The sequence below is a fragment of the Bradyrhizobium sp. SZCCHNS2022 genome (assembly GCF_032377575.1).
GTDB classification, from domain to species: Bacteria; Pseudomonadota; Alphaproteobacteria; order Rhizobiales; family Xanthobacteraceae; genus Bradyrhizobium; species Bradyrhizobium aeschynomenes.
The window spans coordinates 7,641,972-7,692,453 of sequence record NZ_JAUHHZ010000001.1; the positions used below are offsets into that span (position 1 = coordinate 7,641,972).

The window sequence follows — 50,482 nt, forward strand, 5'->3', positions numbered from 1 at the left end:
TCGCGGGCGGCAAGGCGCTGGTGTGAGGACGGACCGTGAGCACAGCGCCCACCCCATACTCCACTGTCATCGCCCGGCTTGACCGGGCGATCCAGTACGCCGCGGCCGTCGCGAGTCCCACGACCGCCGCGGCTTACTGGATGCCCGCCTTCGCGGGCATGACAGCTATTGTGCGGAGGCAGCCGTGTTCACACTAGCTGAGCTTGAAGCTGCCCACGCCATCGTCGGCGCCGCCGTGCCGGCGACGCCGACGCATGCGTGGCCGTTGCTGGCGCAGCGGCTGGGGACGCATGTCGTCGTCAAGCACGAGAACCACACGCCGGCCGGCGCGTTCAAGGTGCGCGGCGGGTTGGTCTATGTCGACAACCTCAAGCGCACGCAGCCGGGTGTCCGCGGGCTGATCACCGCGACGCGCGGCAATCACGGCCAGAGCGTCGCCTTCGCCGGCCGCCGCAACGGCCTGCCGGTGACGATCTACGTGCCACGCGGCAATTCGGTCGAGAAGAACCGCGCGATGGCCGCGTTCGGCGCCGAGCTGATCGAGCATGGCAGCGACTTCCAGGAATCGCGCGAGGAGGCGGGACGCCACGCCGCGCGCGACGGCCTGCACATGGTGCCGTCGTTCCACCCCGATCTCGTGCGCGGCGTCGCCACCTATGCGCTGGAGCTGTTGCGCAGCGCTCCCGATCTCGACGTGCTCTACGTCTCGGTCGGGCAGGGCTCCGGCATCTGCGGCTGCATCATGGCGCGCGACCTGCTTGGGCTGAAGACCGAGATCGTCGGCGTGCAGTCGACGGGCGCGCCGTCCTATGCGCTGTCGTTCGCGGCCCGCACGGTCGTGTCCACCAACAGCGCCGATACCAACGCCGACGGACTGGCGACGCGCAGCCCCGATGCGGACGCGCTCGCGATCATCCTGAAGGGCGCCTCCCGCATCGTTCAGGTCAGCGACGCCGAGATTGCCGAAGCCATCCGCATCTTCTGGACCGACACCCACAATCTTGCCGAGGGCGCCGGCGCGGCCTCGCTCGCAGCCGCCCTGCAGGAGAAGCACAAGCTCGCAGGCAAGCGCGTCGGCCTGGTGCTGACCGGCGGCAACATCGATCTCGACCTGTTCAGGCGCTGGGTGATGCCGGCGGCCGCTGAAACTGAGAAGGCGGGAGCGGCATGAAGGCCACGCAGCTCACCACACACACCGCTGTCATCGCCCGGCTTGACCGGGCGATCCAGTACGCCGCGGCCGTCGTGAGTCTCACGAATGCCGGCGTTTACTGGATGCCCGCCTGCGCGGGCATGACGGGAGACACATCACGGGGACACCAATGAACCAGCCAGCCTCCGCCTATTTCATCGAAGACCGCCACGATCCGAACGAGACCCACACGTTGTCGGTCCTCGTGCAGAACGAGCCCGGCGTGCTCGCGCGCGTCATCGGCCTGTTCTCGGGGCGCGGCTACAACATCGAGAGCCTCACCGTCTCCGAGACCGAGAGCCAGAAGCACCTGTCGCGCATCACTATCGTCACGACCGGCACGCCGATGGTGATCCAGCAGATCAAGCACCAGCTCGACCGCATGATCCCGGTCTACCGCGTCGTCGACATGACGCTGACCAAGCGCGCGATCGAGCGCGAGCTCGCGATGGTCAAGGTGCGCGGCATCGGCGAGCCCAGGGTCGAGGCGCTCAGGCTGGCGGATGCGTTCCGCGCCCGCGTGATCGACGCCACCACCGAGAGCTTTGTGTTCGAGATCACAGGCAATACCGACAAGATCACTCAGTTTATCGATCTGATGCGCCCGCTCGGCCTGGTCGAAGTGGCCAGGACCGGCATCGCGGCGATCGGGCGGGGACCGGAAGGGATGTGAGCCATGCTGGCGCGCGACTGGTACTACAACGAACGCAACCGGATCGGGCTCGACCATGCCGTGGCCTCGATCTACGGCTCGGGGGATGATGCCGACGAGCGGGCGCGCGCCGCGTTGAAGATGCTCGGCGTCAAGCCGGGCTGGCGGGTGGCCGACATCGGCTGCGGCAACGGCGTGCTGGCGACGGAAGCCGCGCTGATGGGGGCCGTGGTCGACGCCATCGACATCTCGCCGGCGATGTTGGCGCTGACTCGGATCTACACCAGGGATCGCCGCACCGCGGTGCGGATGCATTCGGCTGGGCTGCTGTCGTTCGCCTATGAGCCCAACTCTTACGACCTGATCGCCAGCGAGTTCACGCTGCACCATCTGCCGGACTTCTGGAAGGCGGTGGCGCTGGCGCGGATCTATGCGGCGCTGAAGCCGGGCGCGCAGTTCTTCCTGCGCGACATCGTCTATGTCAGCATGCCCGACGGCGCCGAGCGCTCGGTCGAGCAATGGGCCGATTTCAACATCAAGAACCACGACCTCGCGCGCGACAGCGTCATCACCCACATGCGCGACGAGAACTCGACCTTCGCCTGGGTGATGGAGCGCATGCTGGCCGAGGTGGGCTTCGTGACGGTGTCCGCCGACTACCACGCCCCGATGCACGCGACCTACGTGCTGCGGAAGCCGGCGGGGCAGGGCTAGAAATGAACTACAGACGGGTGAGTCTTGCTCTCGCGCAGCCGACGGTGCGCCCCCTCTCCCCGTTCTTACGGGGAGAGGGTTGGGGTGAGGGGCAGCCGCACGGGGAGTGTCCGCGGAGAGACCTGTACCCCCTCACCCGGATCGCATCTTGTGAACTGAAGCTGTCGCGGTCCGCCCTCCTGGGAGTTTGTGACTCCGTCATGCCCGGGCTCGTCCCGGGCATCCACGTCTGTCCAGGCGTGCTGAACGACGTGGATGGCCGGGACAAGCCCGGCCATGACGACGTGGAGGCAGATGAGTAATGTCCCAGCAGCTCCTCATTGCCTTCGTCACCTTCGCCTTCGTGATGGCGTTCACGCCGGGGCCGAACAACATCATGCTGCTGTCGTCGGGCGTGACCTACGGCTTCCGCCGCACGGTGCCGCACATGATGGGTGTCAGCTTCGGCTTCGCCTTCATGGTCGGTGCGGTCGGCTTCGGCCTCGCGACGGTGTTCATCCGCTACCCCGTTCTGCAGGACCTGCTGAAATATCTCGGCGCCGCCTACCTGATCTATCTGGCGGTCGCGATCGCCTTCTCCGGATCGACGAAGCCCGAGGACACGACGCTGCGCGGGCCGATGTCGTTCTGGGGCGCGGCGCTGTTTCAGTGGGTCAACGCCAAGGGCTGGGTGATGGTGATCAGCACGATCACCGCCTATGCCGCGATCGCGCGCTTTCCCGCTAATGTTGCACTGCAGGTCGCGATCAGCTTCGTCATGGCGATCGGCTCGACCATCACCTGGACCTTGTTCGGGACCGCGTTGCGGCCGCTGCTCAGCTCAGAACGTGCCGTCCGCGCCTTCAACATCGTGATGGCGGTGCTGCTGCTGGCCTCGCTCTATCCCGTCTTCATGGACGCATGAAGGACGCCGCCGCCATGCGAGATCGGGGTTTCCATCGGGGCCCAAAATGCTCTAGACACGGGCCGGATTTCGTGCCGGCCCGGTCGTCCGTGCCTCACCCAAGCTTCTGACCTTTCAGCCAATTCCGGCCATTTCAAAGAGGAAACGACAATGCGTGTCTACTACGATCGCGACGCCGATCTGAACCTGATCAAGGGCAAGAAGGTCGTCATCGTCGGCTACGGCAGCCAGGGCCATGCCCACGCGCTCAACCTGAAGGATTCCGGCGTCAAGGACGTTGCGATCGCGCTGCGCAAGGGCTCGGCCTCGGCCAAGAAGGCCGAAGGCGCCGGCTTCAAGGTGATGGAAGTCGCCGAGGCCGCCAAGTGGGCCGACCTGGTGATGATGCTGACCCCGGACGAGCTGCAGGGCGACATCTACCGCGAGCACCTGCACGACAACATGAAGCAGGGTGCGGCGCTGGTGTTCGCGCACGGCCTCAACGTGCACTTCAACCTGCTCGACCCGCGCGCCGATCTCGACGTGCTGATGATCGCGCCGAAGGGCCCCGGCCACACCGTCCGCTCCGAGTACCAGCGCGGTGGCGGCGTGCCCTGCCTGATCGCGATCGCCAAGGATTCCTCGGGCAACGCCCATGACCTCGGCCTGTCCTACGCCTCGGCGATCGGCGGCGGCCGCGCCGGCATCATCGAGACCACCTTCAAGGAAGAGTGCGAGACCGATTTGTTCGGCGAGCAGGCGGTGCTGTGCGGCGGCCTGGTCGAGCTGATCAAGGCCGGCTACGAGACCCTGACCGAGGCCGGCTACGCCCCGGAGATGGCCTATTTCGAGTGCCTGCACGAGGTGAAGCTGATCGTCGACCTGATCTATGAAGGCGGCATCGCCAACATGAACTACTCGATCTCCAACACCGCCGAATATGGCGAGTACGTCACCGGCCCGCGCATCATCACCTCCGAGACCAAGGCCGAGATGAAGCGCGTGCTCGACGACATCCAGTCCGGCCGCTTCGCCCGCGACTGGATGCTCGAGAACAAGGTCAACCAGTCCTCGTTCAAGGCCACCCGCGCCCGCCTGTCGCAGCACCCGATCGAGGAGGTCGGCGCCCGCCTGCGCGACATGATGCCCTGGATCAAGAAGGGCGCGCTGGTCGACAAGTCGAAGAACTAAACCGATATCGAGCGAGCGGGCACGACGCTCACCGCAATCTCGACCTCTCCCCATCGGGGAGAGGTCGGCGCGTAGCGCCGGGTGAGGGAGCGGCCCGGGGATTCTTGGCGGTTCGAGGCACCTGAACCCCTCACCCGCATCGCATCTGACGATGCGATGCGACCTCTCCCTTCGGGAGAGGTGTTCGTTTCCAGAGCCGCAGACCGGCCTTATCTGAATTGAATGGTCGAACATAAACGGCGGGCTGCGGCCCGCCGTTTATGTTTGGAAATGAGTCCGGAGGCTTCCTTAGATCATGATGCGTTTCGGCGGAAACGCATCATGATCTTAGTTCTTTGTTTGAGCATGATCTTTTCGGGAAACCGGTTTCCACTTTTCCGGATCATGCTCTAGGACGCCGCGCGGCGCGAGGCCAGCGGCGTCAGCAGACGGACGATCTCACAGGCTGCGACGAGGCCGACCAGCCACGCGGCGCTGGTCAGGCCGAGGCGAGCGATGATCGGCAGCGTGAAGCTCGCGGCGCCGCCGAGCGCGGGCGTGGCGGCGAGCAGCACCAGCTCATAGGCCGCGTAGGCGCCGAGCAGGGCGGCGGCAAAGCCGAGCGGAGCGGGGCTCGTGGCCAGCGCCCGCAGAACGCCGCGGGCTGCGACGGTGGCAACCAGCGCCGCGGCGCCGATCACCGCACCCCAGGCCAGCGTGCTGGCATCGACCGGATAGTGCAGGGCGCCGAAGCCGATGCCCTGGTTAACCAGCCAGGCGCCGAGCACGGCCGGCAGCGCCGATCGCAGCGGCAGCATGGCGGCGGCGATCACCGCAAAGGCCGCGAACGGCGTCGCGCAGGCGAACACGAAGCTCGCCAGCGCGCAGGCCGTGGTCAGCAGCGCGAAGCAGAACGCGGCCGCATGCCGGGGTGCGACCGGCGCGAGGCGAACCTCGGACTGGGAGCGGGCGAGAATGTCGAGAGCCATGGAACATCTCCTGTTGGTGGAATTGTAGTCCAGTTTCGAGGCGGCTGTCAGCCGCCTCGGGATGACGTCACTGTAAGCCGGACGTCGCCACGCGGATGCCCGCGAATACGCCGAGGCCGGGCGCCAGGAACCCGGTCGGGTTCTGGTAGTGGCGGTTGAACAGATTATCGACCCGGCCGAACAGCTTGACCTGGTCGGACAGCGCGTAATCGCCGCGCAGGTTGACGATGGTGTAGCCGGGCGCGACCAGGCCGGTGGTCAGGCCGTCGCGGCTGACGTCGAGCCAGTCGCTGATCCGCAGCACGGTGGCGGACAGGCTCAGCGCATCGATTGGCAGCCAGGTCGCCGTGGCGCTCCACTTCTCCTTCGGCCGCCGCAGCAGCTGCTGGCCGGTGGCCGCATCGATTGCGCGGGTGAAGGTGTAGTCCGCGCGCAGCGAGATCCGGTCGGTCAGATCAGCCGCCACGAAACTCTCGGTGCCCTCCGTCGTGGCGAGACCGACATTGGCGTAGGAGGTGAAGGTCGTGTTGAAGTTGATCAGGTTGGTGATGCTGTTGTGGAAGTAGGTCGTGCCGAAGCGGACGCGGCCCGAAAACAGCGGCTGCTCGAAGCCGGCATCGTAGCCGGTGCTCTCCTCCGGCTTCAGGTCTGGATTGGCGAAGAAGTTGAACGCCGGAAAATCCTGGTGCAGCTGGCTCAAGGTCGGCGCCTTGAAGCCGGTGCCGTAGCTCGCCTTCAGCTTGGTCTCGGTGACCGGCAGGATCATCGCCGGCGCGATACGGTAGGTGCCGTGCCCGCCGAACTGGTCGTTGACGTCGTTGCGCAGGCTCGCCACCACGAACCAGCGCCTGGCAAATTCCGTCTGCAGCTCGATGAAGCCGGCCTTGTTGCCGTTCTCTGCGGAAAGATCAGCTGTCTTCAGCCGTTCGGTCTGTTGCTCCAGGCCGACGATGAGGTTGTTGTGCGGCGCCAGCTCGGTCACCGCATGCCAGTCATATTTGATGCGCTCGCCGGTGGCGACCGCGGCCACGGGATTGCCGGCCGTGAGATCGGACGACCGATTGTTCACATAGTTGACGCCGAAATAGTTCCTGATGCGGCCGCCGAGCAGCGACCACACCGCTTCCTCGCGCGTCGCCAGCTGGCGAACGGTGTGATTGCTCCTGACAGCATCGGGAACGCTGGGAAAGCCGCTGTCGCCGGTGAACAGCAGGGTGGCGTCGGTGGTGCGGACCACTGAATTCAGCGTCCATGCCTCGTTGAGGTCGACGCCGAGCTTGGCCGAGGCGGTGACGTTGTCGTAGGTGTTGCCGATCGCCTTCTGCCCCGCGGGCAGCAATTGCCATGGCGTCACCGGCACGTCGCCGGCGTGCAGATGCGCGACATTGACCGCGTAGTTGACGTTGGCCTGCGAGCCGCTCAGTCCGGCGCTCTGGTTGAACGTCTTGAACGACCCGCTCTCGACCGAGGCGGTCGCCCGCGCCGGCCCGTCGCCCTTGCGGGTGATCACCGAGATCACGCCGCCGATCGCATCGGAGCCGTAGAGGCCGCTCTGCGGCCCGCGCAGCACCTCGAATTGCTGGATGTCGGCGGCCAAGAGATGCGCAAAGTCGAACGCGCCATTGCCGTTGGTGACGTCGCCGACGTCGATGCCGTCGATGATCAGCTTGGTGTGATTGGCATTGGTGCCGCGCACGAAGACGTTGGTCTGGCCGCCCGGGCCGCCGGCCTGCACGACGTTCAGTCCCGGGACCGTGCTCAGGATGTCCGGCACGGTGCGGGCCTGCTGGGTGGCAATGTCCCTGTCGGTCACGATCGTGATCGCATTCGCGACGTTGGCGACCGGCGTCACGATCCCGGTCGGACTGACCGCGACCCGTGTGCCGACCGGAGCAGCCGGCTTTGCCGCCGGCATCTGCCGATGCGCGGCGTTGCCGGTTCTGCGGGGCATGGCCGGTTTCGCAGCGATCGGCTTGCGCGGCGGGTCGACCTCGACCGGGGGCAGCAGGTCGGGCGAGGCGGATTGCTGCGCGGCGGCTGGGAGAGCACCGAGCATGGCGAATGACGAGAGGACGCAGAACGACGACAGAATGGCGCGGCGGCGCCTGGCATGGGGAACGGGAGACACGAGTGACCTCGGCATGACGTCAGTGGCACGTCACCGCGAACGAGGTCTCATGCAGGCCGTGGTGGGCCTGCCTGAAAACGATGCCAATAACGCCCCGACCGGCATCCTCGCGTGTGACCACGGCTGACGGCAGGTCTCCTGGCTCGCGGGTCGTCACCTCCACGTCGCCTTCCCGGGACCGAGATTTCCCAGTGGCATCTGACGCGAGATTCGCCGCTTACAGTTGCGGGGGCAGCTGCGGCCTTCGATCACGTCGCTTGCGCGAGGCGTCCGGCACCGCATTCCCTTTTGAGCCCCGGTCGAGGGGCACCGTCACGATCACCGTAGAAGCGCGCCTGTGGCGGAGTCAATCGCCGGCGGGAGCAAGCCCTGATCGATCCCCTCAATTGCCGACCGCGCGATCGACGAGACATCCACTCGAATTTCCACAATGGAAAACTACCTGAGATTGTGATCGGCTTCATACATCTCCCCTGGCTGCATGGGAGAGAAGGCGTCGTCGCCGGGTGTCCTCCCGGAGATCATCGATAGGAGCCCGTCATGAGCCGCCCGAACATCCTGCTCGTCACCTGTGATCAGTATCGCTTCCCGCGTTTCTCCTATGGTGCCGATCACGGCTTCGCCGAGCCCTTGAAGCGCATCCTCGGCTTCAGCGAGGACATCGGTGTCGACAACCCTTACGCCAAATTCTTTCCGGGCCTGCTGCGGCTGCGGCGCAATGCGGTGCTGCTGCGCAATCACACCATTGCCGCCAGCGCCTGCACGCCGAGCCGCGCCACCATCTATACCGGGCAGTACGGCACCAAGACCGGCGTCACCCAGACCGACGGCCTGTTCAAGAACGGCGACTCGCCGAACTTCCCCTGGCTCGCGGCCGACGGCATTCCCACCCTCGGCAATTGGATGCGCGAGGCAGGCTACGCCACGCATTATTTCGGCAAATGGCACGTCAGCAATCCGCCGGACCATTCGCTGCAGCGCTATGGCTTCGACAATTGGGAGCAGTCCTATCCCGAGCCGCATGGCGCGCAGACCAACAATCTCGGGCTCTATCGCGACGCCGGCTTCACCGATTCCGTCTGTGCCTTCATCCGCCGCCAGGCGCTCGCGCTCAACTACAACCGCGTCGTGGCCGAAGCCGATGCGCGCGATCCGGATGCGGCGGCCCCCGATCCCTCCGACGTCAAGCCGTGGTTTGCCGTGGCGTCGTTCGTCAATCCGCACGATATCGCGACCTATCCGGCCGTGATCAGCCAGGCGCTGCCGTCGCCGGATCAGTCCGGCAAGCAGCAATCGGTGTTCGGCCCGCTCACCGTGCCGCTGGAAGGGCAGGGTACGCCGCCGCCGACCGCCGGAACGGCCGTGGTCCCGCTCAATCCGCTCGACTTTCCGCAAGACAGCGCCCATGCGCCGCCGACCATGAACGAGACGCTCGCCGGCAAGCCGTCATGCCAGCACGATTACGCCTACAAGATGGGTTTGGCGCTGGCGGCCAAGACCGGCTACAACGCGCTGTCCGGCAAGGACAAGGGCGACTCCAATGCCGCCGTCGATCTCGCGCTGCGCAGCTCGATCCCGTTCCAGCTCACCGATCATCCCGACGAGGCCTGCCGCAAGTTCATCCAGCTCTATGCCTGGCTGCATGCGGTGGTCGATGCCCATATCGACCAGGTGCTGCAGACGCTGGAGGAGACGGGGCAGGCGTCCAACACCATCGTCGTCTTCTTCAGCGACCACGGCGAATACGCCGCCGCCCACGGCATGATGATGGAGAAGTGGCACGCCGCCTATCAGGAGGCGCTGCACGTGCCGGTCGTGGTGCAGTTTCCGCCCGGCCGCCACGACAAGCCATTGCGGGCAAGCGATGCGCTGACCAGCCACATCGACATGCTGCCGACGGTGCTTGGCCTTGCAGGAGTCAAAGCGAAGGAGCGCGAGGACATCGCGCGAAAGCTTTCCGAGAGCCGGCCGGTGCCGGCGCTGCGCGGCGTCGACCTGAGTCCGCTGCTGCGCGGCGAGACCGATGTTGTGATCGAGCCTGACGGCAAGCCGCGCCAGGGCGTGCTGTTCATCACCGATGACGAGATCACCGAGCCGCTGCCGCCGGAGAACAACGCCCACAATCGGCAGTCACTGGCTGAGTTCGACCTCTACGATAAGGTCGTCGCCGCCGTGCGCGAAGGCCATCACGGCAAGGGCCCGGTGAGGACGATCACGCCGGGTCCGGTGCGGCAGCCCAACCATGTCCGTTGCGTCAGGACCAGGGAGTACAAGCTGTCGCGCTATTTCGATCCGTCGGGCAAAGCGGCGCAGCAATGGGAGATGTATGATCTCACGCGCGATCCGAACGAGGTCGAGAATCTCGTCCAGGTCGACGGGACGCCGCCACGGGCGCGCGAGACGTTGCCGGCGTGGACCAGCCAGCCGGTGGTGCAGAAGGCAGCGGATGAACTGGCCGTGCTGCTCGCGGCGCTGGAGCGGCGGGATCTGTAAGGCGGCTTGTTGGACTTCTCTTGGTTCGGGCGTTCGTTCGAGGGGCCCGGCTGCTTGCGACACCCAAAGCTGTCGTCCCGGCCTTGAGCCGGGACCCGAAGCCACCGGTCGCCGTGTTGCGAAGGACGACGACCAGGACCTGCTCCGCAACTCACATCACGCGGTATGGGTCCCCGCGTTCGCGGGAACGACAGCGGAGTGTGAGGCGGCGGCGCGTGCCGACGCAGAGAGGGCTGGGGTTTTCAAGCCCCCGCTCACTTCTCCACCTTGTTGTGCACCATCCAGAACCGCAGGGTGCGCTGGGCGGTGTCGAGCGACAGCTTGCCATAGTCACGCTCGGCGAGCTTCAGGGTGTCGGTGTCGATGGCGTGCTTGATCGGGCGGTGGGTCAGGATCTTGGACACCACCGACCAGGCCAGGCCGGCGGCGCGGCACGGGATCAGGACGATGTCGGTGCGCGGGCCTTCCAGCACCTTGGCCATCATCTCGGTCGGCACGTTGTTGAGCAGGCCGAGCGCGGCCGCGACCTCGCCGAAGCGGCGGGTCTCGGCGAAGAAGGCGATGGCCGGATCGTTCAGCTCGTTCAGCCCCTTCATGCGCTTGACGGCCTCTTCGGCCAGCGTGAAGTCGCGCCCGACCAGGCCGCCGTCGCTGCGCGCAACGTCCGCGATCGCCTTGATGACCTTCTTGATCTCCTGTTGCAGCGCCGGCGGCGCCGAGGCCATCAGCTTGGCGCGCACCGAGTCGGTGGCGCGGCGGAGCAGGTCGCGCAGATGCTTGGTGGGCAGGTCGACGCGCAGCCCGATGATCTCGGACAGTTCGTCATCGTCCTCGGCGTGCGCCATCATCCCGGAATAGCCGGTCTCGGAGAAGCGCGCGGTCTGGTTGTTGGCGAGCTTGCGGATGACCCGGCGTTCGCCGCGATCGACGATGATGTCGGTCACCGCCTCGGTCAGATGCGGGCGGCTCGAGATCGCCATCAGGTGATCCTGGCCCTTGGTCGCCGCGACCTCGACCAGCGTGTGCTCGGTCAGCCGGGTCGAGTGCATCAGCACGTTCTCGGCGACCGAAATTTCGTCGTCCCGCGCGAGCTGCTGGATCAACTCCACGGGCGCATAGTCGACCGGCGCGAGGTGCTTGCTGAGCTCGGCCCGGGCACGGGTCTCGACGCGCGCGACCAGCATGCACAGGACGTTGTCGAACACCTTGATCTGGTCCTCGCTGAGGCGTTCGCCGTCGTGCAGGAACAGGTTGGTGACCTGGCGCAGCGTGTTGACGCGCTTCTCCGATGAGCCGCCGCGAACGGCCGCCTCGAGTTCGGTGATGATCGAGTGTTCTGAAGGCGGAAGCTGTTCTGGCTGATGCACTGTGGCGCTCGTCTGGTCCGGATGTCCGGAGCGGCAGCGATGCGCGTCTGGTCCGCTGCAGGGCTCTCGGCGGCCCCAGTTTTCGGGATGGGCAATAACAATGTGTTAGGGGAGGGGGACGTAGTACTCCGGGGAAACACGGATACGGAAAATTAAGACGAAGCGTGTATCGCTCGACGCAGAGCGGAACGAGGCCCATGCGCCTGCCGCCGCAAATGTTGCGGTGACCCGCGCCGCCGCCTTCGGGCGAGGAGCTGTGGGCGCCGGGGTGTCAGGCCGAAAGGTTAATGATCCCATAAGGTCATCGGCCTTGCTTCATCCAGTTTGCGCGCGACCCTCGATCTGACGTCAGCTCTCATCCTCCCAAGAATTGAAACTTAAATCACATTCTTGACGTGGCCTGTCGTGCCCCCGTCATACGGAGTCCGCTGTCCTCGTGGCGCTCGCGATGGAGGCCAGCGGGCACGGCCGTCGCGCAGGAAAACAGCGCCAGCATGATGCCCGATCTCGTGCGATAATCGGTTCGCAACACACTGAGGTCGCCATGAAATCCGTCGTCGTCACCGGGGCATCTACCGGGATTGGTTACGCCTGTTCGAAGCTCCTGCTCGCACGCGGCTTCCGCGTGTTCGGGAGCGTTCGCAAGCCTGAAGACGCGGAGCGGTTGCGCGGCGAGCTAGGTGCCGATTTCACGCCGCTGCTGTTCGACGTGACCGACGAGGCGGCAGTGAAGGCGGCCGCACAGCAGGTGCGAGCGGCGCTCGGGGGCGAGGCGCTCGCAGGGCTCGTCAACAATGCCGGCATTGCGGTCGCGGGTCCCGTGACGGAGCTGCCGATCGACCAGTTTCGCCATCAGATGGAGGTGAACGTCATCGGCCCGGTCATCGCCACCCAGGCGTTTGCGCCGCTGCTCGGGGCTGATCCTGCCATGACCGGCCCACCCGGGCGGATCGTGATGATCAGCTCGGTCGCGGGCCGCAACGGCAATCCGCTGATGGCGCCGTATTCGACCTCCAAGCATGCGGTCGAGGGTCTTTCGGAGAGCCTGCGCCGCGAGCTGATGCTGTTCGGCATCGACGTCATCATCGTCGCGCCCGGCGCGGTGAAGACGCCGATCTGGGCCAAGGCCGAGGAGGTCGACCTGTCGCCGTTCCAGGCTTCGCCGTTCTTCCCGGCGCTGCAGAAGGTGCGCGGCTTCATGCTGCATCTCGGCAAGACCGGGCTTCCGGCCGAGACCATCGGCGAACGGGTGTTCGAGGCGCTGACGGTGCCGGCGCCCAAGGTGCGCTACGAGATCGCGCCCGACCCGTTGCGGCAATGGATCGTGCGCTTGCTTCCCAAGCGAGCCGTCGACCGCATCGTGGCCAAACGGCTCGGCCTGATGCCCCCGACCAAGGCCTGATGGCCGCGATGACCACGACGGGCAAGACCCGGGTGGAGTTGACCCGCTTGGTCGAGGAGGCCATCCGGGAGCAGCCGGGGTGCGAGACGGCGCGGGTGCCGGCCCTCCAGCGGCTCGATGTCCGCAACGGCCGCAACTGGGAGATCCCTCACGTCATCCTCGGCGACAGTCTGATCAGCGACATCGACCGCGCCGTCATGAGCGTGCAGCGCCGGTTGGGGCGGGAGTTCCACCTGATCGACGATGATGCCGCTGCGGCGCCGGAAGCGGCCGGAGCACCGCGCATCGTCTCCGGCCCATCCTGACGCGTCTCGGGATCTTGGCGATCCGCCGCGTCAGCTCAGCAGGCCCTGGCGCAGCGCCAGCCGCACCAGCTCGATGTCGCTGGCGACGCCGAGCTTGTCCTTGATCAGCGAGTGCAGGTTGGCGATCGTCTTGGGACTGAGATGGAGCGCCGACGCGATCTCGTCGGTGGTGCGCTCGGCCAGCAGCATCTGCATCACTTCGAACTCGCGCGCCGTCAGCACGTCGGCGGCCGCCTTCTCGCCGGACAGCCGGCTGAGCGCGAGCTCGTGATCGATGTCGGGGCTGATCGCGATGGCGCCTGCGAGCACGTCCTTGACGGCGCGCAGAAGCGTCTCCGGCGGACTGCTCTTGGTGACGTAGCCGCGCGCGCCGGCGCGGATCGCCTGCACGGCAAATCCCGCATTCTCATGCATCGTGAACACCAGGATCCGCGCGCTGCGATCCCATTGCCGGATGCGGCGAATGCCTTCGATGCCGCCGACGCCGGGCATGGTCAGGTCCATGATGACGAGATCGGGCCTGACCTCCTTGAACAGCCGGTACGCTTCCGCGCCGTCAGCGGCTTCGGCGACCACGCGCAGTCCCGGCTGCTTCTGCAGCATCGAGCGGTAGCCTTCGCGCACCACGGCATGGTCATCGACCAGCATGATGGTGCCGGCGGCCGCCGTCATGCCGCATACGGCGTTGCCGGCCGTGTCCCTTCACACGACAGGTCGGATGGGAGCGCGACCGGAATTTCGACCCGGAGGCGCGCGCCGCCGCCGGCGGCGGCCGCGAAGCTCATCCGCCCCTCCATGGAGGCGACGCGCTCGCGCATGCCGAGCAGGCCCAGGCCTGATTTTCCGAGAGCTTCGCCGGCGGCCCCGTCGTCGTCGACGGTGAGGACGGCCGCGCTGGCCGGCGCGCCATGCTCCGGTCCGTCGTGAAGCCTCAATTGCAGCCGCACCCGCGTGGCGTCGGCGTGCTTGACGGCATTGGTGAGCGCCTCCTGGGCGATCCGGTAGATATTGCTGGCGACGATGCCGGGCACGCGATCCACCTCGGGCGTCAGGCTGATCTCGAACTGGATCAGTCCGTGCTGGCGCCTGTTCCAGCCGGCCACGAGGCCTTCGAGGCTGGCAGCCAGGCCGAGTTCGTCGACGTCGGGCGGACGCAGCCGCACCAAGGTGCCGCGCAAGCAGTCCATCATGCCGGTCGCGGTGCGCGCAATGCCGTCGCATTCCGCGACGAGGCCGGGGCAATCCTGTGCAGCCGTCTGCCGGATCGAGGCTGCGAGCGCACGGACCGCTGCGAGCGATTGCCCGAACTCGTCGTGCAGCTCACGGGCGAGATGACGCCGCTCGTCGTCTTGCAGGGCCATGAGACGCCGGGTCAGTTCGCCGCGTTGGGCGAGCGCCGTTTCCAGTCCCTCGGCGAGCTGATTGAAGGCGTCGCGGATCGCGGAGAGCTCGGCGAGGTCGAAGGGCGGCAGCCGGGCCGACAGATCGTTGGCGGCGATCCGCTGCAGCCCGGCGCGGATCAGGCGGGTCGGGCGCAGCGCGCGGGCGAGCGCCGCATGCGACAATGCGCACAACAGCACCAGCGCCGTTCCGAGCACGGGCAGCAGCCGGCGGAGCTCACGCCAGGCCTCCGCCGTCATGACGCTGGCATCGATCCAGACCACCGCATCGCCGGTCCGGCTGTCGCGGTACGTGACCGGCCGTGTCGCCTCGCGACCGGGATCGAACAATGGCTGATACAGCATGGCGAAGGCGCGGGGCGGGTCGTCGATGTCAGCTGCGGCGCCGCCGCAGATGCGCTGCACGACGTTGCCGTCGATGCCGCGATAGGCGATGCACAGGCCGGGGGCCATCGCTGCGGCCGCGACTGCATCGAGGTCGGGGAAGCCGGATGGCGGGCTGTTGACCCAGTGCATCTTGCTCTGCTGCAACTGCAGGGTTCGCGCCGTGATCTCGGCGATCCGTGCGTTGCGCGCATGCGCCGACCGGTCGAGGTCGAACAGGACGTAGCCGCAGATCGATGCAAAGCACAACGTCGCCACCACGGCGATGCGCAAGGTCAGTCGATATTTGAGATCGTAGCGGCTCCACATCTTCAGTGCGCCCATGGCAGTCCACCCCCTTCGGCATTTAACGGCAGAACCGTCGCGGCAGAAAGCGCGGTGGCCCGCTCGCCGCCACGTCGTGAAATTTTCCCGTGTCCCGTCGGGACCGTGACCGGTTCTGCGGTGAGCGCGCGCGTCTAGCCTTGCGGCCATGCAACCCTTACGCGAGAGGCCTCGATGTCAAACACCCGCTTCGCCCGCCGCCTCATTGTCGCGCTCGTCCTCGCGGCAGGCCCGGTCTGCGCCGCTTCCGACCAGGTTCCGGCCGTGCTGGTCGACGATTTCAGTTATCTCGACACCTCCGGCGAGCCCGTGGACCAGACCGCGGCGCATCAACGCCGGCTGCAGGACTTCGTCGCCGGGCTTCGCCGCGACGTCGCCGCCGACCCGCGCCTGCGGCCGGTCAGCCCGCCCTGCGCGCCGTCCTGTCCGAGCGAGGTGTCCCCGGATGCGCGATTGCGGATGGCCACCGAGGCCGGCGCCACCGTGGTGATCACCGGCGGCGTCCAGAAGCTCTCCACCCTGGTGCAATGGGCGCGCGCGGCGGCCATCGACGTCGCTACCCGGCGGGTCGTGTTCGACAAGGTCTTCACCTTCCGCGGCGACTCCGACGAGGCCTGGGAGCGCGCCGAGGTCTTCGTCTCGCGCCAGGTCCGCGATGCACTGTCCGCGCCCGAGCCGATCCGGCTGGCCCTGCTGCCGTTCGAGCTCGACGACACCAGCGCGGGTGCTGCGCTTGGCGAGAGCGATGCCGATCGCAAGCAGCTGCAGGAGGCGACCCAGGCGGTGCGCCAGGTGCTGGCGCAGTCCGGCCGCTATCGCCTCATGGAGCCGGCTGGCGAGCCCGGCCAGGCCCTGCGCGCGTGCGATGATTGCGAAGCTCGCGCTGCTCGCGCGCTCGGCGCCCAGCAGTCGCTGCTTGGGATCGTGAGGCGGATCGGTCGCACCGAGTATGTCATCGGCTTCCGCGTCCGCCAGGCGGATACCGGCGCGCTGGTGGCTTCGGGCGACAGCGGGCTGCGCCTCGGCGCCAATGACTCGTGGAGCCGCGGCGCCGCGCGATTGGTGCGTGAGCGTCTGCTCGGCAGCGGCGCCTCCGAACGCTGACCAGGCCCGTCGTCGTGGTGTCGGGGACCGTGTTCACGAATCATCGGGCGGCAGAGGCGTCCGTCGGTGTGGGAATATGGCGACATCGGCCGGCTAAGCCATCACCGCGCGCAATTTTACGCGTGCCGCTGAATGACAGCTAAGCCGCGGAATTGACTCGCCTATCGGATCGGCTGCACGCGCCATCCGATGGTCGTGCCGGATTCGCGTGTCGTATTTTACCCATGATTGGTTTTTTCGATGCAGCTTTCCGCGGGGGCATTGGAATGTTCGATCATCAATTCCTGGGCGTGCCTGCTCAGATTGCTCTGCTGTTCATGGCGGCCGCAGCCAAGGCGCCTCACCGGCGGGCCAAGCGGGCGCCGGCACCGTCACCGGTTGCCGGCATCAGTGCGGCCATTCTCCTCGCCGCGACGATCGTCATCGCGGGCTACATCGCCTATCTGGAATTGACGGGGCTGCGCGCGGAGGGCCGGGTCGTCGTGGTCAGACCCGATGCCAATGGTCTCGATCGAGAGCCGACATATTATCCGGTGATCGAGTTCGCGACCGCCTCGGGTGCGCTGGCGCGCTTCGAAGATTTCGGCGGCAGCTCGCCCCGCTATCGCGTCGGCGACCGGGTCGCGGTGCTCTACCGCGGCAACGAGACCTCGCGCTTTGCCATCGTGGATCGCGATCGAAGCTCGAATCTGCTGCTGCCGCTGTTGCCGTTCGGTGGAGCGGTGTTGCTCGGCTGGCCTTTCCTTCGCCGTTTCGGGGCGCGTGTCCGCGCCAGGACGGCAGGCCGTCCGGCGTCCCGGACGATGCGAAGCGCGCCGCATCCGCAACGCCGAATGATGAACGTTTGACAACGACGGTAGAAGCTCCGCGCGCATCGCCCGGCGGCTGCGACCAGAGGACACGCCCTCACTCCGGGCAAATCCGGGCTGTTGTTATTTGTGACGATTTCATTACGGTCACATGACAGGATGAGGCTGCCTCGATCTGCCGGCATTCGCCGGCGAGGGGCGCTGCTTTCGACCGCCCGCTTTCAACCGCCCGATGTCACTGACCCCGAACCACGAACCGATCACGACGCTGACTGCGGCCAGTGCGACGCGTTCAAACGTCGCGCGGCTGTCGGCTGTCGCCGCCCCCCATGTGGCCGCATTGGCCCTGATGCTGCACACCGAGACCGATTTCGGCGCGCGGCTCGGCTTCCTGCTGGCCTGGGGCATCCTGAACGGCTTCTGGCTGGTGCTGCTGCGGCGCCCTGCGGTATCGGGTGCGCTGGCCCTCACCATGGTGGTGGTGCTGGTGCTGCTGTCGCAGCTCAAGCATGCCGTGGTCCAGATGACCGCGAACTTCGTCGACGTGATGCTGATCGACCACGACAGTGCGGCGTTCCTGTTCACGATCTTTCCGAACCTCAAGCTGTCGGTGCTGGTGGCGGCGGCCGTGGTGCTGCCGCTGATGGGATTGCTGTGGTGGGCCGATCCGTTCCGGATCGCGCGGCTGCCGGCGCTCGCCGGCAAGCTCGCCTGCCTCGCGGCGCTGACGCTGTATTCGCTCAATTGGCGCGACGAGGCTTGGCGCGGCTATTACGACGACGGCTACCTGTCGAAGTTCGCGCGCTCCGGCGTCACCGCGGTGTCGGACTTCCTCGCCAACGGCTTCATGGAGTCCGATGCCACGGCCGACCGCAAGCTGGCCGCCTTCGTCCCGGACTCCTGCCATCCGGCCGGGCGGCGGCCGAACATCGTGCTGATCCACGACGAGTCGAGCTTCGACATCCGCTCGGCTGAGGGCATCAAGGTGCCCGCGGGCTATGGCAGCCACTTCAAGTCGTTCGACGGCAAGGCGCGCCAGTTCATGGCCGAGAGCAACGGCGGCCCGAGCTGGTTCACCGAATACAACGTGCTCGCCGGGCTGTCGTCGCGCTCGTTCGGCCGCTTCGCCTATTTCGTGACCCGGATCGCGTCCGGCCGGGTGGAGCGCGGATTGCCGTTGGCGCTGCGCAATTGCGGTTACGACACGGTGTCGCTGTACCCCGCGCATGGCGCCTTCATGAACGCGCGCAGCTTCCAGACCACCGTCGGCGTCGACCGTTTCCTCGATGCGCGCGATCTCGGCGCCAAGGGCGTCGAGCCCGACGGCTTCTTCTACGACACCGCACTCGACCTGATGCAGCAGCGGAAGCCGGGCAAGCCGCTGTTCATGTTCGTCTACCTCGCGGCCAACCATTTCCCCTGGGAGACCACCTTCCGGCCCGACCTGACGCCGTCCTGGCGCGCGCCCGGCAATCTGCCGGCGATCGACGAATATCTGCGCCGGCAGGCGATGAGCGCGGCGGATTATCAACGCTTTCTCGCCAATCTGAAGAAGCGGTTCGGCGACCAGCCGTTCCTGATCGTGCGCTACGGCGACCACCAGCCGGAGTTCTCGCCGCACATCCTCGATCCCAAGCTCGACGAGGCCGGCATCGGCCAGAAGCTGGAGAGCTACGATCCGCGTTATTACGCGACCTACTATGCTGTCGATGCCGTCAATTTCGCGCCGCGGCAGAGCGAGGTCGTGATGGACAGGATCGACGCCGCCTATCTGCCGCTGGTCACCTTGGAGGCCGCAGGCATTCCGCTCGATCCGTCCTTCGCCGAGCAGAAGGACATCATGCTCCGCTGCAAGGGCGTGTTCTATGCCTGCGGCGACGGCGCCGAAGCCCGCCGCTTCAACCGCATGCTGATCGACGCCGAGCTGATCCGGGGGCTGTGACCGGCCGACGTGGACGTCGGCCGGGGCAGGGTGGGTCTCTGCGCCACGGCTACTCCGCAGCCGCATCGGTGACGATGCCGCCGATGTTCTGCCAGTGCGCGCCATCGAACTGGATCATCTGCAACTGCTTGTTGACGCGATAATCCGTCGGCGAGGTCGTGATGCTGATGCCCGGCAGCAGCATGCCGAGCTCGACATGATCGAGATGGGCGGCCTGCTTCAGCACGTTGTCCCGCGTCAGATCGTCGCCGCATTGCTTCAGCACCTGAACCAGCAGCTCGGCGGTGATGTAGCCATAGACGTTGAAGTTCGAGCCCTTGTCGCCATCGGGATAATACTTCTCCATGAAGGCGAGATAGCGCTGCACGCCGGGGTCGTTCTTGAAGCCCTCCTCGAGCGGATCCTTGACGTAGCCGACGCTGATCAGCCCCTTGGCATTCTCGAGCCCGGCAGGCTTCAGGGTCGCGCCCAGAGAATTGGCATTGATGTCGACGATGTGGACCGGCTTCCAGCCGAGCTCGGCGACCTTCTTGATGGCCTGCGCCGCCTGCTTCGGCGTCGAGGCACTGAACAGCAGGTCTGCGCCGGCGTCCTTCAGCTTGAGGATGTGCGAGTCGATCGTCGGCTCGGTGATCTCGTACGAGGATTCAGCCACGATCATCTTGGCCGTCTTGTCGCCGAGCCCGGCCTTGAGGCCGGCGAGATAGTCGCGGCCGAGATCGTCGTTCTGGTAGAGAACGCCGATCTTGGCGTTGGGATGGGTCTTGAGAATGTATTGGCCGTAGATGCGGCCCTCGACGACGTAGCTCGGATTGAAGCCCATCGTCCAAGGAAAGTTCTTGGGATCGGTGAAGCGCGCGGCGCCGGTGGCCGCGAACAGCTGCGGCACCTTCTTCGAGTTGAGATATTTCTGCACGGCGACGTTCGGCGCGGTGCCGATGATCTGGAACGTCAGCAGCACCTCGTCGCTCTCGACCAGCTTGCGCACCTGCTCGACCGTCTTCGGCGGCGAATAGGCGTCGTCATATTGGATCAGGTTGATCTTGCGCCCGTTCACGCCGCCCTGGTCGTTGACCATCTTCATATAGGCGGCCTGCGCCTTGCCGATCGTGGCATAGGCCGAGGCCGGACCGCTCAGCGGCACGGTCTGGCCGACCTTGATCTCGCTGTCGCTGGCGCCGGTGTCGTACTTCTTGTCGGCGGCCAATCCCGGCGCAGTCGATGCAAGCAGCAGCGCGAGCGCAGCCAGCGCCGAAAATCCATTCCTCATGACGTTCACTCCCTGACTATTTTTTATGAAACTCATTCGGCCTTGATGGCGGCGTCGCGGATGACCGCGCTCCATTTGCTGGTTTCGTCGGCGATGAATTGGCCGAACGCCATGGGATCGCGCGGCTGCACGTCGAGCCCTTGCGCGAGCAGCTTCTGCTTCACCTCGGGGGCGGCGAGATCGGCGAGGATCTCGCGCGACAGCCGGTCGACGATGGGTTGCGGCGTCGCGCCCGGCGCCATGAAGCCGTACCAGCCCGACGCGACCACGTTCGGCAGGCCCTGCTCGCGCAGCGTCGGCGCCTGCGGATAGATCTTGCTCGGCTCCGTGGCGGCGACGCCGAGCACTCGGAACTGGCCGGCCTGGATATAGGGCAGGGCGGTGCTGATCGCGGTCAGCGTCGCATCGACGCGGCCGGCCAGCAGCTCGGTGTAGGCCATCGAGTCGCCGCGGAAGGGAATGTTGAGGCCGGTGACCTTGGCGTCACGAAACAGCAACTCGGCGGCGAGATGCGGCTGCGAGCCGGCGCCGGGCGAGGCGAAGGTCAGGCCCTCGGGCTTGGACTTGCCGTAGGCGATCAGCTCGGCCAGCGTCTTGAACGGCGCTGTCGCGCTGATCATCAGGAAGATCGGCGCCACGATGGTGCCCGCGACGGGGCGAAGATCCTTGGCGGGATCGTAGGTCAGCTTGCCGAACAGCGCCTCGGCGGTGACGTAGGGCGCGGCTGCGTAGAGCAGGGTGTAGCCATCGGGTGCGGCGCGCGCGACGGCGTCGTTGGCGATGCGGCTGCCGGCGCCCGGCTTGTTCTCGACGATGAACTGCTGGCCGAGATGATGCTCGAACTCGGTGGCCAGGATGCGCAGCGAGATGTCGCTGGCGCCGCCGGCGCCATAGGGGCAGATCAGCCGCACCATGCGGGTCGGCCAGTCGGTCTGGGCGCGTGCGCGATGGCCGGAGCCAATCGCCAGCGCGGCTCCCGCGCCGAGCAGGCCGCGGCGCGTCATCCTCGGTTGTCTCATCGCGCGTCTCCCTGTCTGTTGCATCCCTTGCCGGGTGGCTTCGGCGCGTTTGTCGCCGCGCCTTGTCGTCGTTATCAGCGTCAGATCACCTTGCGGCGCGCGAGATCGTCCATTTCCTGGTCTGATAGTCCGAGCCAGCCCTGATAGACCTCGCGATTGTTCTGGCCGACGTCGCCGGCAGCATGGCGCAGCGTTGCGGGATCGTTGCCGAAGCGCGGCACGATGTTCGACATCGCCACCGAGCCGAAATCGCGATCGGGCACGCGCGTGATCATCTCGCGTGCGACGGCCTGCGGATCCACCGCGATCTGATCGATCGCATAGATCGGCGCGATCGTGCCCTTGGCCGCAGTGAAGCGGGTGAGGACATCATCCAGGTCGTGCGCGGCGCACCAGGCAGCGAAGATCGCGTTGAGCTCGTCGGCGTGCCGCACGCGCGAGGCGTTGTCGGCGAAGCGCGGATCGTCGATCAGATCGGGGCGATCGATGGCGCGGCAGTTGGCGGCATAGAGCGCGTTGGTGGAGCCGGCCAAGGTCACCCAGCGGTCGTCACGGGTGCGGTAGACTGCGGCGGGTGCCGAGTAGCCGTTGGCATTGCCGATGCGGCTGCGGCTGAAGCCGAGCTGGTCGTGCTCGACCGGCAGGACGTCGAGCAGGCGGAACACCGCCTCGGTCAGCGCGAGATCGATCTCCTCGCCCGGCGCGTCGGGATCGGCAGCGCGTTTCCACAATGCGGCCAGCACGCCGATTGCGCCGAACGTGCCGCCGATGGCGTCGCCGATCGGATAGCCGGGATGGGTCGGCTCGCCGTCAGCCTCGCCGGTGATGTAGGTGAGCCCGCCCATCGCCTCGAAGATGCGGGCGAAGCCGGGGCGATCCTTGTATGGGCCGTCCTGACCGAAGGCGGTGGCGCGCAGGATGACGAGGCGCGGCTGGATCGACCACAGCACCTCCTTCGACAGTCCCCAACGGTCGAGCGTGCCGGGTCGGAAGTTCTCGATCAGCACGTCGAAGCGCGGCAGCAGCCGCTTGAACAGCGCGAGCCCATCCGGCGTGCGCAAATCGAGCGTGGCAAAGCTCTTGTTGCGGTTGGCGGTCTTCCACCACAGCGGCTTGCCGTCCTTGAACGGCGGGAAGGTGCGGACGCCGTCGCCATGGCCCGGCATCTCGATCTTCAGGACGTCGGCGCCGTAGTCGGCGAGCAGCGTGGCCGCGAACGGCGCGGCGATGATCGTCGCGATGTCGAGAACCTTCAAGCCTGCGAGCGGTCCGGCCATGGCGTTCCGTGCCTCTCAGCGTGCGTGCGCCGGCAGCGGCGTGCGCCTGCTGATCTCGGGCTCGGCCTGGTTGATGAGCGCGCGGATGCTGGCGGCGAGCGCATTGATGCGCGGGCCGATCTCGGCCTCGAGCTGGCCCGGCTGCAGGCGGAAGGCGGGGATGCCGCAATTGATCGCGAAAGCGCGGCCGGAGTTCGCCGCATAATGCAGCGGCGCCGCCACCGCGTGGATCGCTGGCATGTATTCGCCGACGCAGGTGCAGAATCCGCGCTCGGCGCATTGTGCGATGCCGTCGAAATAGAGTGCGGAAAAGTCGCTCCATTGCGCGGCATTTCCGGCGGCGAGCTGCGCGTCGAAACCCGCGGCCTCCTCCCGCGGCAGGATCGACGCCGCCGCGCGGCCCATCGCGGTCGCGAGCACGGTGATCGGCATGCCGATGTCGGGAACATGCGGTCCGACGTCGCCGGAGCGTGCGGTCTCGACATAGACGATGGCGCTGCCGTCGAGCAGGCCAATCGACACCGTGCCGCGGACGCTCGCGGCGAGATCCTGCATCAGCGGCCGTGCGACCTGCCGGAACGGCATGTCGGCGAGCAGCGGATGCGCCATCCGCAACGCGCGAATGCCGAGGCGATATTTCGCGAGGGCCTGGTCGAAGGCGAGGTAGCCGAGTTCGGTGAGCGTGTGGGTCAGCCGGGCGACCGTCGGCCGCGGGATGCCGGTGCGGATCGAGATGTCCATGTTGCCGAGCACGGCGGACCCCATCCCGAACGCCTCCAGCACGAACAGCCCCTTGGCCAGCGTGGTGGCAAACGCAGCATCGCTGGCGCTGTCGGCCAGCATCGTCTCGACGGCGCGATCGCGGCTGGGGAGAGAGGATCTTGAAGCGGCGGTCATGGAGCCAGCATGACCCATGGTGGGAAGGGAGTCCACATATTTGTAAACTTTACGATTTATCGTCCACTATGTGGACATAAGGCCATTATCGACACTCCTTGGCAGCCGGGCCGCCGCTCTCCCGATCGTGGGTTGTGGGACAGCGGCAGGCCCGCTACCGCTGTCCTTTCAACATCCGGGAGGGAGATCGATGTCGACGTCAGTCAAGCAGATGCTGGAAGCCGCCAACGCCGCGGTGCCGAAGATCACGCCGGCCGAGGCGCAGGCGATGATCGCCAAGGGCAACACGCTGGTGCTTGACGTGCGCGATGCGCCGGAGGTCGAGAAGAGCGGCAAGATCGAGGGCGCCCACCACGTCTCGCGCGGCATGCTCGAATTCCGCGCCGATCCGGACTCGCCCTATCACGACAAGAACTTCAGCAAGGACAAGAGCGTCATTCTGTACTGCGCCTCAGGCGGCCGCGCGGCGCTGGCGGGCAAGGCGCTGAAAGACCTCGGCTACGACAAGGTGTTCAACATCGGCGGCTTCAAGGATTGGGCCGAGCATGGCGGCGCGGTGGAGAAGCCGATCGATCCGGGAATGTAGACTGCGTGCACGGGGCAGGCGCAAGCCCGCTCGCAATGACGCGGAGGAGCGAGCGACGGCTCTACTTCGCAATCTTGCTCCACAACCAGCGCGCCACGGCCTGCGGCGAGGACTCCGCATCGCTGCCCGACGCGCGCAGATTCGCCTGCTGCATCGTCGCGATGTCGATGCGGCCGAGCAGCGGGCGCAGTGCATCCTGCAGCGCGCGATCATCGGCGCGCTGCGGCGAGAGCAGCAGGATCGCGTCGTAGGGCGGGATGGCCTGCTTGGGATCGCCCAGCACGACGAGATCGTATTTGGCGATCAGCCCGTCGCTGGTGTAGCCGGCGATGACGTCGGCCTCGCCCGAGGCCACCGCAGCATACATGAAGTCAGGCTGCATCTGGCGCTGGGCGCGGAAGGTGAGCCCATAGGCATCCCGCAAGGCGGCCCATTCGGGGCGGGAGAAGAACTCGTAGTCGCCGGCGATCGACATCTCGCGCGTGTGGCGCGCGAGATCTTCGATCGAGCGGATGCCGAGCGCCTCGGCCTTCTTGCGCGGCATCACCAGCGCGTAGGCATTCTCGAAGCCGAGCTCGCCGAGCAGGGTGACCTTGTCCTTCGCAAGGTCCTGCTTCAGCGCCGCGAGCAGTGCGGCGCGCGGCAGTTGCTCCTTGTGGTGAAACTGGTTCGCCCATAGCGTGCCGGAATATTCGACATAGAGGTCGATGTCGCCGCTCTTGAGCGCACCATAGATGACGCTGGAGCCGAGCCCGGCGCGCGTGGCCGCCGATAGTCCCGCCGCCTGCATCCGGTCGCTGATCAGGGCCGAGAGCACATATTGTTCGGTGAAGGTTTTTGCACCGATGACGTAGCGCGCCGAGCTGCCGGCCAGCGAAGGCAGCAGACTGAGGCCGACCATCAGCGCGATGGTCGCGGTCCCCAGCCCGACGCGAACGCGGCTGCGCCTGCGCAAGCCGTGCTCGATCAGCGCCAGCAACTGGTCGACAACGAGCGCCAGCACGGCGGCGGCGACGCAGCCGAACACGACCAGCACCCAGTTCTGGGTCTGCAGTCCGGCAAAGATGTAGTTGCCGAGCGAGGTCTGGCCGATCGGCGTCGATAACGTCGCGGTGCCGATCACCCAGACCGCGGCAGTGCGGATGCCGGCCATGATCACCGGCAGCGCCAGCGGCAGCTCGACCATCCTCAGCGTCTGGTGCTCGGTCATGCCGACGCCCTTGGCGGCCTCGATCAGGCCGGCATCGACGCCGTTGAGCCCGGTGATGGTGTTGCGCAGCACCGGCAGCATCGAATACAGCGCCAGCGCCAGCACCGCCGGCAGGAAGCCGAACGCCGAGAACGACAGCCCGAACCAGCGCACGCTCAGCGCGGCGAGCGCCAGCAGCAGCGGATAGAACAGCGCGAGCAGCGCCAGTCCGGGGACCGTCTGCACGACACTGGCGAGTCCCAGAAGAAGATTGCGCAGCGCGGGGCGGTTGCGGGCGACGAGCGCGAGTGGAAAGCTGACGATCAGGCCCAGCGCCAGCGCAGCGATGCTGACGCGCAGATGGCTGCCGAGATAGTCGGCGAGATGCGACAGCGCCTCGGCAAAGCGCGGATCGGAGAGCAGGCTCATGTGCTGCTCTCGGGCAGCAGGGCTGCGAGCCGCGCGGCCTGCCGGCGCGGCGTCGTCAGCAGCTCCGTGACGTACGGCTCGCGGCTGGCGGCAAGCTCCGCGGGCGTGCCGACCTCGATGAGCCGACCGCCGCGCATCACGGCGACGCGGTCGGCCAGCAGCAGCGCCTCGGTGATGTCGTGCGTGATCATCACGGTGGTCAGTGCGAGCTGGTCATGCAGCGCGCGATAGTCTTGACCGAGCGTATCGCGCGTCAGTGGATCGAGCGCGCCAAACGGCTCGTCCATCAGCACGATGCGCGGCCGCGCGGCGAGCGCGCGGGCAACCCCGACGCGCTGGCGCTGACCTCCGGAGAGCTCGTCCGGCAGGCGGTCGCGATGCGCCGTGCGGTCGAGCTGGACGAGGTCGAGCAGCTCGTCGACCCGCGAGGCGATCTCGTGGGTCGGCGTGCCCAGCAGCCTGGGGGTGATGCCGATGTTGGCGGCAACCGTCATGTGTGGAAACAGCGCGCCGTTCTGGAAGACATTGCCGATGCGGCGGCGCAGGCTGACCGGTTCGAGATGGCCGATATCCTCGCCGGCGATGCGGATCGTGCCGCTGTCCGGCGCGATCAGCCGGTTGGTCAGCCGCAGCAGAGTGGTCTTGCCGGAGCCGGAGCCGCCGACGATGGCCAGGAACTCGCCCTCGGCGATATCGAGCGAGACGTCGCCCACCGCCGTCACGGCGCCCGTGGTGCCGGGGAAGCTCTTGCGGACGTTGCCATAGGTGATGAGGGGCGTGCGCGGCATGCGGCCTTTCGGGGCGGGGGGCCTCGGCTCGGACTGACCTAGCACGTCCGGGCGGTGCGTTGAACTTCACCGCGCAAGCGGCTAAGCCGTCCCGGCCATTTTCGGGGAGGAACTTGGACGTGACGCAGTCAACGGCCGCCGCGGTTTCGCTGGACGGGACCACGGTCGCATTCCGTCTCGCCGGCGGGCGCACCTATACCGCCGTGGAGACCGCCGATCTCGCCGTCGCCGACGGTGAGTTCGTCGCCATCGTCGGGCCGACCGGCTGCGGCAAGTCCACGCTTCTCAACGTCGCCGCCGGGCTGCTGAAGCCGGCCGCAGGCCACGTGCACATCTTCGGCCAGCCGCTGGCCGGCCTCAATCGCGACGCCGGCTATCTGTTCCAGGCCGATGCGCTGTTCCCGTGGAAGACGGCGCTGGAGAACGTCGCCATCGGGCTCGAGGTCGCCGGCACGCCGTCGGCCGAGGCCACGGCCAAGGCGCAGCAATGGCTGACCTCGGTCGGCCTCGGCGCGTTCGGCAACCGCTATCCGCACATGCTGTCGGGCGGTCAGCGCAAGCGTGTCGGCCTCGCCCAGGTGCTGATCCGCAATCCCCGCATCATCCTGATGGACGAGCCGTTCGGCCCGCTCGACGCGCAGACCCGGCAGATCATGGGCAATCTGCTGCTCGACCTCTGGAACGCCGATCGCAAGGCGGTGCTGTTCGTCACGCATGATCTCGAGGAGGCGATCGCACTCGCCGACCGCGTCGTCATCATGTCGGCAGGCCCTGCCTCGCGCATCATCGGTGACTGGCGCGTGACCCTGCCGCGCCCGCGCGACATCTTCGAGGTGCGCATGAAGCACGAGTTCCACGAGCTTCATCGCGAGATCTGGCAGACGCTGAAGGCCGAGGTCGAGAAGACCTACAAGCAGGCGGAGGCGGTGTGATGTCGCGTCTCGGCCTGCTCGCGCTGCAATTGCTCGTCGCCGTGGTCGCGATCGCGTTGTGGCAGTTCCTTGCCACCGTGCCGGTGTTCGGCCGCGTCCTGCTGCCGCCGTTCTTCTTCTCCAACCCCGTCGACGTGTTTGCCCAGGTCGTCAAATGGTTCGCGACCGGTTCGATCTGGAAGCATCTCGCGATCACGCTGTGGGAGTCGATCCTGGCGTTCGCGATCGGCTCGCTCGGCGGCGTGCTGGTCGGCTTCTGGTTCGCGCGCAAGCCGCTGGTCGCCGCCGTGTTCGATCCCTACGTCAAGATGGCCAACGCGCTGCCGCGCGTGGTGCTGGCGCCGATCTTCACGCTGTGGCTGGGTTTGGGGATCTGGTCGAAGGTCGCGCTCGGCGTCACGCTCGTCTTCTTCATCGTGTTCTTCAACGTCTATCAGGGCGTGAAGGAGGTCTCGCCGGTGGTGCGCGACAACGCGCGCATGCTGGGGATGAGCGAGCGGCAGCTGATGCGCCACGTCTACTGGCCCAGCGCGCTGTCCTGGATGTTCTCCTCGCTGCACACTTCCGTCGGCTTCGCCGTGGTCGGTGCCGTCGTCGGCGAGTATCTCGGCTCGGCAGCCGGCCTCGGCTATCTCATCCAGCAGGCCGAAGGCATCTTCGACGTCGCCGGCGTGTTCGCCGGCATGTTCGTGCTGTCGGCGTTCGTGATCCTGATCGACATCTGCGTCACGCTGGTGGAGCGCAGGCTGCTGGTGTGGCGGCCTGATGCGGCGGATGGGCGATGAGGGGCGCGGTGCTCCCACATCCTCCGCCGTCGTCCCGGCGAACGCCGGGACCCATACCGCGTGATATCGCGGTTGGAAAAGACGGGGCGTCCCGTGTGCCCCAAACCACTCCCTGGGGTTATGGGTCCCGGCGTTCGCCGGGACGACGGCGGTGGGTGGCGCGGCCTTCTAAAGCCACATCAACACGCCTAATCTGACCAACGACAGAACGGAGGAAACACATGAACAAGATCATCGGCCGGGTCACCGGTGCGCTGCTGGCGCTTTCGCTGAGCACCGGTTTCGCCTCGGCTGCCACCAAGGTGACGATCGCGGTCGGCGGCGGCGCCTGCCTGTGCTATCTGCCGACGGTGCTGGCCAAGCAGCTCGGCGAATATGAGAAGGCCGGGCTCGACGTCGAGCTGGTCGACCTCAAGGGCGGCTCGGATGCGCTGAAGGCCGTGCTCGGCGGCAGCGCCGATGTCGTGTCCGGCTATTTCGATCACTGCGTCAATCTCGCGGCCAAGAAGCAGGAGATGCAGTCCTTCGTCGTGTACGACCGCTATCCCGGTCTCGTGCTGGTCGTGGCACCGTCGCACAACAAGGAGATCGGCTCGATCAAGGATCTTGCCGGCAAGAAGGTCGGCGTCAGCGCGCCGGGCTCCTCGACCGACTTCTTCCTGAAGTACATGCTGAAGAAGAACGGCGTCGATCCCACCTCGACCGCCGTGATCGGCGTCGGCCTCGGCGCCACCGCGGTGGCGGCGATGGAGCAGGGCCAGATCGACGCGGCCGTGATGCTCGACCCCTCGGTCACCGTGCTGCAGGGCAAGCATCCGGACCTCAAGATCCTCAGCGACACCCGCACCCAGCACGACACGCTGGAGGTGTTCGGCGGCGAATATCCCGGCGGCGCGCTGTATTCGACCGTGGCCTGGATCTCCGGCCACGAGAAGGAGGCGCAGGCCCTGACCAACGCCATCGTGGCGACGCTGGGTTGGATCCATTCGCATACGCCGGAGGAGATCATGGCGAAAATGCCGGAGGAACTGGTCGGCAAGGACAAGGCGCTCTATCTCGCGGCGCTGAAGAACACGATCCCGATGTACTCGCAGACCGGCAAGATGGACCCGAAGGGCGCCGACGCCGTGCTCGCGGTGTTCTCGACCGGCTCGCCCGACGTCGCCAAGGCCAATATCGACGTCAGCAAGACCTTCACCAACAAGTTCGTCGAGCAGGCCAAGGGCGTAAAATAAGAGGATGACCGACGTCGTCATCCACCGCGTCACCGCGCTCGATCTCAAGGTCGAGCCGTGGGACTGGCCGTTCGCGCAAGCGCGCCGCGACGAGATCGCGGCGCATTTCGCCGAGCGGCAGCGCGAGAAGCCCGGCCTGTGGAACGGACGCATCCTGCTCGGGCGTGATGCTCGCTTCCACAACGGCCAGTTCTCGGCGAGCTATTTCGAGACCGATTTCGCCAGCCTGCTGGCCTGGCGCGACTGGGGCTTTCCCGACCGCACCGCCTTCAACGGCTTCGGCATGGGCGCGCTGCGCGCGGCCGACGGCGCCTTCGTGCTCGGCGAGATGGGCGCGCACACGGCCAATGCGGGGCGGCTGTATTTTCCGGCGGGCACGCCGGATCTCGCCGATGTCGATGGCGGCACGCTCGATCTCGCCGCCAATGTCGCGCGCGAGGTCGAGGAGGAGACCGGGCTCACGCCGGCGGACTATCGCGCGTCGTCGCACTGGGACTGCGTCGTGACCGGCGCGTCGATCGCGATGATGCGCGTGCTCGATGCGCCCGAGACCGGCGATGTCCTGCAACGCCGGATCGAGGCCAACCTCGCGGCGCAGGACGAGCCGGAACTCTCGGCGATCCAGCTCGTTCGAAGCCGGGACGATCTGACGGCGGCGATGCCGCGCTTCGTCACCGCCTTCCTCGAAACGCAGTTCAACGCCGGAGAGACGTCCCGATGAGCAAGACAGCGCGCCCGCTTGCCCGTGAGCTGGATCCGTTCATCTCGCCGTTCCGGATCGATGGCGGCCACAAGTTTCACCTCAAGTCGCACAAGACGAAGGTGAAGGGCGGCCTCGACAAGGAAGAGGGCGAGGCGATCATCGAGGAGAACCGCAAGCGGCTCGCCGACTTCCAGGAGAAGCTCTACGCCCAGGACCGCTGGTCGGTGCTGGTGCTGCTGCAGGGCATGGACGCCTCAGGCAAGGACAGCGCCATCAAGAGCATCTTCGAGGGCGTCAATCCGCAGGGCTGCGAGGTGACCTCGTTCAAGCAGCCGACCTCCAAGGAGCTCGACCACGACTTCATGTGGCGCAGCGCCATCGCGCTGCCGGAGCGTGGCCGCATCGGCATCTTCAACCGCTCCTACTACGAGGAATGCCTGGTCACCCGCGTGCATCCGGAGATCCTCAAGGCCGAGAAGCTGCCGCCGAGGCTCGTCACCAAGACCATCTGGCGCGAGCGCTTCGAGGACATCTCCGCCTTCGAGCGCTACCTCACGCGCAACGGCACCGTGATCCTGAAGTTCTTCCTCAACATCTCCAAGGAGGAGCAGCGCGAGCGCTTCCTCGACCGGCTGGAGCAGCCTGCGAAGAACTGGAAGTTCTCGATGGGCGACGTCACCGAGCGCGCCAAGTGGCAGCGCTACCAGGCGGTCTATCAGGACATCGTCCGGCACACCTCGACGCCGTTTGCGCCGTGGTACGTCGTGCCCGCCGACCACAAATGGTTTGCGCGCGTCGTGATCGGCTCGACCATCGTCGCCGCGCTCGAAAGCCTCGATCTGCATTTCCCGCGCGTCGATCGCGCCTCGCTCGACGAGTTCAAGGCGGTGCGCAAGGCGCTGGAGAACGAGGGCAAGGGCGGGAAGAAGGGCTGAGGGGGAGGGCGGGCTGAAGCGAGAAGCGCACTCGTTCGTCATTCCGGGGCGCGCGCAGCGCGAGCCCGGAATCCATAACCCCGATCGCCTGCGAGGAGGCAAGATGCCCGCAACAGCGAGTTCGGCACCAACGACCGCGTGTGGCTATGGATTCCGGGCTCGCGCTGCGCGCGCCCCGGAATGACGGAGGAGAAGGCGGCTCAAATCAGTTGGAGGCGAGCATGAGGGATCATGCTCAGCCGCTCGCTCCCGCAACCTCACCTCACGCCGCGCCCGCCCGTCGCGTGTCATCCACCTGCAGGAACCGCTGCGTGAAATCCGCCGCCGGCATCGGCTTGCCGAAATGATAGCCCTGGCCGTGCTCGCAGCCGAGGCGCAGCAGGAATTCCGCCGTCGCCGCGTTCTCGATGCCTTCGGCGATCACCGAGAGCCCGAGCTGCTTGCTGAGGCTCACCGTCGAGCCGACGATGGCGGCGTCGTCGGCCTGGGTCAGCACGTCGCGCACGAAGGAGCGGTCGATCTTCAGGCCGTCGAGCGGGAACTTCTTGAGATAGCTGAGGCTCGCATAGCCGGTGCCGAAATCGTCGAACACCAGGCTGACGCCGAGTGCCTGCAGCCGGTTGAACGTCTGCAGCACGCCCGGCTCGTCGTGCAGCAGGATGTCCTCGGTGACCTCGAGCTCCAGCAGACGCGGCGACAGGCCGGTCACGGTGAGCAGCTTGCTGACGGAGGCCGCGAGGTCGCCGGACTGGAACTGCGACGGCGACAGGTTGACGCCGACGCGGATCTCATGGCCGGCGAGCTGCCATGCGCGCGCCTGCCGGCAGGCGGTCGTCATGACCCAGGTCGCGACGGCCTCGGAGAGCGGCGAGGTGTTGACGACGGGAATGAAATCGCCTGGCGGCACGAGCCCGCGCGTCGGATGGCGCCACCGGATCAGCGCCTCGGCGCCGATGACTCGGCCGCTCAGCAGGTCGACCTGCGGCTGGTAGAACAGCTCGAATTCGTCTCGTTCGACCGCCAGCGCAAGCTCGGCCTCGAGCGTCAGCCGCTGCTCGATCTCGCGGCGAATCGCGCTCTCGAAGATCACGTGACTGCCACGCGCGTCGGTCTTGGCCCGGCACAAAGCGAGGTGGGCGTTGCTGAGCAGCTCGTCTGCCGTGTGCCCGCCCTCGGGATGCACCGCGACGCCGAGGCTGACCTTGACGCGCTGCTGACGTCCGCCTGCTTCCAGCGGCGCCTCGAACAGGTGTGACAGATGCTCGGCCAGCTCGGCCACGGTGCCGCCGATGGCCGAGCAGGGAATGGCCACGGCGAACTCGTCGCCGCTGAGCCGGGCGACGCGGCCCATGCTGCCGATCTCACCGCGGAGCCGCTCGGCCGCCGCCCGCAGGACACGGTCGCCGAAGCTGTGGCCGAGCATGTCGTTGATGTGCTGGAAGGCATCGAGCCCGATCACCAGCAGCACCACGCGGTCGGAGGCGGCATCCGCGGCCGCGATCATGCCGGCAAGTTCGGCCTGCAACGTGTTGCGGTTGATCAGCGCCGTCAGAGTATCGTACTCGGCGAGATAGCGGATGCGCGCGGCCTCGCGCTTGCGCACCGAGATGTCGCGCAGGATCACGCCATATTGCAGGCCATCGGCGCCCTGCCAGGCTGAGAAGCTGGCTTCGACCGGAAACACCTCGCCATCCTTGCGGCGGCCGTCGAACTCGACCGTCGCGCCGCCGGGCAGCAAGGTTGCAGGCAGTGCGGCCTCCTGTTGCGGGAACAGCTCGCCGGTCTCGCTGCCGTCGGCGCGCAGGCGTGCGAAGGGCTGGCCGATGATCTCGTCGGGGCCGTAGCCGAAGATCGCGACCGCGCCCGGATTCCACACCGTGATCCGCTTGTCCTGATCGGTGCATACCAGCCCGTCGCCGATCGACATCGCGATCCGCTCGAAGCGGCTCTCCGCCACGTGCCGCAGCAGACCGCGAAAGTCGATCTCGTCGAGGGCCGTCGTTGCGAGATAGGCGACCAGCGCGATCTGCAACAGTGAGGTGTCGAACGTCAGCGCGTAGCGCGCGTGCAGCAGCACGGCGACGGCCTCGATGCCGATGCTGATCATTGCGATCAGCAGGGCGCGCCGCGCCGCCGAGAGATGGCGCCAGCTCAACAGCATGGTCATCACGATCAGCAGCAGGCCAGCCACGGTCGCCGTCATCGATGTCGACAGCAGGGTGCGATGCTGAATGATGGATTCGGCCGCCAACGCCTGCAGCACGACGCCTGGCAGCACGCGGCCGTTGGGGACGCTGTAATAGTCGCCGAGCTCGATCGCGGTCGCGCCGACGATCACCCGCTTGTCCTTGAGCTTCGCCAGCGCCGATTCGTCGCCACGGAGCACGTCGACATACGACACCTTGGGCAGCGACGACGGATCGATGCCGTAGTCGACCAGGAAGGACGTATCCGTGGTCGCGTTGCTGCCGGCGAGAAAGGCGCCCATCGACTGCAGGAAGGTTTTGTCGTCGCGGTCCCCGAAGGCGTAGCTTCGGACGCGGCCGTCGCGCGCGACCTCGATGTTGACGAGCGCCGTCCATGCCAGCTGCTCGAACTGCGTCAACGGCCGGTTGACGTGAATGCCGGCCTCTTTTCCCGTCGTATTGAGCTGCTTGAAGATCGGCAGCACGACCGAGCTCTTGGCGTTCTGCAGCGCCGCCGCGAAAGCCTGATCGGACGCCGCGTCGGACGGCGCGCTGAAATCCACGTCGAAGGCGACGTCGCGCGCGCCGGCGCGCTGCAGCTGTTCCAGCAGGCGGGCGTGGGCGGTGCGCGGCCAAGGCCAGACGCCGATGGCCTCGAGCGAGCGCGGATCGATCGCGACCACCGCGATCTCGCCGCTGGCGGGACGGCTGTCGAGGCGGAAACGCAGGTCGACGAGTGTATGGCTCAGCAGCTCGTAGCAGCCGGACAGGCCGACCGTCAGCAGCGTCACCACCACCAGAATATGCGGCATGAACCGCCTGAACATGCCCCCTCCCGAATATCCGCGCGCCAGGCCTATGCCCGCGTTCGCGATCCCAAACTCAATCTGCCCTCGCCCGCAGTGTCGTCAGCCGCCCCGCAGTCGCGTCGTGGACCGATGCGTGACGTCGCGCTCGAAACGGTCCCATCAATCCTTGCCGTGGCCATAGGCATAGGCGTTGCCGCGGCCGCTGTTGCCATGGCCGCTGTTGCCATTGCCGCTATTGCCATTGCCGCCATTGCCGCTGTTGCCGCTGTTGCCGCTGTTCCCGTGACCGCTGTTCCCGTTACCGCTGTTGCCATTCCCGCTGTTGTTGCTGCTGCCGTTCCCGTTGTTGCCGTTCCCGTTGCCGCCGTTGCCATTGCTGGCGGCATTGGCGCTGGCGGAGCCGCTCGGCGAGCCGACTGCCGCAGTGACAGCGGCTGCCACGGGGGAATCTCCCGACGTGCCGCTCGCCGCTGTGCTGCTGGTCGAATTGCCGCTGCCGCCTCTGGCATCGCTCCAGGCGGTGCTGCGTCCGCCGCCGCCGGCGGAATGCGTGCCGTGGGCGAGGCCGCGTGTGGCCTTCTGGATGTTGAGATTGACCTCGCCGATCGAGCTCGAGATCCGCACGACGTTCGGACGTGCGCCGACGGCGGTGGTGGCGGAGCGTTGCGGTGACGGCGTCGATGCGCCCGGACGGATCGCCGGGCCGTTGCTGTTCAGCGCGTGGATCACGCTCCCCTTGGCCTCGCGCGGCGCATGCAGGCCATCGCGCGGCACCGGAACCCGATCGATCGTCGGCGCGCGGGGGCGCCCCTGCTCGATCGGGCTGAAGCTGCCGGCGCCGGACAGGCTGAGACCGGATCGGCCGGTGTTGGAGGTCGTGGCGGCCTGGCCGGGCATGACCTGCGCGATCTGGCCGGTCTTGAAGTCGGACACTTGCACCTGGCCGCGGCTGACCTCGACCTTGGTGCTGCGGCCGGAGATGGTGACGCTGAACTGCGTCCCCTTCACCACGGCGGCCAGATAGGGTGTTTCGACCTCGAAATGCTGCACGTTGCGCTTCTCGACATCGAGCAGGATCGAGCCGGCGCGCTGCAGGATGGTCGTCGCCATGCCGTCCCTGGCCGCCGTCGGCAGGCCGACCTCCGAGTTCGGCGCGATCACCATCGTCTCGGCGCCGCGCGTCAGGCGCACGCGCCCGGTCGGACCGGTGCGGATCGTATCGCCGGGCTTCAGCGCGTCGTCCGGGCCGAGCGACACCTGGGATGCGCCAGGGCTCGTGACCCAGACATCGCCCGACGACTTGTTCACCAGCCATGGATCGCCGTCGGCTGCGCTTGCAGCAGGCGTCGCGCCGATGAGGCACGCGATCAGTCCCGGTATCAGGAAGCGCTTGGATGGCATGGCGGCGAGCTCGCGTCGTGGATGGCCCTTGAAACTAATCGAAATGTTTCAAGAGACCCTTAGGAGTTGCGGCTCGGTTTTCTTCACGCATTTACACTTCATTGACCTTAACAAACTAAGAACGAGGCATGCGTGCTCGTCGTGTCGAGGGAAAGGAAAGTCCTGCGGACCGGCGTGCCGGTATGCCCGCACGGCACGCTCTGCTCGGGTTCCGCGGAACCGCCCTCGTCACGTCGGTCTGTTTGTCCGCCGTCTGGGTTGCCGGCGCCGCTCAGGCACAGCAGGTCAGCCAGCCGAGCTTCGATCCGCGTCAGACCGAGCGGGTGTTCGACGAGCAGTCGCGCCCCGCGCAGCCGGCACCGCCACGGCCGCGCGCGCCGCAATTCGAGACGCAGAAGAGCGCGGGGGACCGCAAGCCTTTGTTCACCCTGCGCGGCGTGATGCTGACGGGGGCCTCGGCGCTGCCGGCCGATCAGCTCGCGGCGGCCTATCAACCCTATCTTGGCAAACCGGTGTCGCAGGCCGACCTCGCCGACATCGCGGCTGCGGTCAGCGACCAGTACCGCGCCGCAGGATTCCATCTCAGCCGTGCGATCGTGCCCGCGCAGGACATCAGCGGCGGCCGGGTGCGGATCCAGGTCATCGAGGGCAGCATCACCGACGTCAGCCTGAAAGGGGAGGGGGCGGAGGAGTTCGGCATCCGCCCGATGCTCGCGCCCGTGCTGGCCGAGCATCCGTCGCGCCTTGCGACGCTCGAGCGGCAGCTGCTGCTGATCAACAGCCGCGGCGGCATCCGCCTCGCCGATTCCGCGCTGGAGGAGATCGGCGGCACCACCGGCCGCTTCCGCCTCGTGCTCGATCTCAAGACCTGGCACGTCTATGGCTTTGCCGGTGTCGACAATCTCGGCTCATCCACCGTCGGCCCATGGCAGAGCTACGCCACCGCCGCGTTCAATTCCTACCTGTTGCCGGGCGATACGCTCACTGCCAACCTGTCGACGACCCCCGGCGATCCGCGCCAGCTCGCGTTCGGGCGGCTGTCCTATGACGTGCCGGTCGGCATTGATGGCGCTCACATCGGCGCGTCCGCGCTGTACAGCGAGGTGCGGCCGGGCGACAGGAGGCGGCTCTTCAACGACAACACGGTGACGGAGACGTTCGAGCTGCGCAGCGGCATCGCACCGGTCCAGTCGCAGCGCGCGACGTTGAACCTGACGCTCGCGGCGGCGTTCAGCAACGTCACCGAGCGCGACGTGTTCGGCATCTGGTATCGCGACCGGATCCGGACGCTGACCCTCACGGCGGACTATCGCTGGAAGGATGATGTCGGTGGCGACAATTACCTGACGCTGGCCTACCGGCAGGGTCTCAACGCCTTCGGCGCGACCGCGGCCGACGATCCCCTGGCCTCGCGCAACGGAGCGTCGCCGAGCTTCTCGGTCGTCAACGGCTGGTTCGCACGCTACCAGACGCTGTCGGAGGCATGGTCGCTGAAGATTGCCGGCGCCGGCCAGCTCGCCTCGGGGCGGCTGTATAATTCGCAGCAATTCTATCTCGGCGGCCTGTCCTACGGCCGCGGCTATGGCAGCGCCGAGATCAGCGGCGACAATGGCGTCGCCGGCACCTTCGAGGTTCGCTTCGAGCAGAAGCCGGACTGGGCCTATCTCAAGAGCTATCAGCTCTACAGCTTCTTCGACGCCGGGCTCGCCTGGAATGACGGCTTCCGTCCGTCGGATGGCGTGGCGTTGACCTCGGCGGGAGCCGGCGTGCGCTTCACCTTCCCGAACGACTGGCGCGCCGATCTCGGCGTCGCCGTCCCGCTCGGCTATCGCGCCCCGGACAACACGACGCGCAGCGCACGCCTGCTGCTGACGCTGTCGAGCGTGCTGAAGCTGTGCCCACAGCACGGGCAGGGGCCCTGCATCTGAAATTTCGTGCCGGTTGGGCCTGGGAAACGGACATTCCCGCAGCGCGGCCGTGAGGGCCGGCATGGGCCGATAGCGGGCTATTCCCTGGTTGAAATCTCCTGACCATCTGCACAAAATTGGCGGTGCGGCATGTTATACATGGCTTAGCGCAGTGCTATGGTGGGAATGTCATTTGAAGGGGCGAACTCGCAAGGTCATCATCGGTATATTTGCGCTTACCGTGGCGGCATTTGCTGTTTGGACCTACTGGATCTGGTCTTTCATGGAAGACTTCGCGAGGTGCCGTAACGTGGTGCTTAGCTCGACCCTCTCGCCGGATAGCACCAAAGCAGTGTTTGTCTTTCGGCAAGAGTGCAACGCCACCGTGCCCGACTCAACATGGGCGAGCGTCGCGACGGCGGACGGCTCGTTTGTACCTAACCGCAATACTGCATTCCTCGGCGTTATCGGGGGAGCCGAAGTGCTGTCTAGCTGGCATGGGAATGACGTCATTGAAGTCGCGTTGATGCCCGGAGGAGGACCGTTCCTGAGACAGGAAGAGCGGGCTGGTGTGATTAGGATCAACTACAAATGATGGCCAAGAAATGTCCGCTTCGGGTCAAAGTCGGCCTTGCGGCCGTGCAATGGCTCGCTTCGGTTGAACCCCGAAGGCGGACATCCCCAGTGCAGGCCGGTAGGTCCGACATGGGCCAGAAGCAGAACCAAGCAAACCAGACAGAGACTTGAGCGCAACAACAAAAATTTTCAGGGCCGCTCGGTGCTGGATCAGGCGTGCTATACTGTTGGGGTAAAGGCGATGCGCAGCCAAAGTAGGTGCGATTTCGATGGAAGCCTTGGCGTACGTGGTCATATGGTTTGAGCTGTTTCTTCTGACGCCCCTCCTGCCGTTCATGGTCTCATCCATGCTGGCGCTTGCCATGCCGGGCTGGCGCTCGTTGTCAATCGTTGTGGGGTTAGCGGCGGTTGCCAGCGCCTTCTTTGTCTACACGTGGTGGTTCGACACTTGGACATTGTCAATTTTCACTGTCCGCGAAGGCTATAAAAACTATCTGGCCCTACTGCCCGTCGTGTTCGGACTGGTTGGCGGCGCGGCGCTAAGAGCGTATCAGCTCAAGAATAAATTACCCCGTCTTGGGTGGTATTCCGTTGGATTTGTATTAGCCGGCCTCTTTGTTCATCCGGATCCATATTTTAGCTTGTATCAGGGTGGTTGACGTGTCTTTGCCTCAACGCACGTCGTAGCTCTGTTGACGCAATTGGCGCGGGCAGCAGACTTGTATGGGCAAGACGGTGACTTCTCCTCCGGGTCAAAAGCCGCCTTTTGGCGGTCCGACGGCTTACTTCTGGTTGAGCCTGAGAGGCGGACGTTCGCAGCGCTGACCGGATGGTCGGGGATGATGGGCCAGGAGGAGACATTCAGGTGCAGGGGCCGGATATTGCGGCCTTCATTCGTGTCGCCAGACCTTCACGGCTGAGATCACCAAGATGGCTGCGAGACCCGGCAGCAGAACTGCATTTGGTACGATACCGAGGAGCAAGCCGCCAGCGAACGTGCCGATCACTGATCCTGCGGCCATAGCAAGCATGAACGGCCAATTGGCGTGCAGCACTGCAAAACTCTGGTCGCGGCTGTAGCGTGCAAAGCCCACCAGGATTGTCGGAAGGCTCACTGCGAGCGAAAGACTGCCGGCCAGCTTCACGTCGGCAGCGAACATCAGGATGAGAGTCGGGATAAGAAACTCGCCTCCGGCCACGCCGAGTAGTGACGCCACGACGCCAATAACGAAGCCTGCGACGACGCCCGCGACAACCAAGTACACGCCGGTCAGAGGCGGTACGCTTCCTGCTTCGGTATCGTGCGCGAGCAGCAGCACGCCAGCTATCACGACAAGCAATGCGGCAATGATCTTGTAGAGCGTCTCTGATTTGAGGCGCGTCGCCCAAGCAGCGCCCGCATATGCGCCAACAAGGCTACCCGCAAGCAAGTTGACGATGATGGGCCAGTGCGCGCCAATTTCGTCAAAAGGCACGGTGCGAGCCCGGAATGGCAGTGCGGTCGCCACCACGACCAAGCTCGTCGCCTTGTTCAGGATCACGGCTTCAAGACCGCGAAATTTGAACAGGCTGATGAGCAGAGGCAGCCGAAATTCTGCGCCACCAAGGCCGATAAGACCGCCCAATGTACCAATGGCGACGCCGGTGCCGAAAGCGGCGGGGTTGCTTCTCATGGGATCACGATAGATCAGGCGCAAAACTGCGCCAACGATACTTGCCCGTGATCCGTCACGGCGGAGAGTTTCACACCTGCTTACGGCAGGGCGTGGGGCCAGCACAAATCCTAGCCCAGGATTTCGGCCAATCACAAGCCGCGAATGTCAGCTTCGGGTCGGGAGCGGCCGATCGGTCCCGCGACCGCTTGCGTCCGGCCGAGGCCCAGAAGCCGGCATTGCCCCGCAGGCCAGCAGGTCCGAGGCGGATGACAGGTCGCCGCGCCGAAGAGGCTGGCATCGCGGCGGCGGCGTCCCAGATAGCTGCCGACTTGTGCATGGTACGAGTCGATGCAGTCGGACAACAGCGCGCTGCGCGCTCCACCAGTTTCATTTTCGCCGACGGCAGATGCGATCCAGCCTGCCCGTGCGGCCGATCAAAAATCTCCGTGCCGAAACACTGGATCCCTCGGCCGGCGCGATGCGCCGACCTTCTCCCAACGAGGCGAGCTGAAACGAGACTGCGGATCTAGACCGGCTTGCCCTGACCGTGGAACAGCCGGCCCTTCTCGGTGATCAGCACGATCACCAGCGCGCTCGCCGTGCAGGCAAGGAAGCCGGTCGCGAACGGCAGCGGCGTGCCGTCAAAGGCCTGGCCGACGACGGCGCCGGCGGCCATGCCGAGCAGGGTCGTGATCGAGCCGTACAGCGAGGAGGCGGTGCCGGCATTGGCGCGCTGCGGCTCCATCGCGAGCGCGGTGAAGTTCGCGAACATCAGGCCGAACGAGAACATCATGCCCGCCGACAGGGTCATGAACAGCCAGAGCGGCAGCAGGCCCAGCATCGCAGCGCTGAAACAGACCAGCGCGATGACGACGGCGCCGACCAACGCGCCATGCGAGATCATGCGCATGCCGAGCCGGCCGACCAGACGGGCGTTGAGAAAGCCGGCGATCGCGATGGTCACCGCGATGGCCGCAAAGGCCAGCGGGAAATAGTGACCGAGCCCGTAGAATCCGGTGAACAGCTGCTGCGACGACAGCACGTAGCCGAGCACGGCGCCGAAAATGCCGCTGGCGGCGAGCGCATAGCCGAGCGTCTGCCGGTTGGTCAGCGTGGCACGGAAGGCGTCGCTGATCGCGGCGACCGAAAACGGCTTGCGCTCGTTCTCCGGCAGCGTCTCAGGCAGCCGGAAGATCGTCCACAGCAGCGCGACGATGCCGTACACGGTCAGCACGACGAAGATGCCGCGCCACTGCGTCAGCAGCATCACCGCCTGGCCGAACGCCGGCGCAACCACGGGAATGGCGATGAACACCATCATCGCCAGCGACACCACGCTCGCCATGCGGCGGCCGGCGTAGCAGTCGCGCACGATCGAGGTCGCGATCACGCGGGTCGCAGCCGTGCCGAGCCCTTCCAGCGCGCGCGCCAGCAGCAGCGTCTCGAACGAAGGCGCAGCGATCGCCAGCAGGCTGGCGATCACGTACAGCACCATGCCGCCGACCAGCACCGGGCGGCGGCCGAAGCTGTCGGACAGCGGCCCGATCGCGAACTGGCCGAAGCCGAAGCCGATCACGAACGCCGACAGCACCATCTGCACGCGGTTGGCGCTGCCGATGTGGAAGGCCGAGCCGATGTCCGGCAGCGCCGGCAGCATCATGTCCATGGCGAGCGGGTTCAGCGCCATGATCGCCGCGATCACGATCACGAACTCGGTGAAGGCCATCGGCTGGTGGCGGACGATTTCGATGGTGTCGGCACTGGTATCAGCCAAGGCGCGGGCCTTCCATGGATGTCGGTCGAGCGGGGGAATAGCGTCGAGCATAGGTATCGGATTTGCTGCGACGCACAAGGCGCGTTTCGGAATGGCTGGTCAACGGCCCGGCTGGCGCGATTGTGACCGCGCGTGAGCTGGTGAAAATTGCGCCATTCCTTCGGCGATGGTAACGCGCGTGTGATCGACCGGCGGATCCGCACGCGCATGAAGACCTACAAGATCGTCGTCTATGTCCCCGCAGCGAATGGCGAGGCCGTGCGCCGCGCCATGGGCGAGGCCGGTGCCGGGCGCATCGGCAATTACGATTACTGTTCGTTTACCATGACCGGCACCGGCCGCTTCCGGCCGCTCGCCGGCGCCAATCCGACCATCGGTGCAGTCGGCCGGCTCGAGACCGTCGCGGAGGAGCGCATCGAGACCGTGTGTGCCGAGGACCGGCTGCGGCCGGCACTCGCGGCGATCCGTGCCGCACACCCGTACGAGGAGCCGGCGATCGACGTCTATCGAATCGAGCTGGTGGACTAGCATGCCCGTCCTTCGCCTCGTTGCTGCGACGCTGGTCGCCTCGCTGATGGCGCTATCGCCCCCTGCGGCGGTGGCCCAGGACAGCGCGCCCGCCGAGCAGATCTCGGCCTTCCGCCTCACGCACGGCGAGGGCCGGGTCACCCGCGATGCCACGCTCGACCGCATCGCGATGGAGCAGGCGCGGGCGATGGCCGACAAGGACGACCTCAGCCACGAGGTGCTCGGTCCCTTTACCCGGCGCGTCGCACCGTCCAAGGCCGGCCGCGCCGCCGAGAACATCGCCTATGGCTACGACAATTTCGACAAGACGCTCGGGCAGTGGATCAACTCGGCCGGCCATCGCAAGAACCTCTTGCTGCCCAAGGCGACCAAGGTCGGCATCGCCAGCGCGAAGAACGCCAGCGGCAAGCGCACCTACTGGGCGATGGTGATCGCCGGCGACTACGATGCCGACAGGCCGAAGGGCCATCCGAAGAGCAAGGGCAAGCCGGTCGTCGCGCAGGCCAAATCCGAGACGAAACCCGGGACGAAGTCTGCGACGCGCTGGGGCGCCAAGCCGCCGGCCTCCTCGTCAAAGGAGTGTCATCTCAACATCAAGGTGATCGGCCTTTGCATCTGACGCCCCGATCTCAGCGCGGCTGCTTCTTCAGGTGCAGATAGCCGGGATCGAACTCGCCGATCGCGCAGAGGCGCTGCCAGTTGGAGACGGTCAGCATGCCGCTGCGGAAATCGACGGCGCGGCTGGCGCGCAGCTCGACCAGGGTGCGATTGACGGTGGCGATCGCCATCCCCAGGGCTTCGCCGAGCTGGACCAGGCTGACCGGCAGCTCCAGCTGCTCGTCGCGAACGAGCCCGAGCGCGCGGGCGCGATAGAACAGCTCGCAGAACAGATGCGCCATGCGCGCCGGCTTGCCGCGCGCGCTGTTGTTGGTGATGGCCTCGCGGAAGATCGCCGCATCGATCAGGGTCTCGCGCCAGATCGCAAAGCCCAGCGCCGGGCGCCGGGTGATGGCGCGCGTCAGCTCCTTGTGCGCAACACCGGCCACCAGGGCCGGGCCGATCGCGCAGACGGCGTGGTCCATGCGGTCCAGGAACAGCGCCTGGGCGTCCGGCCAGTCGCCCGACATGTGGAACGAGAGATATTGCCGCTGGCCGCCGGGCAGCAGATGATAGCGCGTCACCCAGCCCGATATCACGACGACGGATTGGTCGGGCTCGTCACCTTGCCGGATCAGGTCCTCATGGTCCGCCAGCTCGTGCAGCACGAAGCTCAGATTCCTCACCTCGGCGATGTCGTCTGCCGACAGCCGGGAATGCTCCTTGAGCTTGTTGACGACGATCTTGTCTGCTTCCATGGGAAATCGGGCCCGTTGATCCTCTCGCGTATCAAATGAGATGGTGCGGCTCGCAGTTCCTACTAAAGTGTTGGTATCAGGGGATGCGGAAGCGAGTTGCCGGTCGCCGCATCGGGAGAACAGCCGTGCCCCACATCGCGTTCCTCTACCGGCTCCGCCGCCTGTTCGGCGGCTCGGGTCCACATATCGAGACCATCGCCGCGGCGCTGACCGAGGGACGCCTCAAGCAGCCCGCGCATCCGATGTCGGATCAGGAGCTGTCGCAGGCGATCCGCGAATTCCAGAGCCTGCCGCCGACCGAGGACAGCCTGAAGAAACTCGCGCGGCGGCTCGGCGACGTCGGCCACGATTAAACCGGCTGCCGATCCGGTGTTTCCCCGGAGGAACCCGGCTTGGCAACGCTGGTCGACTCGCGCATCAATGGGGGATGCTCGAGCTTCTCACCCGCCACTGGGTTGCCGCTGCCGGTTTCATGGCCGCAGCGCTGCTGGTGCTGGTGCCGCTGCTGGCGGCCGACTGGCCGCTCGCGCTGCTGCTGATCTTCCTGCATTCGCCGGGCTATATGATCCACCAGGTCGAGGAGCACACCGGCGATCGCTTCCGAAGCTTCGTCAACACCGTGATGTTCGGCGGCCGCGAGGCGCTGACCACGGTCGACGTGCTCTGGGTCAATTGCGGCGCGGTCTGGGGCATCGATCTGATCGCGCTCTACGTCGCCTGGATCGCCGGCCCCGCCTGGGCGCTGGTCGCGCCATATCTGATGCTGGTCAACGCGCTCGGCCATATCGGCCCGGCGCTGCGCTTCCGCAGCTACAATCCCGGCCTCGTCACCGGCATCGTCCTGTTCATTCCGCTCGGGCTCGTGACCGTGCTGACGATTCCCGCGACGGCGGCGCAGCATGCGCTCGGCTTCGGCCTGTCGCTGCTGGTGCACGTCGTCATCGCCGTCAATGCCATCCGGCGCGCGTCGCATGCGCCCGCCGCGGCCTGAGCGACGGTCTATTCGCCCGGCACGAGCTGGACGGTCGGCGGCGGCGCTGGCCGCCGCAGCCTGCGCCGCGACAGATAGAGCAGCACGCCGGTGACGGCGAACAGCGGCATCAGCGCCGCGGCGAGCATGAAGAGAAGCTGGCCCGGCCAGCCGAGGATGCTGCCGCGATGGATGTCGAGGATGCGCGCGAGCACGCGCTCGCCAATGGTCTTGTCGGCGTAGCGCTCGGCCGAGATCAGCCGCCCCGTCGTCGCATCGATGCGGAATTCGTCGCGGCGTCCGTCGTGATCCTCGCTCGGCCAGGTGCGCACGCGCACCATCGTGGCGGCGCCTGCGGGCAGGGTGAGCTGCATCACGGCGAAGCGGTCGCCGACCTGCTCGCGCAAGGTGGCCCCCACTAGATCGAGCGCCAACGGCTTCGCCTGGGTGTCCGCCTCGCTTCGGCCGCGCGCCGCTTTGCCCGGCATCGGCGTTGCCGCCGGCGCGAGCAGCCATGTCAGCCCGTCTTTGTACCACGCATAGGAATAGGACAGGCCGGTCAGCGCCATCACCAGATAGACCGGCAGCAGCCACGTGCCGACGACGCTGTGCAGGGAGCGGTGCAGGCCGCGGCCGCTGAGTCCAAGCTGCGGCTTCAGCCACAGCTTTGCGCTGCCCGCGCGTTTTGGCCAGCGCAGCACGATGCCAGAGATCAGCAGCACGACGAGGCCGAGCACGGCGGCCCCGGTGATCTGGCGACCGGTGCCGTTGCCGTCGCCGGGCAGCAGCAGCCAGCGATGCAGGCGACGCACGGTTGCGAAGAACTCTTCGCCGCGGGGCACACCGAGCACGCGGCCATCATAGGGATCGACCAGCACAGAGGAGGGACGGCCGCCGTCCGTGTTGCGGGCAAAGCGGACGCGGACCGCCGCCGCGGAATCGCGCGACAGCGTGATCGCTGAGACCTTGCCGATATCCGGATCGGCCTGCAGCCGCGCGATGAGCGCGGCGGGGGCGAGCGGTGCCTCTGCGCGCGGCGCGACATGGGCCTGCGCGGCGTTGAGGCCGGCCTGGATCTCGTCCTCGAAGCTCATGATGGCGCCGGTGAGCCCCATCAGGCTGAGGATCAGCGCCGCCGCCAGTCCCACGATGGAGTGGAGTTGCAGCAGCGCCGGCTTGATGCGCAATGCCGTCATGCGGCGCCTCTCGTCTAGAACTTCACCGTCGCCGACAGCGACACCCGCCTGGCATCGCCGACCGCGACGTTCAGCACGCTCACCGCAGAGGGATAGTAGACGTTGTCGAACAGGTTCTTGACGTTGAGCTGGTAGATCACCGGCAGGCTCTGATGCACGGTCTCGTAGCTCGCGAAGACGTCGGCGACGACGTAGGACGGCAGCACGAAGCTGTTGGCGGCGTCGCCGGCGCGGTCGCCGACATAGCGCGCGCCGCCGCCGAGCCTGAGCTTGCCGGGCACGGCGGTGCCGAAATCGTAGACGAGATACAGCGAGGCGGTGTTGAGCGCGACGTTCTGCAGGCGGTTGCCGCGATAGGTCGGATCATCGGTGACCCGTGCGTCGGTGTAGCCGTAGCTGCCGATCATGCTCCAGGCGTCCGAGAGCTTGCCGGTGATGTCGACCTCGGCGCCGCGCGAGCGCACCTTGCCGGCGGTGGTGTATTCCACGACGTTGCTGGCGTTGGTCTGCGACACCAGCACGTTGCTCTTGTCGATGTCGTAGATCGCGACGGTGCCGGACAGCCGCTTGTCGAGATCGAACTTGAAGCCGGTCTCCCAGGCCGTGCCTTGCTCCGGCGCGATGTTGGAGCCGAGCACGACGCCGCCGGTGAGCGGCGCGATGGTCGAGTTCGGCTTCAGCGACTGCGTGTAGCTGGCATAGAGCGAGAATTGCTCGTTCAGCTTGAGGATGGCGCCACCGAGCGGCAGCACCTTGTCGGCGGCGACGTCGGTGTTGGCCTTGAACGGCCGGCCGCGGCCGGCGATCTGCTCATAGTCCATGTAGCGCACGCCGCCGACCAGCGCGAATTTATCGGTGAGATGCAGCGTGTCCTGCAGGAACAGCGAGTAGGTGCCGAGCTTGTCGGTCTGGTCGCTGTCGGTGGCCGAGATCGTCGTGCTCGGCTGGATCAGGCCGTAGACCGGATTGTAGACGTTGAACGCCAGCGAGGCCGGCACCGTCTGGCGTATCAGGTCCTGGCGATAGATCGTGCGATATTGCGCGTCGCCGCCGAACAGCACCTCGTTGCGCATCCCGCCGATCCAGAAGCCGCCCTGCACGTAGGAGGTGCCGTAGCTCACCCGGCTGAGCGAGCCCCAGGTGCCGTCATTGCTGCGGGTCTCCACGCCGTTCGCATCGATCTTGGTGATGCGCAGCTGGTTGGCGCTGAAGCTCTCGGTGTTGTAGCTGTAGGCGGCGTTGAGCTTCCAGTCCTCGTTGAGCTTCTGCTCGACCGAGGCCTGCACCAGGTCGGATTGTCCCCACATGTTGTTGAACGGCTCGTCGAGCCGCCGCGTCGCGGGGATCGCCAGCGGCGCGCCGTTGACGAAGGCGGTGCCGCGATCGAACGGGGTGATGAACTCGCGGTGCTCGTAGTTGAGCTGCACGGTCGTCGTGTCGCCGTACCAGGCGAGCGACGGCGCCACCAGCATCTCGCGATGGCGGCCGAAATTGCGCCAGTAGTCCTCGCTGACGCCATAGCCGATGAAGCGATAGGCGAGGCCGCCGTCGCCGATCGGGCCGGTGATGTCGAGCATGCCGTCGGCGCCGGTCCTGTTGTTGGCATAGGCCGAGCCTAGCAGCGTCACCGAGCCGTGCTGATACAGCTCGGGGCGCTTGCTGATGGTGTTGACGATGCCGCCGGGGTCCATGATCCCGTACAGCAGCGACGCCGGGCCCTTGAGCACCTCGACGCTCTCCACCGCCGCATTGAGGCTGCGGCCCTGCACCAGCGGCATGCCGTTGCGCATGATCGAGCCGTCGCGGTTGTCGCCGAAGCCGCGCCGCATCACGGCGTCCTGGGTGCCGGCGAGCGTGTTGGCCTGGGTGACGCCGCTGATATTGGCGAGCGCATCGTCGATGTTGCGCGGCAACTGGTCCTTCAAGACCTGCGAGGGCACGACGTTGACGGATTGCGCGGTGTCGAGCGGCGAGGCGCCCGTGCGCAAGGTTGTTGCGCTCGGCATCGCGCGGTAATTCAGCTTCGCGGCGTTGAGGACGACGGCTTCCGCGGCCGCGCGCTCGGCGCGGGTCGGCATCGGCGGCGGAACGCTCCGCCTTTGCTGTTCGACGCGGGCTTGGCGCTGCGATTGGCTGGCGGCGACCGCGGGCTTGCGCTTCTGCGTGGGCGCATCGACCGTCACCGCCGGCAGCGTGGTCTGGGCCTGCACGGGAGAGAAGCAGAGGAGGTCTGCTGTCAAGGTACTCGCGAGCGCAAGCGCGCCACACATGCCGGTTCTCACACGCGTATCGCGCCGGCCTTCAATATCCGTCATCGTTCACTGCACTTCCAGGCACTGCACTTCAAAGCCGCGCCATTCAAGGGGAATGGCCGGTTGACGTGAGGTCTAGCAATGTGATGCAGCGAAGAACACGGCGCGCGCGTTTGAATCCCTCTAAGTCATGAGGTGTTTCATTGTTCGAATTGGCGCGAAGCTGCGCCACCGGCGGCGTCTTTGCGACGTCGCGCGTATCGTGATCAGCGCGCGCTGCATGATCGTGCAGGCTGCGCATGCGATGAACAAACAGCGGCGTTTCATCGATCATCGCGGATGATGCGTTGCTTGTTTCATTTTCCGGAACGGGCAGGGAAGATGAAGTTGCGTGGTCGCTGCGTGGTGACGACGCGGTTCGGCCCGCCGGCCTAGTGCGCCGCAGCCAGCTCCAGCTCAGCCGGCTTGTTCGGGCCGACGAGCGGAATCTCGAGCGCGATGCGCGTGCCCTGCTGGACCTCGCTGTCGAGCTCGATGCGGCCGCCGAGCGTGGAGACGACGAGGTTGAAGGCGATGTGCAGGCCGAGGCCGGCATTGCCCTTCTCGCGGCGCGTGGTGAAGAACGGATCGAACACCCGGCCGCGCACGTGATCGGGCATGCCGACGCCTTTGTCGGCGCAGGTGATGCACACGGAGCGGTCCAGCGGCTGCGCGACCGCCACCGTGAACACGCCGCTCATGTCGCCGGGATAGGCATGCGTGGCCGCATTGAAGGCGAGAATGCTGATGACTTGTCCGAGCGCGCCGGGATAGCTGGTGAGCACGACGCCTTCTGGACAGGACAGCGCGAGCGTGAGGCCTTGGCGCGCCAGCAGCGGACGGAGCTTGGCGATGTGATCGGCCAGCCAGCTCTGCAGTTCGAACGTCTGCCGCGTTTCATTGGCCTGGTCGACGGCGACCTGCTTGAAGCTGTGGACCATCTCGGAGGCGCGGTGCAGGCTCTGCGTGGTCAGGTTGAGACCCTGCTGCAGCCGCGCGACGCCGCGCGCCAGATCGGAGCGCCGCACCGGACCGCCGCCGAGCATCTGGGCGATCGCCTCGACGTCATCTTCCATCGCGGTCGACGTCGTCAGCGCCAGCCCGAGCGGCGTCGAGACCTCATGGCCGACGCCGGCGACGAGCTGACCGAGCGAGGCGAGCTTCTCGGCCTGCACGAGATGCGCCTGCGTCGCATGCAGGTCGCGCAGCGACGCCTCGGAGCGTTCCTTCTCGCGCTGCAGCGCCTCGGCGGTGCGGAACTGCTTGCGCGCCTGGTATTCCCGCGCCCCGACCGCATAGAGCGAGAGCAGGCAGGCATTGCCGACCAGCGAATGATCGATGAAGCGCAGGCCCGGCGGCAGCGGCTCCGCGGCCAGGCTCTCGGCAATTGCCAGCGCGCCCCAGCTCGCGAGGCAGAACACCGCGTGGGCGCCGATGCGCAGCGGCAGCATCGTCGACACGAACAGGATGACGATGATCATGCCGGCGGCGGAGTAGGTGAAGCCCGAGGGCAGCACCCAGTAGATCGTCGGCAGCACGCAGCCGGGAATGACGCAAAAGACGAGTTGAATGGGTTCGGCCCATTTGCGCGCCGGGGTCGACAGCAGCGCCGTCAGCGGCAGCAGCACGAACAGCGCGGTGCCGCCGCGAATCTTGAGCGTCGTCGGCACGATCTCGGGGTAGAGCACGAAGTCCCACAGCGTGTAGCCGGCGAAGGTGAAGGCGCCGAGCAACATCGCGATCTGCGTCCAGGCGATGTTGCCATGGACGAAATGGTCCACGAACCGCCGCTCCTCGACGGCATCCTCGAAACGCAGCCCCAGGCGCTCCAGCAATCTCAACATTATGCCACCGCAATCGAAAACCGATCCCCCGCGGCGCGCGGGGCGCGGCGGGACGGCAGACATACACGAGATGAGCTGTTCGAGAAAACGACGGGAGATCGCATTCGCGGCTTGGAGCACGTAGAGCGTTACTAGAACGGTTCCAAATCTCGTTGCGCGGCATGGCGACGACGGCGCGGCGGCAGACACCGCTCGCGCCAAGTCCGAGCGCTCCTACTCGATCAGTGCCTGATAGATCAGATTGCGCAATAGCGAGCGATAATGCGGTGCCTGCGGCGGCGGCAGCTGCATCATCAGCACGACGATGAGCTTCTCCTCCGGGTCGACCCAGAACGCAGTGCCGTAGAGCCCGGTCCAATAGAATTCGCCGACTGATCCCGGCAGCGGGTTGCGCCCCGCATGTGTCCTGACGGCAAAGCCGAGACCGAAGCTCTGGCCGTCCTCCGGCGTCGGCGCGGTCGCCTGCGGGTGGAAGCCCAGCAAGGTGACTTGGCTGAACGCGATGCCCGGCGGCAGATGATCTGATGTCATGAAGGTGACGGTCTTTGCCGCGAGCAGGTGCTTGCCGTTCCATTCGCCGCGATTGAGCAGCATCTGCGCGAACTCGGCGTAGGGCGTGGACTCATAAGCCCTGGCCCAGAGGCGGGTTGAGCCGAGTGCGACTGCCGCGAGAAAGTTGCGAGCGAG

At 66.5% G+C, this 50,482-nt stretch carries 47 protein-coding genes and 1 riboswitch (1 of these 48 running past the window's edge); of the genes, 26 read left to right on the forward strand and 21 right to left on the reverse strand.

What is annotated here, in order from left to right; all coding sequences use genetic code 11:
• The 6 genes from QXZ94_RS34120 to ilvC form a co-directional block, all read left to right on the forward strand.
• Positions 1-26, forward strand: partial view of an acetolactate synthase 3 large subunit gene (locus QXZ94_RS34120; RefSeq protein ID WP_315725894.1) — the 3' end only. The gene continues 1,744 nt to the left of window position 1, outside the view; the window shows 26 of its 1,770 coding nt (coding positions 1,745-1,770); its start codon lies off the left edge, out of view; the stop codon is at positions 24-26.
• 158 nt (positions 27-184) lie between these two features.
• Complete coding sequence (locus tag QXZ94_RS34125; RefSeq protein WP_315725896.1) at positions 185-1,171, forward strand: threonine dehydratase; 987 nt, start codon at positions 185-187, stop codon at positions 1,169-1,171.
• Between the two features lie 151 nt (positions 1,172-1,322).
• Positions 1,323-1,865 carry an acetolactate synthase small subunit gene (gene ilvN, locus QXZ94_RS34130; RefSeq protein ID WP_315725898.1) on the forward strand — a complete coding sequence of 181 codons (543 nt, stop codon included), beginning with the start codon at positions 1,323-1,325 and terminating at the stop codon, positions 1,863-1,865.
• Between the two features lie 3 nt (positions 1,866-1,868).
• Positions 1,869-2,558 (forward strand): class I SAM-dependent methyltransferase, encoded by a 690-nt coding sequence (locus tag QXZ94_RS34135; protein ID WP_315725900.1) that lies wholly within the window; start codon positions 1,869-1,871, stop codon positions 2,556-2,558.
• 301 nt (positions 2,559-2,859) lie between these two features.
• Complete coding sequence (locus tag QXZ94_RS34140; RefSeq protein WP_172179696.1) at positions 2,860-3,462, forward strand: LysE family translocator; 603 nt, start codon at positions 2,860-2,862, stop codon at positions 3,460-3,462.
• A 150-nt stretch (positions 3,463-3,612) separates the two neighbouring features.
• The gene (gene ilvC, locus QXZ94_RS34145) at positions 3,613-4,632 is read left to right on the forward strand and encodes a ketol-acid reductoisomerase (RefSeq protein WP_315725903.1); all 1,020 of its coding nucleotides are present in this window, start codon (positions 3,613-3,615) and stop codon (positions 4,630-4,632) included.
• 389 nt (positions 4,633-5,021) lie between these two features.
• Here ilvC and QXZ94_RS34150 read toward each other — a convergent pair whose 3' ends face one another.
• Positions 5,022-5,600, reverse strand: a complete 579-nt coding sequence (locus QXZ94_RS34150) for a hypothetical protein (protein ID WP_315725905.1) — start codon at positions 5,598-5,600, stop codon at positions 5,022-5,024.
• 67 nt (positions 5,601-5,667) lie between these two features.
• The gene (locus tag QXZ94_RS34155; protein ID WP_409998784.1) at positions 5,668-7,743 is read right to left on the reverse strand and encodes a TonB-dependent receptor domain-containing protein; all 2,076 of its coding nucleotides are present in this window, start codon (positions 7,741-7,743) and stop codon (positions 5,668-5,670) included.
• On the opposite strand from QXZ94_RS34155, the gene QXZ94_RS34160 reads away from it, so the two are divergent.
• Positions 7,655-7,855 (forward strand): hypothetical protein, encoded by a 201-nt coding sequence (locus QXZ94_RS34160; protein ID WP_315725909.1) that lies wholly within the window; start codon positions 7,655-7,657, stop codon positions 7,853-7,855. The genes QXZ94_RS34155 and QXZ94_RS34160 overlap by 89 nt on opposite strands.
• Positions 7,839-8,057, reverse strand: a riboswitch (cobalamin riboswitch). (Overlaps the previous gene by 17 nt.)
• 211 nt (positions 8,058-8,268) lie before the next feature.
• A complete protein-coding gene (locus tag QXZ94_RS34165) occupies positions 8,269-10,221 on the forward strand; it encodes a sulfatase-like hydrolase/transferase (protein ID WP_315725911.1) in 1,953 nt (650 codons plus the stop codon).
• Positions 10,222-10,475: 254 nt separating this feature from the next.
• Here the strand turns inward: QXZ94_RS34165 and QXZ94_RS34170 are convergent, their stop codons facing one another.
• Positions 10,476-11,588 (reverse strand): DUF2336 domain-containing protein, encoded by a 1,113-nt coding sequence (locus QXZ94_RS34170; protein WP_315725913.1) that lies wholly within the window; start codon positions 11,586-11,588, stop codon positions 10,476-10,478.
• 544 nt (positions 11,589-12,132) lie between these two features.
• On the opposite strand from QXZ94_RS34170, the gene QXZ94_RS34175 reads away from it, so the two are divergent.
• Positions 12,133-12,990 carry an SDR family oxidoreductase gene (locus QXZ94_RS34175; protein ID WP_315725915.1) on the forward strand — a complete coding sequence of 286 codons (858 nt, stop codon included), beginning with the start codon at positions 12,133-12,135 and terminating at the stop codon, positions 12,988-12,990.
• On the forward strand, positions 12,990-13,295 hold the full coding sequence (locus QXZ94_RS34180) for a hypothetical protein (protein WP_315725917.1): 306 nt from the start codon (positions 12,990-12,992) through the stop codon (positions 13,293-13,295). The genes QXZ94_RS34175 and QXZ94_RS34180 overlap by 1 nt, the downstream gene beginning before the upstream one ends.
• 30 nt (positions 13,296-13,325) lie before the next feature.
• Here the strand turns inward: QXZ94_RS34180 and QXZ94_RS34185 are convergent, their stop codons facing one another.
• Positions 13,326-13,967, reverse strand: coding sequence for a response regulator transcription factor (locus QXZ94_RS34185; protein ID WP_315725919.1), 642 nt, complete (start codon positions 13,965-13,967; stop codon positions 13,326-13,328).
• A complete protein-coding gene (locus QXZ94_RS34190; protein WP_315726709.1) occupies positions 13,964-15,388 on the reverse strand; it encodes a histidine kinase in 1,425 nt (474 codons plus the stop codon). Before QXZ94_RS34190 ends, QXZ94_RS34185 begins: the two co-directional genes overlap by 4 nt.
• A gap of 189 nt (positions 15,389-15,577) precedes the next feature.
• Between QXZ94_RS34190 and QXZ94_RS34195 the strand changes: the two genes are divergently transcribed.
• The 3 genes from QXZ94_RS34195 to QXZ94_RS34205 all read left to right on the forward strand — a co-directional run bounded on the left by QXZ94_RS34195 (position 15,578) and on the right by QXZ94_RS34205 (position 19,258).
• Positions 15,578-16,507 (forward strand): DUF2380 domain-containing protein, encoded by a 930-nt coding sequence (locus QXZ94_RS34195; RefSeq protein ID WP_315725922.1) that lies wholly within the window; start codon positions 15,578-15,580, stop codon positions 16,505-16,507.
• Between the two features lie 152 nt (positions 16,508-16,659).
• The gene (locus tag QXZ94_RS34200) at positions 16,660-17,355 is read left to right on the forward strand and encodes a DUF3592 domain-containing protein (protein WP_315725923.1); all 696 of its coding nucleotides are present in this window, start codon (positions 16,660-16,662) and stop codon (positions 17,353-17,355) included.
• Between the two features lie 193 nt (positions 17,356-17,548).
• Positions 17,549-19,258, forward strand: coding sequence for a sulfatase-like hydrolase/transferase (locus QXZ94_RS34205; RefSeq protein WP_315725925.1), 1,710 nt, complete (start codon positions 17,549-17,551; stop codon positions 19,256-19,258).
• 49 nt (positions 19,259-19,307) lie between these two features.
• On the opposite strand, the gene QXZ94_RS34210 is transcribed toward QXZ94_RS34205, so the two are convergent.
• The 4 genes from QXZ94_RS34210 to QXZ94_RS34225 form a co-directional block, all read right to left on the reverse strand.
• On the reverse strand, positions 19,308-20,528 hold the full coding sequence (locus QXZ94_RS34210) for an ABC transporter substrate-binding protein (protein WP_315725927.1): 1,221 nt from the start codon (positions 20,526-20,528) through the stop codon (positions 19,308-19,310).
• A 32-nt stretch (positions 20,529-20,560) separates the two neighbouring features.
• Positions 20,561-21,547, reverse strand: a complete 987-nt coding sequence (locus tag QXZ94_RS34215; protein ID WP_315725930.1) for a tripartite tricarboxylate transporter substrate binding protein — start codon at positions 21,545-21,547, stop codon at positions 20,561-20,563.
• 80 nt (positions 21,548-21,627) lie between these two features.
• Complete coding sequence (locus tag QXZ94_RS34220; RefSeq protein WP_315725932.1) at positions 21,628-22,824, reverse strand: CaiB/BaiF CoA-transferase family protein; 1,197 nt, start codon at positions 22,822-22,824, stop codon at positions 21,628-21,630.
• Between the two features lie 15 nt (positions 22,825-22,839).
• Positions 22,840-23,721, reverse strand: a complete 882-nt coding sequence (locus QXZ94_RS34225) for an IclR family transcriptional regulator (protein ID WP_315725933.1) — start codon at positions 23,719-23,721, stop codon at positions 22,840-22,842.
• A 190-nt stretch (positions 23,722-23,911) separates the two neighbouring features.
• Here QXZ94_RS34225 and QXZ94_RS34230 point away from each other — a divergent pair, with 190 nt between their 5' ends.
• A complete protein-coding gene (locus tag QXZ94_RS34230; RefSeq protein WP_315725935.1) occupies positions 23,912-24,307 on the forward strand; it encodes a rhodanese-like domain-containing protein in 396 nt (131 codons plus the stop codon).
• 61 nt (positions 24,308-24,368) lie between these two features.
• Here the strand turns inward: QXZ94_RS34230 and QXZ94_RS34235 are convergent, their stop codons facing one another.
• Together QXZ94_RS34235 and QXZ94_RS34240 are read right to left on the reverse strand one after the other, a co-directional pair.
• Complete coding sequence (locus tag QXZ94_RS34235; RefSeq protein ID WP_315725937.1) at positions 24,369-25,925, reverse strand: ABC transporter permease/substrate-binding protein; 1,557 nt, start codon at positions 25,923-25,925, stop codon at positions 24,369-24,371.
• A complete protein-coding gene (locus QXZ94_RS34240; RefSeq protein ID WP_315725939.1) occupies positions 25,922-26,713 on the reverse strand; it encodes an ATP-binding cassette domain-containing protein in 792 nt (263 codons plus the stop codon). Before QXZ94_RS34240 ends, QXZ94_RS34235 begins: the two co-directional genes overlap by 4 nt.
• Positions 26,714-26,832: 119 nt before the next feature.
• Between QXZ94_RS34240 and QXZ94_RS34245 the strand changes: the two genes are divergently transcribed.
• The 5 genes from QXZ94_RS34245 to QXZ94_RS34265 all read left to right on the forward strand — a co-directional run bounded on the left by QXZ94_RS34245 (position 26,833) and on the right by QXZ94_RS34265 (position 31,303).
• Complete coding sequence (locus tag QXZ94_RS34245) at positions 26,833-27,645, forward strand: ABC transporter ATP-binding protein (RefSeq protein WP_315725941.1); 813 nt, start codon at positions 26,833-26,835, stop codon at positions 27,643-27,645.
• A complete protein-coding gene (locus tag QXZ94_RS34250; protein WP_315725943.1) occupies positions 27,645-28,430 on the forward strand; it encodes an ABC transporter permease in 786 nt (261 codons plus the stop codon). Before QXZ94_RS34245 ends, QXZ94_RS34250 begins: the two co-directional genes overlap by 1 nt.
• Positions 28,431-28,651: 221 nt before the next feature.
• Positions 28,652-29,665 (forward strand): ABC transporter substrate-binding protein, encoded by a 1,014-nt coding sequence (locus QXZ94_RS34255; protein WP_315725945.1) that lies wholly within the window; start codon positions 28,652-28,654, stop codon positions 29,663-29,665.
• Between the two features lie 4 nt (positions 29,666-29,669).
• Positions 29,670-30,386, forward strand: a complete 717-nt coding sequence (locus QXZ94_RS34260) for an NUDIX hydrolase (protein WP_315725947.1) — start codon at positions 29,670-29,672, stop codon at positions 30,384-30,386.
• Entirely contained in the window at positions 30,383-31,303 is a 921-nt protein-coding gene (locus QXZ94_RS34265; RefSeq protein ID WP_315725949.1) for a polyphosphate kinase 2 family protein, read from the forward strand. Before QXZ94_RS34260 ends, QXZ94_RS34265 begins: the two co-directional genes overlap by 4 nt.
• A 262-nt stretch (positions 31,304-31,565) precedes the next feature.
• Here QXZ94_RS34265 and QXZ94_RS34270 read toward each other — a convergent pair whose 3' ends face one another.
• On the reverse strand, positions 31,566-34,316 hold the full coding sequence (locus QXZ94_RS34270) for an EAL domain-containing protein (RefSeq protein WP_315725951.1): 2,751 nt from the start codon (positions 34,314-34,316) through the stop codon (positions 31,566-31,568).
• 141 nt (positions 34,317-34,457) lie between these two features.
• Complete coding sequence (locus QXZ94_RS34275) at positions 34,458-35,699, reverse strand: FecR family protein (RefSeq protein WP_315725953.1); 1,242 nt, start codon at positions 35,697-35,699, stop codon at positions 34,458-34,460.
• A gap of 182 nt (positions 35,700-35,881) precedes the next feature.
• Between QXZ94_RS34275 and QXZ94_RS34280 the strand changes: the two genes are divergently transcribed.
• From QXZ94_RS34280 to QXZ94_RS34290, 3 genes are all read left to right on the forward strand, one after another.
• The gene (locus tag QXZ94_RS34280; protein ID WP_315725955.1) at positions 35,882-37,627 is read left to right on the forward strand and encodes a ShlB/FhaC/HecB family hemolysin secretion/activation protein; all 1,746 of its coding nucleotides are present in this window, start codon (positions 35,882-35,884) and stop codon (positions 37,625-37,627) included.
• Between the two features lie 172 nt (positions 37,628-37,799).
• On the forward strand, positions 37,800-38,201 hold the full coding sequence (locus tag QXZ94_RS34285; protein ID WP_315725957.1) for a hypothetical protein: 402 nt from the start codon (positions 37,800-37,802) through the stop codon (positions 38,199-38,201).
• A gap of 250 nt (positions 38,202-38,451) precedes the next feature.
• Positions 38,452-38,841, forward strand: coding sequence for a hypothetical protein (locus QXZ94_RS34290; protein WP_315725959.1), 390 nt, complete (start codon positions 38,452-38,454; stop codon positions 38,839-38,841).
• 231 nt (positions 38,842-39,072) lie between these two features.
• Here QXZ94_RS34290 and QXZ94_RS34295 read toward each other — a convergent pair whose 3' ends face one another.
• Positions 39,073-39,855 (reverse strand): sulfite exporter TauE/SafE family protein, encoded by a 783-nt coding sequence (locus tag QXZ94_RS34295; RefSeq protein ID WP_172131767.1) that lies wholly within the window; start codon positions 39,853-39,855, stop codon positions 39,073-39,075.
• A 508-nt stretch (positions 39,856-40,363) separates the two neighbouring features.
• The gene (locus QXZ94_RS34300) at positions 40,364-41,662 is read right to left on the reverse strand and encodes a multidrug effflux MFS transporter (protein WP_315725963.1); all 1,299 of its coding nucleotides are present in this window, start codon (positions 41,660-41,662) and stop codon (positions 40,364-40,366) included.
• A gap of 156 nt (positions 41,663-41,818) precedes the next feature.
• On the opposite strand from QXZ94_RS34300, the gene QXZ94_RS34305 reads away from it, so the two are divergent.
• Both QXZ94_RS34305 and QXZ94_RS34310 read left to right on the forward strand, forming a co-directional pair.
• The gene (locus QXZ94_RS34305; RefSeq protein WP_315725965.1) at positions 41,819-42,139 is read left to right on the forward strand and encodes a YqfO family protein; all 321 of its coding nucleotides are present in this window, start codon (positions 41,819-41,821) and stop codon (positions 42,137-42,139) included.
• A 1-nt stretch (position 42,140) separates the two neighbouring features.
• Positions 42,141-42,758: a CAP domain-containing protein gene (locus QXZ94_RS34310; RefSeq protein WP_315725967.1), complete on the forward strand. Its 618-nt coding sequence runs from the start codon at positions 42,141-42,143 to the stop codon at positions 42,756-42,758.
• 10 nt (positions 42,759-42,768) lie between these two features.
• On the opposite strand, the gene QXZ94_RS34315 is transcribed toward QXZ94_RS34310, so the two are convergent.
• Positions 42,769-43,494 (reverse strand): Crp/Fnr family transcriptional regulator, encoded by a 726-nt coding sequence (locus QXZ94_RS34315; protein ID WP_315725969.1) that lies wholly within the window; start codon positions 43,492-43,494, stop codon positions 42,769-42,771.
• A gap of 125 nt (positions 43,495-43,619) precedes the next feature.
• Here QXZ94_RS34315 and QXZ94_RS34320 point away from each other — a divergent pair, with 125 nt between their 5' ends.
• Both QXZ94_RS34320 and QXZ94_RS34325 read left to right on the forward strand, forming a co-directional pair.
• Positions 43,620-43,847 (forward strand): hypothetical protein, encoded by a 228-nt coding sequence (locus QXZ94_RS34320; RefSeq protein ID WP_315725971.1) that lies wholly within the window; start codon positions 43,620-43,622, stop codon positions 43,845-43,847.
• Positions 43,848-43,921: 74 nt separating this feature from the next.
• Complete coding sequence (locus QXZ94_RS34325) at positions 43,922-44,485, forward strand: HXXEE domain-containing protein (RefSeq protein ID WP_315725973.1); 564 nt, start codon at positions 43,922-43,924, stop codon at positions 44,483-44,485.
• Positions 44,486-44,493: 8 nt separating this feature from the next.
• Here the strand turns inward: QXZ94_RS34325 and QXZ94_RS34330 are convergent, their stop codons facing one another.
• The 5 genes from QXZ94_RS34330 to QXZ94_RS34350 all read right to left on the reverse strand — a co-directional run.
• Positions 44,494-45,660 carry a PepSY-associated TM helix domain-containing protein gene (locus QXZ94_RS34330; protein ID WP_315725975.1) on the reverse strand — a complete coding sequence of 389 codons (1,167 nt, stop codon included), beginning with the start codon at positions 45,658-45,660 and terminating at the stop codon, positions 44,494-44,496.
• Between the two features lie 14 nt (positions 45,661-45,674).
• Positions 45,675-47,975 (reverse strand): TonB-dependent siderophore receptor, encoded by a 2,301-nt coding sequence (locus QXZ94_RS34335; RefSeq protein WP_409998785.1) that lies wholly within the window; start codon positions 47,973-47,975, stop codon positions 45,675-45,677.
• Between the two features lie 43 nt (positions 47,976-48,018).
• Positions 48,019-48,246: a hypothetical protein gene (locus QXZ94_RS34340; protein WP_315725979.1), complete on the reverse strand. Its 228-nt coding sequence runs from the start codon at positions 48,244-48,246 to the stop codon at positions 48,019-48,021.
• 97 nt (positions 48,247-48,343) lie between these two features.
• Complete coding sequence (locus QXZ94_RS34345; RefSeq protein ID WP_315725981.1) at positions 48,344-49,795, reverse strand: HAMP domain-containing sensor histidine kinase; 1,452 nt, start codon at positions 49,793-49,795, stop codon at positions 48,344-48,346.
• Between the two features lie 213 nt (positions 49,796-50,008).
• The coding region (locus QXZ94_RS34350; RefSeq protein ID WP_315725983.1) for a serine hydrolase at positions 50,009-50,482 on the reverse strand (474 nt) is incomplete at its 5' end.

Excerpts from the sequence above, each read along its gene's own strand:
- ilvN (WP_315725898.1), top strand. The coding sequence starts at position 1,323 with ATGAACCAGCCAGCCTCCGCCTATTTCATCGAAGACCGCCACGATCCG.
- QXZ94_RS34295 (WP_172131767.1), bottom strand. The coding sequence starts at position 39,855 with ATGAGAAGCAACCCCGCCGCTTTCGGCACCGGCGTCGCCATTGGTACA.
- QXZ94_RS34305 (WP_315725965.1), top strand. The coding sequence starts at position 41,819 with ATGAAGACCTACAAGATCGTCGTCTATGTCCCCGCAGCGAATGGCGAG.
- ilvC (WP_315725903.1), top strand. The coding sequence starts at position 3,613 with ATGCGTGTCTACTACGATCGCGACGCCGATCTGAACCTGATCAAGGGC.
- QXZ94_RS34235 (WP_315725937.1), bottom strand. The coding sequence starts at position 25,925 with ATGAGCCTGCTCTCCGATCCGCGCTTTGCCGAGGCGCTGTCGCATCTC.
- QXZ94_RS34230 (WP_315725935.1), top strand. The coding sequence starts at position 23,912 with ATGTCGACGTCAGTCAAGCAGATGCTGGAAGCCGCCAACGCCGCGGTG.
- QXZ94_RS34140 (WP_172179696.1), top strand. The coding sequence starts at position 2,860 with ATGTCCCAGCAGCTCCTCATTGCCTTCGTCACCTTCGCCTTCGTGATG.
- QXZ94_RS34150 (WP_315725905.1), bottom strand. The coding sequence starts at position 5,600 with ATGGCTCTCGACATTCTCGCCCGCTCCCAGTCCGAGGTTCGCCTCGCG.
- QXZ94_RS34310 (WP_315725967.1), top strand. The coding sequence starts at position 42,141 with ATGCCCGTCCTTCGCCTCGTTGCTGCGACGCTGGTCGCCTCGCTGATG.
- QXZ94_RS34155 (WP_409998784.1), bottom strand. The coding sequence starts at position 7,743 with ATGCCGAGGTCACTCGTGTCTCCCGTTCCCCATGCCAGGCGCCGCCGC.
- QXZ94_RS34330 (WP_315725975.1), bottom strand. The coding sequence starts at position 45,660 with ATGACGGCATTGCGCATCAAGCCGGCGCTGCTGCAACTCCACTCCATC.
- QXZ94_RS34325 (WP_315725973.1), top strand. The coding sequence starts at position 43,922 with ATGCTCGAGCTTCTCACCCGCCACTGGGTTGCCGCTGCCGGTTTCATG.
- QXZ94_RS34335 (WP_409998785.1), bottom strand. The coding sequence starts at position 47,975 with ATGACGGATATTGAAGGCCGGCGCGATACGCGTGTGAGAACCGGCATG.
- QXZ94_RS34205 (WP_315725925.1), top strand. The coding sequence starts at position 17,549 with ATGTCACTGACCCCGAACCACGAACCGATCACGACGCTGACTGCGGCC.
- QXZ94_RS34215 (WP_315725930.1), bottom strand. The coding sequence starts at position 21,547 with ATGAGACAACCGAGGATGACGCGCCGCGGCCTGCTCGGCGCGGGAGCC.
- QXZ94_RS34185 (WP_315725919.1), bottom strand. The coding sequence starts at position 13,967 with ATGACGGCGGCCGCCGGCACCATCATGCTGGTCGATGACCATGCCGTG.
- QXZ94_RS34340 (WP_315725979.1), bottom strand. The coding sequence starts at position 48,246 with ATGATCGATGAAACGCCGCTGTTTGTTCATCGCATGCGCAGCCTGCAC.
- QXZ94_RS34270 (WP_315725951.1), bottom strand. The coding sequence starts at position 34,316 with ATGTTCAGGCGGTTCATGCCGCATATTCTGGTGGTGGTGACGCTGCTG.
- QXZ94_RS34250 (WP_315725943.1), top strand. The coding sequence starts at position 27,645 with ATGTCGCGTCTCGGCCTGCTCGCGCTGCAATTGCTCGTCGCCGTGGTC.
- QXZ94_RS34265 (WP_315725949.1), top strand. The coding sequence starts at position 30,383 with ATGAGCAAGACAGCGCGCCCGCTTGCCCGTGAGCTGGATCCGTTCATC.
- QXZ94_RS34165 (WP_315725911.1), top strand. The coding sequence starts at position 8,269 with ATGAGCCGCCCGAACATCCTGCTCGTCACCTGTGATCAGTATCGCTTC.
- QXZ94_RS34255 (WP_315725945.1), top strand. The coding sequence starts at position 28,652 with ATGAACAAGATCATCGGCCGGGTCACCGGTGCGCTGCTGGCGCTTTCG.
- QXZ94_RS34210 (WP_315725927.1), bottom strand. The coding sequence starts at position 20,528 with ATGAGGAATGGATTTTCGGCGCTGGCTGCGCTCGCGCTGCTGCTTGCA.
- QXZ94_RS34160 (WP_315725909.1), top strand. The coding sequence starts at position 7,655 with ATGGCGAATGACGAGAGGACGCAGAACGACGACAGAATGGCGCGGCGG.
- QXZ94_RS34275 (WP_315725953.1), bottom strand. The coding sequence starts at position 35,699 with ATGCCATCCAAGCGCTTCCTGATACCGGGACTGATCGCGTGCCTCATC.
- QXZ94_RS34225 (WP_315725933.1), bottom strand. The coding sequence starts at position 23,721 with ATGACCGCCGCTTCAAGATCCTCTCTCCCCAGCCGCGATCGCGCCGTC.
- QXZ94_RS34240 (WP_315725939.1), bottom strand. The coding sequence starts at position 26,713 with ATGCCGCGCACGCCCCTCATCACCTATGGCAACGTCCGCAAGAGCTTC.
- QXZ94_RS34345 (WP_315725981.1), bottom strand. The coding sequence starts at position 49,795 with ATGTTGAGATTGCTGGAGCGCCTGGGGCTGCGTTTCGAGGATGCCGTC.
- QXZ94_RS34290 (WP_315725959.1), top strand. The coding sequence starts at position 38,452 with ATGGAAGCCTTGGCGTACGTGGTCATATGGTTTGAGCTGTTTCTTCTG.
- QXZ94_RS34175 (WP_315725915.1), top strand. The coding sequence starts at position 12,133 with ATGAAATCCGTCGTCGTCACCGGGGCATCTACCGGGATTGGTTACGCC.
- QXZ94_RS34190 (WP_315726709.1), bottom strand. The coding sequence starts at position 15,388 with ATGTGGAGCCGCTACGATCTCAAATATCGACTGACCTTGCGCATCGCC.
- QXZ94_RS34220 (WP_315725932.1), bottom strand. The coding sequence starts at position 22,824 with ATGGCCGGACCGCTCGCAGGCTTGAAGGTTCTCGACATCGCGACGATC.
- QXZ94_RS34260 (WP_315725947.1), top strand. The coding sequence starts at position 29,670 with ATGACCGACGTCGTCATCCACCGCGTCACCGCGCTCGATCTCAAGGTC.
- QXZ94_RS34300 (WP_315725963.1), bottom strand. The coding sequence starts at position 41,662 with ATGCTCGACGCTATTCCCCCGCTCGACCGACATCCATGGAAGGCCCGC.
- QXZ94_RS34315 (WP_315725969.1), bottom strand. The coding sequence starts at position 43,494 with ATGGAAGCAGACAAGATCGTCGTCAACAAGCTCAAGGAGCATTCCCGG.
- QXZ94_RS34180 (WP_315725917.1), top strand. The coding sequence starts at position 12,990 with ATGGCCGCGATGACCACGACGGGCAAGACCCGGGTGGAGTTGACCCGC.
- QXZ94_RS34195 (WP_315725922.1), top strand. The coding sequence starts at position 15,578 with ATGTCAAACACCCGCTTCGCCCGCCGCCTCATTGTCGCGCTCGTCCTC.
- QXZ94_RS34280 (WP_315725955.1), top strand. The coding sequence starts at position 35,882 with ATGCCCGCACGGCACGCTCTGCTCGGGTTCCGCGGAACCGCCCTCGTC.
- QXZ94_RS34135 (WP_315725900.1), top strand. The coding sequence starts at position 1,869 with ATGCTGGCGCGCGACTGGTACTACAACGAACGCAACCGGATCGGGCTC.